58 protein-coding genes and 1 pseudogene (1 of these 59 cut by a window edge) are annotated in these 55,720 nt (G+C 64.3%); 21 read left to right on the top strand and 38 right to left on the bottom strand.

Annotated features, from left to right (window positions below):
• The 9 genes in view from trbG to trbB are tightly spaced (at most 14 nt apart) and all read right to left on the bottom strand, a layout consistent with a single transcriptional unit that may run on beyond the window.
• On the bottom strand, positions 1–748 hold the 5' portion of the coding sequence (gene trbG / locus AA0535_RS07985; protein WP_264815429.1) for a P-type conjugative transfer protein TrbG. It extends 305 nt beyond the left edge of the window; the window shows 748 of its 1,053 coding nt (coding positions 1–748); it begins with the start codon at positions 746–748; the stop codon falls past the left edge of the window.
• Positions 745–1,428 carry a conjugal transfer protein TrbF gene (gene trbF / locus AA0535_RS07980; protein WP_264815428.1) on the bottom strand — a complete coding sequence of 228 codons (684 nt, stop codon included), beginning with the start codon at positions 1,426–1,428 and terminating at the stop codon, positions 745–747. Before trbF ends, trbG begins: the two co-directional genes overlap by 4 nt.
• A gap of 3 nt (positions 1,429–1,431) precedes the next feature.
• A complete protein-coding gene (trbL, locus tag AA0535_RS07975) occupies positions 1,432–2,766 on the bottom strand; it encodes a P-type conjugative transfer protein TrbL (RefSeq protein ID WP_264815427.1) in 1,335 nt (444 codons plus the stop codon).
• Positions 2,767–2,768: 2 nt separating this feature from the next.
• Positions 2,769–3,194, bottom strand: a complete 426-nt coding sequence (gene trbK-alt, locus AA0535_RS07970; RefSeq protein WP_264815426.1) for a putative entry exclusion protein TrbK-alt — start codon at positions 3,192–3,194, stop codon at positions 2,769–2,771.
• 14 nt (positions 3,195–3,208) lie between these two features.
• Positions 3,209–3,970 (bottom strand): P-type conjugative transfer protein TrbJ, encoded by a 762-nt coding sequence (gene trbJ, locus AA0535_RS07965; protein WP_264815424.1) that lies wholly within the window; start codon positions 3,968–3,970, stop codon positions 3,209–3,211.
• Positions 3,967–6,405 (bottom strand): conjugal transfer protein TrbE, encoded by a 2,439-nt coding sequence (gene trbE / locus AA0535_RS07960; RefSeq protein WP_264815422.1) that lies wholly within the window; start codon positions 6,403–6,405, stop codon positions 3,967–3,969. Before trbE ends, trbJ begins: the two co-directional genes overlap by 4 nt.
• A gap of 14 nt (positions 6,406–6,419) precedes the next feature.
• Complete coding sequence (locus AA0535_RS07955) at positions 6,420–6,701, bottom strand: VirB3 family type IV secretion system protein (RefSeq protein ID WP_264815421.1); 282 nt, start codon at positions 6,699–6,701, stop codon at positions 6,420–6,422.
• The gene (locus AA0535_RS07950; protein WP_456304536.1) at positions 6,701–7,042 is read right to left on the bottom strand and encodes a TrbC/VirB2 family protein; all 342 of its coding nucleotides are present in this window, start codon (positions 7,040–7,042) and stop codon (positions 6,701–6,703) included. The genes AA0535_RS07955 and AA0535_RS07950 overlap by 1 nt, the downstream gene beginning before the upstream one ends.
• Complete coding sequence (gene trbB / locus AA0535_RS07945) at positions 7,039–8,031, bottom strand: P-type conjugative transfer ATPase TrbB (RefSeq protein ID WP_264815420.1); 993 nt, start codon at positions 8,029–8,031, stop codon at positions 7,039–7,041. The genes AA0535_RS07950 and trbB overlap by 4 nt, the downstream gene beginning before the upstream one ends.
• A gap of 314 nt (positions 8,032–8,345) precedes the next feature.
• On the opposite strand from trbB, the gene AA0535_RS07940 reads away from it, so the two are divergent.
• The 3 genes from AA0535_RS07940 to AA0535_RS07930 are packed head-to-tail and all read left to right on the top strand — an operon-like array spanning position 8,346 to position 9,864.
• Positions 8,346–8,945: a TetR/AcrR family transcriptional regulator gene (locus tag AA0535_RS07940; RefSeq protein WP_264815419.1), complete on the top strand. Its 600-nt coding sequence runs from the start codon at positions 8,346–8,348 to the stop codon at positions 8,943–8,945.
• A gap of 10 nt (positions 8,946–8,955) precedes the next feature.
• A complete protein-coding gene (locus tag AA0535_RS07935; RefSeq protein WP_264815417.1) occupies positions 8,956–9,240 on the top strand; it encodes a YciI family protein in 285 nt (94 codons plus the stop codon).
• Positions 9,241–9,243: 3 nt separating this feature from the next.
• Entirely contained in the window at positions 9,244–9,864 is a 621-nt protein-coding gene (locus AA0535_RS07930; RefSeq protein ID WP_264815416.1) for a DNA-3-methyladenine glycosylase I, read from the top strand.
• A gap of 3 nt (positions 9,865–9,867) precedes the next feature.
• Here AA0535_RS07930 and AA0535_RS07925 read toward each other — a convergent pair whose 3' ends face one another.
• The 15 genes and pseudogenes from AA0535_RS07925 to AA0535_RS07860 all read right to left on the bottom strand — a co-directional run bounded on the left by AA0535_RS07925 (position 9,868) and on the right by AA0535_RS07860 (position 20,524).
• Complete coding sequence (locus AA0535_RS07925; protein ID WP_264815415.1) at positions 9,868–10,314, bottom strand: CopG family transcriptional regulator; 447 nt, start codon at positions 10,312–10,314, stop codon at positions 9,868–9,870.
• Positions 10,315–10,319: 5 nt separating this feature from the next.
• On the bottom strand, positions 10,320–12,311 hold the full coding sequence (locus AA0535_RS07920) for a conjugal transfer protein TraG (RefSeq protein ID WP_264815414.1): 1,992 nt from the start codon (positions 12,309–12,311) through the stop codon (positions 10,320–10,322).
• A 27-nt stretch (positions 12,312–12,338) separates the two neighbouring features.
• Complete coding sequence (locus AA0535_RS07915) at positions 12,339–14,075, bottom strand: relaxase/mobilization nuclease domain-containing protein (protein ID WP_264815413.1); 1,737 nt, start codon at positions 14,073–14,075, stop codon at positions 12,339–12,341.
• A 243-nt stretch (positions 14,076–14,318) separates the two neighbouring features.
• Positions 14,319–14,984, bottom strand: coding sequence for a lytic transglycosylase domain-containing protein (locus tag AA0535_RS07910; protein ID WP_264815583.1), 666 nt, complete (start codon positions 14,982–14,984; stop codon positions 14,319–14,321).
• Between the two features lie 58 nt (positions 14,985–15,042).
• A complete protein-coding gene (locus AA0535_RS07905; protein WP_264815411.1) occupies positions 15,043–15,396 on the bottom strand; it encodes a DUF736 domain-containing protein in 354 nt (117 codons plus the stop codon).
• A 69-nt stretch (positions 15,397–15,465) separates the two neighbouring features.
• A complete protein-coding gene (locus AA0535_RS07900) occupies positions 15,466–16,011 on the bottom strand; it encodes a S26 family signal peptidase (RefSeq protein ID WP_264815582.1) in 546 nt (181 codons plus the stop codon).
• Entirely contained in the window at positions 16,008–16,529 is a 522-nt protein-coding gene (locus tag AA0535_RS07895) for a DUF2840 domain-containing protein (RefSeq protein ID WP_264815410.1), read from the bottom strand. The genes AA0535_RS07900 and AA0535_RS07895 overlap by 4 nt, the downstream gene beginning before the upstream one ends.
• A complete protein-coding gene (locus tag AA0535_RS07890) occupies positions 16,526–16,777 on the bottom strand; it encodes a ribbon-helix-helix protein (protein WP_264815409.1) in 252 nt (83 codons plus the stop codon). Before AA0535_RS07890 ends, AA0535_RS07895 begins: the two co-directional genes overlap by 4 nt.
• Positions 16,774–17,427 carry a ParA family partition ATPase gene (gene parA, locus AA0535_RS07885; RefSeq protein WP_264815408.1) on the bottom strand — a complete coding sequence of 218 codons (654 nt, stop codon included), beginning with the start codon at positions 17,425–17,427 and terminating at the stop codon, positions 16,774–16,776. Before parA ends, AA0535_RS07890 begins: the two co-directional genes overlap by 4 nt.
• Positions 17,424–18,554, bottom strand: coding sequence for a replication initiator protein A (locus AA0535_RS07880; protein ID WP_264815406.1), 1,131 nt, complete (start codon positions 18,552–18,554; stop codon positions 17,424–17,426). Before AA0535_RS07880 ends, parA begins: the two co-directional genes overlap by 4 nt.
• Before the next feature lie 18 nt (positions 18,555–18,572).
• Entirely contained in the window at positions 18,573–18,854 is a 282-nt protein-coding gene (locus AA0535_RS07875) for a helix-turn-helix transcriptional regulator (RefSeq protein WP_264815405.1), read from the bottom strand.
• A 141-nt stretch (positions 18,855–18,995) separates the two neighbouring features.
• Complete coding sequence (locus tag AA0535_RS07870) at positions 18,996–19,592, bottom strand: DUF2285 domain-containing protein (protein WP_264815404.1); 597 nt, start codon at positions 19,590–19,592, stop codon at positions 18,996–18,998.
• Between the two features lie 28 nt (positions 19,593–19,620).
• Positions 19,621–19,758 (bottom strand): annotated as a pseudogene (locus tag AA0535_RS15760) (transcriptional regulator domain-containing protein); the annotation flags it as partial.
• Positions 19,759–19,888: 130 nt separating this feature from the next.
• The gene (locus tag AA0535_RS07865; protein WP_264815403.1) at positions 19,889–20,149 is read right to left on the bottom strand and encodes a DUF2285 domain-containing protein; all 261 of its coding nucleotides are present in this window, start codon (positions 20,147–20,149) and stop codon (positions 19,889–19,891) included.
• A 126-nt stretch (positions 20,150–20,275) separates the two neighbouring features.
• The gene (locus tag AA0535_RS07860) at positions 20,276–20,524 is read right to left on the bottom strand and encodes a helix-turn-helix domain-containing protein (protein ID WP_264815402.1); all 249 of its coding nucleotides are present in this window, start codon (positions 20,522–20,524) and stop codon (positions 20,276–20,278) included.
• A 246-nt stretch (positions 20,525–20,770) separates the two neighbouring features.
• Here AA0535_RS07860 and AA0535_RS07855 point away from each other — a divergent pair, with 246 nt between their 5' ends.
• Positions 20,771–20,950: a hypothetical protein gene (locus tag AA0535_RS07855; protein ID WP_264815401.1), complete on the top strand. Its 180-nt coding sequence runs from the start codon at positions 20,771–20,773 to the stop codon at positions 20,948–20,950.
• Between the two features lie 3 nt (positions 20,951–20,953).
• On the opposite strand, the gene AA0535_RS07850 is transcribed toward AA0535_RS07855, so the two are convergent.
• Positions 20,954–21,823 carry a LysR family transcriptional regulator gene (locus AA0535_RS07850; protein ID WP_264815400.1) on the bottom strand — a complete coding sequence of 290 codons (870 nt, stop codon included), beginning with the start codon at positions 21,821–21,823 and terminating at the stop codon, positions 20,954–20,956.
• Positions 21,824–21,944: 121 nt separating this feature from the next.
• Between AA0535_RS07850 and AA0535_RS07845 the strand changes: the two genes are divergently transcribed.
• On the top strand, positions 21,945–22,706 hold the full coding sequence (locus AA0535_RS07845; RefSeq protein WP_264815399.1) for an SDR family NAD(P)-dependent oxidoreductase: 762 nt from the start codon (positions 21,945–21,947) through the stop codon (positions 22,704–22,706).
• A gap of 12 nt (positions 22,707–22,718) precedes the next feature.
• On the opposite strand, the gene AA0535_RS07840 is transcribed toward AA0535_RS07845, so the two are convergent.
• The gene (locus AA0535_RS07840; protein ID WP_264815398.1) at positions 22,719–23,612 is read right to left on the bottom strand and encodes a LysR substrate-binding domain-containing protein; all 894 of its coding nucleotides are present in this window, start codon (positions 23,610–23,612) and stop codon (positions 22,719–22,721) included.
• Between the two features lie 166 nt (positions 23,613–23,778).
• On the opposite strand from AA0535_RS07840, the gene AA0535_RS07835 reads away from it, so the two are divergent.
• The 5 genes from AA0535_RS07835 to AA0535_RS07815 are packed head-to-tail and all read left to right on the top strand — an operon-like array spanning position 23,779 to position 27,641.
• Positions 23,779–24,339 (top strand): sugar ABC transporter, encoded by a 561-nt coding sequence (locus AA0535_RS07835; RefSeq protein ID WP_264815397.1) that lies wholly within the window; start codon positions 23,779–23,781, stop codon positions 24,337–24,339.
• Positions 24,332–24,658, top strand: a complete 327-nt coding sequence (locus AA0535_RS07830) for a hypothetical protein (protein ID WP_264815396.1) — start codon at positions 24,332–24,334, stop codon at positions 24,656–24,658. The genes AA0535_RS07835 and AA0535_RS07830 overlap by 8 nt, the downstream gene beginning before the upstream one ends.
• Before the next feature lie 21 nt (positions 24,659–24,679).
• Positions 24,680–25,519 (top strand): MBL fold metallo-hydrolase, encoded by an 840-nt coding sequence (locus tag AA0535_RS07825; RefSeq protein WP_264815395.1) that lies wholly within the window; start codon positions 24,680–24,682, stop codon positions 25,517–25,519.
• Positions 25,509–26,723, top strand: a complete 1,215-nt coding sequence (locus AA0535_RS07820; protein WP_264815394.1) for an MFS transporter — start codon at positions 25,509–25,511, stop codon at positions 26,721–26,723. The genes AA0535_RS07825 and AA0535_RS07820 overlap by 11 nt, the downstream gene beginning before the upstream one ends.
• A gap of 45 nt (positions 26,724–26,768) precedes the next feature.
• Positions 26,769–27,641 (top strand): LysR family transcriptional regulator, encoded by an 873-nt coding sequence (locus tag AA0535_RS07815; protein ID WP_264815392.1) that lies wholly within the window; start codon positions 26,769–26,771, stop codon positions 27,639–27,641.
• A gap of 60 nt (positions 27,642–27,701) precedes the next feature.
• Here AA0535_RS07815 and AA0535_RS07810 read toward each other — a convergent pair whose 3' ends face one another.
• From AA0535_RS07810 to AA0535_RS07800, 3 genes are all read right to left on the bottom strand, one after another.
• Positions 27,702–28,028, bottom strand: a complete 327-nt coding sequence (locus AA0535_RS07810; protein ID WP_264815391.1) for a DUF736 domain-containing protein — start codon at positions 28,026–28,028, stop codon at positions 27,702–27,704.
• 566 nt (positions 28,029–28,594) lie between these two features.
• Positions 28,595–29,035 (bottom strand): hypothetical protein, encoded by a 441-nt coding sequence (locus tag AA0535_RS07805; protein WP_264815390.1) that lies wholly within the window; start codon positions 29,033–29,035, stop codon positions 28,595–28,597.
• 140 nt (positions 29,036–29,175) lie between these two features.
• On the bottom strand, positions 29,176–29,343 hold the full coding sequence (locus AA0535_RS07800; protein WP_264815389.1) for a hypothetical protein: 168 nt from the start codon (positions 29,341–29,343) through the stop codon (positions 29,176–29,178).
• 187 nt (positions 29,344–29,530) lie between these two features.
• On the opposite strand from AA0535_RS07800, the gene AA0535_RS07795 reads away from it, so the two are divergent.
• Entirely contained in the window at positions 29,531–29,782 is a 252-nt protein-coding gene (locus tag AA0535_RS07795; protein WP_264815388.1) for a hypothetical protein, read from the top strand.
• 146 nt (positions 29,783–29,928) lie between these two features.
• Positions 29,929–30,633 (top strand): hypothetical protein, encoded by a 705-nt coding sequence (locus AA0535_RS07790; protein WP_264815387.1) that lies wholly within the window; start codon positions 29,929–29,931, stop codon positions 30,631–30,633.
• A gap of 32 nt (positions 30,634–30,665) precedes the next feature.
• On the opposite strand, the gene AA0535_RS07785 is transcribed toward AA0535_RS07790, so the two are convergent.
• From AA0535_RS07785 to AA0535_RS07745, 9 genes are all read right to left on the bottom strand, one after another.
• Positions 30,666–31,592: a DUF2493 domain-containing protein gene (locus AA0535_RS07785; RefSeq protein WP_264815386.1), complete on the bottom strand. Its 927-nt coding sequence runs from the start codon at positions 31,590–31,592 to the stop codon at positions 30,666–30,668.
• Between the two features lie 307 nt (positions 31,593–31,899).
• Complete coding sequence (locus tag AA0535_RS07780) at positions 31,900–32,937, bottom strand: DUF7146 domain-containing protein (protein ID WP_264815385.1); 1,038 nt, start codon at positions 32,935–32,937, stop codon at positions 31,900–31,902.
• Entirely contained in the window at positions 32,937–37,268 is a 4,332-nt protein-coding gene (locus tag AA0535_RS07775) for a strawberry notch family protein (RefSeq protein ID WP_264815384.1), read from the bottom strand. The genes AA0535_RS07780 and AA0535_RS07775 overlap by 1 nt, the downstream gene beginning before the upstream one ends.
• 146 nt (positions 37,269–37,414) lie before the next feature.
• Entirely contained in the window at positions 37,415–37,675 is a 261-nt protein-coding gene (locus tag AA0535_RS07770) for a DUF6117 family protein (RefSeq protein ID WP_264815383.1), read from the bottom strand.
• Positions 37,672–38,088: a hypothetical protein gene (locus AA0535_RS07765; protein WP_264815382.1), complete on the bottom strand. Its 417-nt coding sequence runs from the start codon at positions 38,086–38,088 to the stop codon at positions 37,672–37,674. The genes AA0535_RS07770 and AA0535_RS07765 overlap by 4 nt, the downstream gene beginning before the upstream one ends.
• Before the next feature lie 107 nt (positions 38,089–38,195).
• The gene (locus AA0535_RS07760; protein ID WP_264815381.1) at positions 38,196–40,334 is read right to left on the bottom strand and encodes a ParB/RepB/Spo0J family partition protein; all 2,139 of its coding nucleotides are present in this window, start codon (positions 40,332–40,334) and stop codon (positions 38,196–38,198) included.
• 82 nt (positions 40,335–40,416) lie between these two features.
• Positions 40,417–41,301 (bottom strand): addiction module antidote protein, encoded by an 885-nt coding sequence (locus AA0535_RS07755; RefSeq protein ID WP_264815380.1) that lies wholly within the window; start codon positions 41,299–41,301, stop codon positions 40,417–40,419.
• A complete protein-coding gene (locus tag AA0535_RS07750; RefSeq protein WP_264815379.1) occupies positions 41,298–41,891 on the bottom strand; it encodes a ComF family protein in 594 nt (197 codons plus the stop codon). The genes AA0535_RS07755 and AA0535_RS07750 overlap by 4 nt, the downstream gene beginning before the upstream one ends.
• Before the next feature lie 145 nt (positions 41,892–42,036).
• Entirely contained in the window at positions 42,037–43,230 is a 1,194-nt protein-coding gene (locus AA0535_RS07745; protein WP_264815378.1) for a DUF932 domain-containing protein, read from the bottom strand.
• Between the two features lie 252 nt (positions 43,231–43,482).
• On the opposite strand from AA0535_RS07745, the gene AA0535_RS07740 reads away from it, so the two are divergent.
• From AA0535_RS07740 to AA0535_RS07700, 9 genes are all read left to right on the top strand, one after another.
• Positions 43,483–44,061 carry a restriction endonuclease subunit S gene (locus tag AA0535_RS07740; protein WP_264815377.1) on the top strand — a complete coding sequence of 193 codons (579 nt, stop codon included), beginning with the start codon at positions 43,483–43,485 and terminating at the stop codon, positions 44,059–44,061.
• Between the two features lie 8 nt (positions 44,062–44,069).
• Positions 44,070–45,638, top strand: a complete 1,569-nt coding sequence (locus AA0535_RS07735; RefSeq protein WP_264815376.1) for a type I restriction-modification system subunit M — start codon at positions 44,070–44,072, stop codon at positions 45,636–45,638.
• Complete coding sequence (locus tag AA0535_RS07730; protein WP_264815375.1) at positions 45,631–46,593, top strand: GIY-YIG nuclease family protein; 963 nt, start codon at positions 45,631–45,633, stop codon at positions 46,591–46,593. Before AA0535_RS07735 ends, AA0535_RS07730 begins: the two co-directional genes overlap by 8 nt.
• Entirely contained in the window at positions 46,590–47,819 is a 1,230-nt protein-coding gene (locus tag AA0535_RS07725) for a restriction endonuclease subunit S (RefSeq protein WP_264815374.1), read from the top strand. The genes AA0535_RS07730 and AA0535_RS07725 overlap by 4 nt, the downstream gene beginning before the upstream one ends.
• Complete coding sequence (locus AA0535_RS07720; RefSeq protein WP_264815373.1) at positions 47,816–49,474, top strand: DUF6119 family protein; 1,659 nt, start codon at positions 47,816–47,818, stop codon at positions 49,472–49,474. The genes AA0535_RS07725 and AA0535_RS07720 overlap by 4 nt, the downstream gene beginning before the upstream one ends.
• On the top strand, positions 49,471–52,674 hold the full coding sequence (locus AA0535_RS07715) for a type I restriction endonuclease subunit R (RefSeq protein ID WP_264815372.1): 3,204 nt from the start codon (positions 49,471–49,473) through the stop codon (positions 52,672–52,674). The genes AA0535_RS07720 and AA0535_RS07715 overlap by 4 nt, the downstream gene beginning before the upstream one ends.
• 8 nt (positions 52,675–52,682) lie before the next feature.
• The gene (locus AA0535_RS07710) at positions 52,683–53,405 is read left to right on the top strand and encodes a M48 family metallopeptidase (RefSeq protein WP_264815371.1); all 723 of its coding nucleotides are present in this window, start codon (positions 52,683–52,685) and stop codon (positions 53,403–53,405) included.
• A gap of 251 nt (positions 53,406–53,656) precedes the next feature.
• On the top strand, positions 53,657–53,884 hold the full coding sequence (locus tag AA0535_RS07705) for a hypothetical protein (RefSeq protein ID WP_264815370.1): 228 nt from the start codon (positions 53,657–53,659) through the stop codon (positions 53,882–53,884).
• Between the two features lie 19 nt (positions 53,885–53,903).
• Positions 53,904–55,703 (top strand): recombinase family protein, encoded by a 1,800-nt coding sequence (locus tag AA0535_RS07700; protein WP_264815369.1) that lies wholly within the window; start codon positions 53,904–53,906, stop codon positions 55,701–55,703.
• Positions 55,704–55,720: the final 17 nt, after the last annotated feature.

The raw sequence follows: 55,720 nt of genomic DNA, 5'->3' as shown, positions 1-55,720 counted from the left end.
CGACGCCGGAGGCGACGGGCCGCGCGGCCTCGGCCTGCGCATTCTGGCGACGCAGCGCGATGAGCTGGTCCTGCGGATATTGCCAGGACACCGAAGCCATATAGGTTTTCTCGGTGGAGCGCAGTTCCATATGGTAGGTGCGCAAATTGGTGTTGATGACGAGATTGGTCATCAGCTCGGCCCGCGTCGGTTTGACGAGGATATGGACCTGCCGAGCGGCGCCCGTGCCGCTCTCGGTGTCGCCGATGATCCAGCGCACCGTGTCGCCGGCGGCAACCGGACCGGACCCTACCAGCGTTTCGCCCGGCTGAAGCGCGATGTCGGTGATCTGCCCAACAGCGGTATAGACCTGATAAAGCGCCCCTTGCGTGAAGGGATAGACCTGCATCGAATTGATGAAGCCGTCGCGGACGGGCTGCACGCGGGCCTGCGCGTTCGCCTGATTGACCCTGGCCGTCGGGTCGACCGGCTCCGGCGTGCGGCGCGTGGCCTCGACAGGTTTCATCTGGCCGGGCAACGGCAACGGGCGCGGCAGTTCGACCACGGTGACGGGCGCTGGCGGATCGACCGTCTGCATGGCGGGCGCGGCGTCGTCATAGGCGATGTCGGGCGGCGGGGTCGTCGTGGCGCAGCCGGCGAGCGCCGTGGCCGACAGCAGGAGACCCGCCAACGCGGATTTACGGAAAGGCAGAAAGACGGGATTGCGTGCCGCCGGGTGTCCGGCGGTCGGATAAGACGGCCGGATCATTGTCCAAGCTCCTTCGACCAGTTGATGGCGTTGACGTAGATGCCGAGCGGATTGGCCCGGAGTTTTTCCGCATCGCGCGGGGTCTGGAGCGCGATCGTCAGGATGGCGGACCAGCGTTCGGTGCTGGCGAGCGAGCCGTCCTGATAGCGGCGCTCGATCCAGGCGACGCGAAAGCTGTCGGGCGAGGCCCGGATCACGCTGGAGACCTCGACCGCGATCTGCTGCTTGCCGACCTTGGTGAAGGGGTCGTTGGCGCGGGCATAGTCGTTCAGCGCCAGCGCGCCGGCCTGCGTGGTGAAGTCGTAAGCGCGCAGCCAGTTTTGGCGGACGATGATCGCGTCGGCCGGGATCGAGCGAACCTGCTCGATGAAGCGGGCGAGATGGAACGCGATCTGCGGATCGGTCGGCCGGTAATCGGCGACGGCCGCCGCCACGGCCTGCGCCTGTCCGAGCTTGTCGACCTGCACCACCCAAGGCACGATCGAGCCGCTGGTCGATTGCCAGACCAGCGCGGCGGAGAGCCCCGCCGACAAGGCGAGCGAACCGAAGGCCATCAGCCGCCAGTTCTTTGCCTGCACGCGGGCGGAACCGATTCGGTCGTCCCAAACCTGTGTGGCGCGCTGATAGGGCGTCTCGGGTTGCGGTGATTTGCCGTAATGAGCGGCGGGTCGCTTGAACATGGATCAGTCGCTTTCGGAAAGGTTGACGGAAGAGCCGCCGCCGTGGGCATCGCCGGATTTAACGGCGTGGGCGGCGGCCTGGATGCCGTGGGAGAGTTTCTGGGAGCGCTGCATCCGCTTCGCCCAGGCCGGCGGCCCATCGGCGGAAGCGGCGGCGGCGGAAAGAGCGGCGGACGAGGCCTCGGCGGCGCCGGCTTCGCCGGAGACGGCGCGGCTTCCAGCATCGAAGCTCTCGCGCATCGAGGCGGCGGCTCGGCGGAACGGGCTGGCGATCGCTGAGCCGGCTTTCGACGCGCCGGTCGAGGCGACATTGCCGAGACCGGAAGCGATGCCCGATGCCCCGGACTGACCGGCCGCGCCGAGACTGTAGGCGGTGGACGCCCCGCCCGCGAGCGCGGCTCCGCCACGGGCGGCAGCGGCGGTGCCTCCGGCAAGGGCCGCACCACCAGAAGCCACAGCGCCGATAGCAGCGCCGCCCGCTGCGACCATGCCGCCTGCGGCGAGACCTGTGCCGACCGCTGCGCCGGCGCCAAGCTGCGGGCCACCGGAGATGAGGCCATTGGCGATGCCGGGGCCGAAGATGCCAAGGCCGAGAAGGGAAAGAGCCGCCAGAACGATCGCCATGGCGTCGTCGATGGTCGGGGTCGCCCCGTTGAACCCTTGTATGAACTCGGAGAACAGGGTCGAGCCGATGCCGATGATGACGGCGAGCACCAGCACCTTGATGCCGGACGAGATGACGTTGCCGAGCACCCGTTCGGCCATGAAGGCGGATTTGCCGAACAGCCCGAACGGGATCAGCACGAAGCCGGCGAGCGTCGTCAGCTTGAACTCGATCAGGGTGACGAAGAGCTGGACGGCGAGAATGAAGAAGGCGAGCAGGATCAGTGCCCAGGCGAACAGCAGGCAGGCGATCTGGATGAAGTTCTCGAAGAACGAGACCCAGCCCATCAGGTCGGAGATGGAATCGAGCAGCGGGCGGCCGGCATCGAGGCCGGTCTGTGCCACCTTGCCGGGACGCATCAGGTCGGAGACCGAGAAGCCGGTGCCGCTGGCCTTCAGGCCAAGACCGGCGAAGCTCTCGAAGACGATGCGGGCGAGGTTGTTCCAGTTGCCGATGATGTAGGCGAACACGCCGACGAACAGCGTCTTCTTGACGAGGCGCGCGATGATGTCCTCGTCGGCGCCCCACGACCAGAACAGCGCCGCCAGCACCACGTCGATGACGATCAGCGTGGTGGCGATGAACGCCACTTCGGGTTTGAGCAGCCCGAAGCCGCCGTCGATGTAGCGGGTGAAGACTTCGAGGAAATGGTCGATGACGCCGGTGCCCTGCATGGTCAGCGCACTCCCTTGTCGGGAGAAATGGGCGGCTGCGACGGCTCGGGCTGGGCGGCCGGCGTCTCGGCCGGCGCGGATTCCTTGACGACCGGGCTTTCGCCCAGTGACGGTGCCGACGGGAACAGCGTCGCCGGCGCGGACGGCGCGTCGGTCGCCGGGATACTGGTCTCGCTGCCCTGCTTCAGGAAGCGGTCGCGGTTCTCGGCCCATGCCTTCAGGCAGGCCGGATCGCGGGTGGCGGCCTCACCCATGTCGCGGCAGCGGCGCAGCATCGGCCGGGACGGCGCGGTTTGCGCGTCGAGGTCGGGCCGGAGGATACGAACCTCCGGTTCCTCCGGTTTGCGCGTCATCTCGATCGCAGTGGCGGTGATGGCGACGCCGACGAAGACGACGGCGCCGATCCGGGCGAGCATCTTGCCATCCATCGGCGTCGCTCCCCTCAATTGCCGCTGTTCTGGAACATGCGGGCATTGCCCGGCTGATAGCCCACGCCCGGCGTGAGGAAGCGGCGGCGCTGCTCGCGCCCCTGTTCGGCCGCTGCCGCGCGCTCTGCGTCGGTCAGTGCCTGCGCCCGGCCATTGGCGGCGACGACGGCGGTGAGATCGGCGAGTTGCTGGGCCTGAAGCGCCAAAAGCTGGTTGCCGGCCTGCGTCGCCTGAAGCGCGCCGGTCGCGCCTTGGCTCGCCCCGACCAGCCGCGACATCTCGGTGCGGTTGGTATCGATATTGCCGACGACGGTGGCCTGCACCTTCATGGCGTCCTGAAGGCCGCCGACCGTGTTCTGCCAGCGTGAGCGGGCGTCAGCCACGAGCTGTTGGTCAGAGGCCGACAGGGAGACGTTGGCGTATTTCTGGGAGAAGACCTGATCGATCTGCTTCACGTCGTAGGCGATGTTCTGCGCCTGTTGCAGAAGCTGTTGCGTCTTCTGGACCGATTGCTGGATCTGCTGGAGCGAGGAGATCGGCAGGCTCGCCAGATTCTTCGCCTGGTTGATGAGCATCTGCGCCTCGTTCTGAAGCGAGGTGATCTGGTTCGTGATCTGCTGGAGCGCGCGGGCGGCGGTGAGCACGTTCTGCGCGTAGTTCGACGGGTCGAACACGATGATGGCGTGCGCTGGCGTCGCCAGCATGGGCGCGAGCGCGACGGGAGCGATCAACAGCGCGGCAGCGAGCCGCGCCGCACGGGTGCGGCGAAGGGTCATGGCAGTTTCTCCTTGTTGGTGAGGTTGGGAATGAGGTCGGCGGCCCAGCCGACACCGCGATGGCGCAGCCAGGCGTCGAGGAATCCGTCCGCGCCATGCTCGGCGACGATCTTCGCAATGGCGGTCTGATCAGTCTTCGACGAGGCGGCGCAGAGCGCCAGCGCCACGTCGGACAGGCCCAGCTCGAACAGCCGGTTGCCGCGCCGCGACTGGCAGTAATAGTCGCGCTTGGGCATCGCCCGCGCGACGATCTCGATCTGCCGGTCGTTGAGACCAAAGCGGCGATATATGGCGGTGATCTGCGGTTCGATCGCCCGTTCGTTGGGGAGCAGCAGCCGGGTCTGGCAGCTTTCGATGATCGCGGGCGCGATCGCCGAGCCGTCGATGTCCGACAGCGACTGCGTGGCGAAGATGACGCTGGCGTTCTTCTTGCGCAGCGTCTTCAGCCATTCGCGGAGCTGGCCCGCAAAGCCCTCGTCGTCGAGGGCGAGCCAGCCTTCATCGACGATGATGAGCGTCGGCGATCCGTCGAGACGGTCTTCTATCCTGTGGAACAGATAGGCCAGGACGGCGGGCGCGGCCTCGGTGCCGATCAGCCCTTCGGTCTCGAAGGCTTGCACTGTCGCGGTGCCGAGATGTTCGGCCTCCGCGTCGAGCAACCGGCCCCAGGCACCGCCGATGCAGTATGGGCGCAGCGCCTGTTTCAGGTCGTTCGACTGGAGCAGCACGCAAAGGCCGGTGATGGTGCGCTCTTCGACCGGCGCGGACGCCAGCGAGGTCAGGGCCGTCCAGAGATGCTCTTTCACCTCCGGCGTGATGGTGACGCTTTCGCGGACGAGGATCGCGCCGATCCAGTCGGCGGCCCATGCGCGTTCGGCGGCGTCATCGACGCGCGCAAGCGGTTGCAGCGATACGCTGTCGGCGCTGCCCTCGGTCAAGCCGCCGCCGAGATCGTGCCAATCGCCGCGCATGGCGAGGGCCGCGGCGCGAATCGAACCGCCGAAATCGAAGGCGAACACCTGCGCCCCGGCATAGCGCCGGAACTGCAAGGCCATCAGCGCCAGCAGCACGGACTTGCCTGCGCCCGTCGGGCCGACGATCAGCGTGTGGCCGACATCGCCAACATGAAGGGAAAGCCGGAACGGGGTCGAACCTTCGGTCTTGCCGAACAGCAGTGGGGGTGCTGCAAAATGCTCGTCCCGTTCCGGTCCCGCCCACACCGCAGAAAGCGGGATCATGTGGGCGAGATTGAGCGTGGAAATTGGTGGCTGGCGGACGTTCGCGTAAACGTGCCCGGGCAGCGATCCGAGCCAGGCGTCCACCGCGTTGATGGTCTCGGCCATCGCCGTGAAGTCGCGGCCCTGGATAACCTTCTCGACCAACCGCAGTTTCTCGTCGGCGACGCGCGGATCGGCATCCCACACCGTCACGGTCGCCGTGACATAGGCGATGCCGGCATAGTCGGCGCCCAGCTCCTGAAGCGCGAGATCGGCGTCCGCCGCCTTGTTCGACGCATCGGTGTCCACCAGCACGGATTGCTCGTTAGTCATCACCTCCTTCAGGATCGCCGCGATCGACTTGCGCTTGGCGAACCATTGGCGTCTGATCTTGGTGAGCAGCTTCGTCGCATCGGTCTTGTCGAGCAGGATGGCGCGGGTGGACCAGCGATAGGGGAAAGCGAGCCGGTTCAGTTCATCGAGCAGGCCGGGCGTCGTCGCGGTCGGAAATCCGGTGATGGTGAGAACGCGCAGATGCGACGACCCCAAACGCGGCTCCAGCCCGCCGGTCAGCGGCTGATCGGCGAGCAGCGCATCGAGATAGATCGGCGTTTCGGGCACGCGAACGCGATGCCGGTGCGTGGAAACGCAGCCGTGGAGATAGGTCAGCGTCTCGCCGTCATCGAGCCAGCGGCATTCGGGCATAAAGGCTTCGATCAGGCGCAGCAGCCGATCGGTGCGGTCGGCGAAGCCGGTCATCACCTCGGTCGGGTCGATGCCGGTCTTCTCGCGCCCCTCGTAAAGCCAGGTCTCGGCGCGGGCCGCGTCCTCGGCGGGTGGCAGATAACAAAACGTCAGGAAGTAGCTGGACTCGAAATGCGATCCGGCCTCTTCAAAGTCCGCTTTGCGCTCGGCATCGACCAGCGCCGAGGCCGGGTCAGGGAAGCGGCTGTCGGGGTAATTGTTCGACGGATGGCGCTGAGCCTCTACGAAAAGCGCCCAGCCCGAACCGAGACGACGGAAGGCGTTGTTCAACCGTCCTGCCACCGCGACCAGCTCGGCCGATACAGCGGAATCCAGATCCGGCCCGCGAAACCGTGCCGTGCGCTGGAAGCTGCCATCCTTGTTCAGGACGATGCCCTGACCGGTCAGCGCCACCCAAGGCAGGTAATCGGCGAGCCGGGCGTTCTTGTTGCGATATTCTGCGAGGTGCATCATGGCCGCGCTTCCCCTCAGACCGAAAGGTGCGCGGGGATGCGCAGATGGCGGCGCACCACCTCGACGAAGAGCGGATCGCGCTTCGCCGCCCACACCGCCGCGAAATGCCCGATCGCCCAGATGGCGAGGCCGACCAGCCAGAGGCGCAGGCCGAGACCGATCGCGCCGGCCAGCGTGCCGTTCATGATGGCGATGGCGCGCGGCGCGCCGCCGAGCAGGATCGGTTCGCTGAGCGCCCGGTGCAGCGGGACGGTGTAGCCCGGCACCTCCGCACCCTGATCGACGACGCCCGCCATCAGACCAGCGCCCCGCCGCCGAACGAGAAGAAAGACAGGAAGAACGAGCTGGCCGCGAACGCGATCGACAGGCCGAACACGATCTGGATCAGGCGGCGGAAACCGCCCGACGTATCGCCGAACGCTAGCGTCAGGCCGGTCGTGATAATGATGATGACGGCGATGATCTTGGCGACCGGGCCTTCGATCGACTGCAAAATCTGTTGCAGCGGTTGTTCCCACGGCATCGACGAGCCGGAGGCATGGGCGGGTGCCGCCATCACCACGGACAGCGTGGCGACCGAGACGGTCATGGCGAGGCGCTGGCGCGACATGCGCAGGCGTTGGACAACAGGCATCATTGGGAGGCTCCTTCTTCGGGCTGGGGGTGATGGGTGGCTGGCGCGAGGCGGTAATCACCGTCCGGGCCAAGGCCTTCGACGCGCGCGAGTTCGGAGAGCCGGCGCTGCGATCCGCGACCAGACAGCACGGCCACCAGGTTGATCGTCTCGGCGATCAGCGCGCGGGGGACGGTGACGACGGCTTCCTGAATGAGCTGTTCCATCCGGCGCAGCGCGCCGATGGCGGACCCGGCGTGGATCGTCCCGACGCCGCCGGGATGGCCGGTGCCCCATGCCTTCAGGAGATCGAGCGCTTCCGCCCCGCGCACCTCGCCGACCGGGATGCGGTCGGGGCGCAGGCGGAGTGAGGAACGGACGAGATCGGAGAGCGAGGCGACGCCATCCTTGGTGCGCATAGCGACGAGATTGGGCGCGGCGCATTGCAGCTCGCGCGTGTCCTCGATGATGACGACGCGATCGGCGGTCTTCGCCACCTCGGCGAGCAGCGCGTTGGTCAGGGTGGTCTTGCCGGTGGACGTGCCGCCGGCGACGAGGATGTTGGCGCGCGATGCTACGCCTTCGCGCAGCGCCTCGGCCTGGGCGGCGGTCATGATCCCGGCCGCGACATAATCGTCGAGCGTGAACACCGCGACGGCGGGCTTGCGGATCGCAAAGGCGGGCGCCGCAACGACCGGCGGCAACAGCCCCTCGAACCGCTCTCCCGTCTCGGGCAGTTCGGCCGACACGCGCGGCGCGCCCGCGTGGACCTCAGCGCCGACATGATGCGCGACCAGGCGCACGATGCGCTCGCCATCAGCCGGCGACAGCCGGTCGCCCGTGTCCGACAGCCCTTCGGAGAGGCGGTCGATCCAGATGCGACCGTCCGGGTTCAGCATCACCTCGACGACGGAGGCGTCTTCCAGAAACCGGGTGATGGCCGGTCCCAGCGCTGTGCGCAGCATCCGCGCGCCGCGTGCCAGACCTTCCAGATTGTGATGTGAAGCCTTCATGTCGCCCCGAGTTCAGCGGGGATCGACAGACCTTCCCCTTTCGGGGTTGATTAAAAGAGCCGGATTTTGGGCCGATTCAACAAGGATTCATCGTCGTAGTAGTGTGGCGTGCAAATACAGGAGAACGGCGGGTTCGCTGTTCTTGCGTCTGCGGCGCACCTCGCTCCCACATCCACGCCAGCTTCACCGAAAGCCCATTCTGGAGAAGTAAAAGTGCGCGCTTGACGACGTAGGACAATTGACCTAAAAATTGGTCAATCGTCCTACAGCGTGATCCAGGTATGCCCCTTAGCGCTAGATCCTGGAGGCTGGATATGGGTGCGAGCGAAACGCGCCAGCAGATCGTCGATGTCGCCGATAGACTCTTCTATGAGCACGGGTTCGAAGCGACGTCCTTCGCCGACATCGCCAGGGATGTCGGCCTGTCACGCGGCAACTTCTATTATCACTTCAAGACCAAGGATGAGATTCTGAACGCCGTGATCGTGCAGCGCGTCGCAACCACGGGCGCCATGCTGAAAACGTGGGAGCAGGATGCGGTATCGCCTGCGGATCGCATCCTGAGCTTCGTGCATATCCTGATCGCCAACCGCACCAAGATCATGACGTATGGCTGCCCGGTCGGAACGCTCTGCAACGAACTGGCAAAGCTCGATCATGTGGCAAAGGATGAGGCCGCCGGCCTGTTCACCCTGTTCCGCGACTGGCTCGCCCGGCAATTCACGGGCCTTGGGCATGACGCTGACGCGGATGCGCTGGCCCTTCACCTCCTGATGCGCAGCCAGGGCGTCGCTGCGCTCGCCACCGCCTTCCGCGACGAACAGTTCATCCGCCGCGAGGTCGCGGACATGGAGGCGTGGCTGCGCGCGCAGTGCCCGGAAGCCTCGTCACTGCATTCCCGCCAACCCGCCTGAGGAGGTCGCCATGTTCGTCATCACCCTTCGTTTCGCCGACAAGACCAAGGCACCGCAGTTCATGGATGGGCATAATGCCTGGATCAGACAGGGCTTCGAGGATGGTGTCTTTCTGCTGGTCGGCAGCCTCCAGCCGAATGCGGGCGGCGCGATCATTGCGCATGGGGCCTCTCAGCAGGAGATAGAGGCGCGGGTGCAGGCCGATCCCTTCGTCGCCGAAGGCGTGGTCAGCGCCGAAATCCTCGCCATCGCACCGGGGCGCACCGATGACCGGCTCGCCTTCCTGAAGGCATAAGCCATGAGTGCAACCATTCCCGGCCCCGATGGACGCCCGCGCTGCCGATGGTGTGCGGCGGCACCCGAGTTCCTCGCCTATCACGACACCGAATGGGGCTTCCCGGTCGATGACGACCGCCGCCTCTTCGAGAAGCTGTGCCTGGAAGGTTTCCAGTCGGGTTTGAGCTGGCGCACCATCCTCGCCAAGCGCGAAAACTTCCGCGCGGCGTTCCACGGCTTCGATTTCGATCGGATCGCTCGGTTCACCGATGAGGACGTGGCGCGCCTGCTCGGCGACGCCGGCATCGTCCGGCATCGCGGCAAGATCGAGGCTGTCATCAACAATGCGAAGCGGGCGCAGGAACTGGTGAAGCAGGAAGGATCGCTCGCTGCCTATGTCTGGCGTTTCGAACCGAACGCGGACGATCTGGCTTCGCCCCAAACCACATCGACCTCAGCGGCTTCGATCGCACTGTCGAAAGACCTGAAGAAGCGTGGCTGGTCCTTTGTCGGCCCGACGACGGTTTACGCCTTCATGCAGGCTATGGGCCTCATCAACGACCACGCGCGTAACTGTGTGGTTCGCTCCGACGCCGAGCAAGCGAGGGTGGCGTTCCAGCGACCAATCCGTTGTTCCATCTGAGGACTATTCGGACGTGCCCACCGGCACATCCTCGCTGATCTCCTGCCGAAGCTTCGGCCCTTTGGCCAGCCGCCGGCCGAGCGCGGTGACGAACTGGTCGTAACGCTCGCCCGCCTTGGCGCGGGCGGCCTGCGCGGCGGGCTCGGGCAGCGCCGGGGTGGTCGTGATCCAGTATTTGACGAAGACGGCGAGGCTTTCGACGGCGATGCCGACGTCGCGTTCGAGCCGGGTCATGCGCCGGTCGATCTGGTCGAGGCGTTTGACGATGACCGCTTCCCGACGCTCGGAAGCGTCGGGCGACAGGAAGGAGGCGATGGCGGCCTCGGCGATCATCGACTGCGGCTGGTCGCGGCGGGCGGCATAGTCGGCAAGCTGCCCCATGACCTCGGGATCGAGATACACCGAGATCTGCGCCTTCTTCTTGCGGGGCGCGGACATGCGATCGGTCATGGCGGTCACAACTCCATGCCGTCGTTCGGATCGAGCGAAACCTGACGCGCCACGCCCTGCATGAGGCGGTTCATCCGGCTGTTGCGAACGGCATCGTCCTCACTGTCATCATCCCGATCACGGTCGATCTCGAACGGGTTGTCGATCGGCGCCACCTTCTCGACCGGCTTCACCCGGTTGAGTTCCGGCTGCTGGCGGCGTTCGGATTCGGTCGGATCATCGTCCCCGGTTTCCGTCGCGGCTTTCGCCTCGGCGAGCTGAGGGCGTGGCGGCACGGGCAGCGTTGTCCAGTCGTCGGGGCGGGCCTGTTTCGGCGCGGTGAGCGCGGGCGGCGGCAGGATGCGCTCCTTGAAACGGGCATCCTCGTAATAGCGCGCCTTCTTCGCCCGGATCGGCGGGGTTCCGGCGACCATGACGATTTCGTCGGCCGGTGGAAGCTGCATCACCTCGCCGGGCGTGAGCAATGGCCGGGCGGTTTCTGAACGCGAGACCATCAAATGCCCGAGCCAGGGGCTAAGCCTGTGCCCGGCATAGTTCTTCATCGCCTTCATCTCGGTGGCGGTGCCGAGAGCATCCGACACCCGCTTGGCGGTGCGCTCGTCATTGGTGGCGAAGCTGACGCGGACATGGCAGTTGTCGAGGATCGAGTTGTTAGCGCCATACGCCTTCTCGATCTGGTTCAGCGATTGGGCGATCAGGAAGCTCTTCAGGCCATAGCCGGCCATGAAGGCGAGCGCGCTCTCGAAGAAGTCGAGACGCCCCAGCGCCGGAAACTCGTCGAGCATCAACAGGAGGCGATGGCGCCCGGCCTTGGCCTGCAAATCCTCGGTCAGGCGACGGCCGACCTGATTGAGGATCAGGCGGATCAGCGGCTTGGTGCGGTTGATGTCGGAGGGCGGCACGACGAGGTAGAGGGTGGTAGGGCGTTTGGCCGTCACGATGTCGCCGATCCGCCAGTCACAGCGCCGCGTCACCTCCGCCACCACGGGATCGCGGTAGAGGCCGAGGAACGACATAGCGGTGGACAGCACGCCCGACCGCTCATTGTCGGATTTGTTCAGCAGCTCGCGCGCGGCGCTGGCGATGACGGGATGCGTTCCGGCTTCGCCCAGATGCGCCGTCGTCATCATCGCGGCGAGCGTCGACTCGATCGGCCGCTTCGGGTCGGAGAGGAAGGCGGCGACGCCGGCCAGCGTCTTGTCCGCCTCGGCATAGAGGACGTGCAGGATCGCGCCGACGAGAAGCGCGTGGCTGGTCTTCTCCCAATGGTTCCGCTTCTCAAGGCTCCCTTCGGGATCGACCAGGATGTCGGCGATGTTCTGGACGTCGCGCACCTCCCATTCGCCGCGGCGGACTTCCAGCAGCGGATTGTAGGCCGACGATTGCGCGTTGGTCGGGTCGAACAGCAGCACCCGGCCGTGGCGCGCGCGGAAGCCCGCGGTGAGCTGCCAGTTCTCGCCCTTGATGTCGTGGACGATGGCGGAGCCGGGCCAGGTCAGCAGCGAGGGCACGACGAGACCGACGCCCTTGCCGGATCGGGTCGGCGCGAAACACAGCACATGCTCCGGGCCGTCGTGCCGGAGATAGTCGTGATCGTAGCGGCCGAGCACGACGCCATCGGGACCGAGCAGGCCGGCGGATTTCACCTCCTCCGTCCCGGCCCAGCGGGCGGAGCCGTAGGTTTCGACCTTCTTCGCCTCGCGCGCCCGCCAGACCGACATACCGATCGCGACGGCGACCGCGATGAAACCGCCGGAAGCCGCGATATAGGCACCCTCAACGAAGATCTGAGGCGCATAGGCGTCGTAGGAATACCACCACCAGAAGAAGGATGGCGGCAGGTAGAACGGCAAGCCCAGCAGGCTGAACCAGGGCGGCCCGAGCTGCGCCTGAAACCCCAGCTTCCACGCGACATATTCGGTGGCGCCCCAGGTGGTGGCGAGAACGATGAGGAAGACGGTGACGATCTGACCCCAGAGGATCTTGGTGCCGGTCATAATGGCGGTCCTTTCGCGGGAGGGAAGTTAAAGGCCGAGGCCGCGCTTGCGGCCGAAACTCCAGTCGACGCCGCCATCGTCGCGGGCGACGCCGGAGACGTGACGGCCGAGTTGCTTTTCGAGGGAGGGCGTCCAGGGCACGAGCTGGAAGCTCATGCCGTCGTCGATCATGGCGAAGCGGCCGGAGGCCAGCGTGAGACGCTGGCGGTAGGTGCCGGCGACATATTCGCCGCCGCCTGGGCGATTGAAGGACTGGCCGGTCTCGGCCGAGAGCTTCTCGCCCAGCGCGTCCAGCTCGTGGGCGCGCAGCGTGTCGATCAGGTTGCGACTAAAGGTGACGCGCTGGCCGCTGCGTTCGGCGAAACCCTGTTCAACCAGATGTTCGGCGCGGGCGCCGAGCGCGTGACGCACCTCGGCGCCGAAACCGCCATCAGACAGGGCGACCGGCTCGCGGGCGATGTTCTGCCGGTCGAGCCAGGTGGCGCCCGACGCCGTGATCTGGCGGTCGATGTCGAGATCGGAGCGAACGGCAATGGCGACGCGGCGTTCACCCCGCGCATCATCGAACCGGCGCAGCTCGACGATAGAGCCGGGAGTGCTGTCGCCGGCGGCATCGAGGTCGGGCAGCTTGATGTGGTGGGTTCGCCCGTCGACGCCATCGACCACGGCGTAGGCGGTGCCCCTCAGCTCATCGTCCAACCCGCGATCGACCAGCCGGCCGATGACGGGAACGTCGAGGCTTTCGCCCGCCAGCACATAGCTGGCCGAGCCGCGCTCGATGCCACGCTCGGTCAGCGCCCGGTGCATCCGCTTGATGATGTCGCCACGCTCGCCGAGTTCGCGCAAGGTCGCCTCGGCCTTGTCGTCGATCACCCACTGGCCGGGACCGACCTCGGCGGCGAGGCCGAGACGCTCCAGCTTGCGAAGGCGACCGATCTTCTGGGCGTGATAGTCGTCAGGCTGGCGATCATGCGCCGGAGCCATGTCGACGACGCCATCGCGGCCGTCGCGGACAAGCTGGCGGTCGAGCCGGGTCCAGCGCTCGGCCTCGACCTGCCGCTCCAGATCGCGGCCGATGTCGAGATCGGTGCGCGGCCCCAATTCCTGAGTGACGAGATCGGCGGCGCGGGCGCGCATCCCTTCCTTGATGTAATCGCGGGCGATGACGAGATCCTGCCCGTCATCGGCGCGGCCGCGCAGGATGATATGGACGTGAGGATTATCGGTGTTCCAGTGATCGACGCCGACCCAATCGAGTTTCGTGCCGAGGTCCTTCTCCATCTGGCCCATCAGCTCACGGGCATAGGTCTTGAGGTCGGCGAGATCAGCCGCATCCTCCGGCGAGACGATGAAGCGGAAGTGATGGCGGTCATCGACGCAGCGCTCGGCGAACGCCCCGGCGTCCGCCGCCTCGACCTCCGGCCCGAATAGCCGCGCCTTCTCCCCGTCTCGGGTCACGCCCTCGCGGCGCAGATAGGTGAGATGGGCGGAGAGCGGCGCTGCGCGCTGGCCGTGGCGGACCACGCGGGTCTTGATGACGACGATGCGCGAGCGGCCGGTGAGGAGCCGGTTCGCCTGGATGCTCGCGGTGCGACCCCGCCCGAAGCGCGAACGGTTGCCGGGGCTGATCCGGCCCGAGCGCGAGACGGTGCCGCCGGCCTTGCGCGCCGCCGCCAGCGCCTGCGCGACGAAGGGCCGGACGCGCTGCGCGCCCGATGAGCGAACGCGGCCGGGCCGGATGCGAAACTCGCGCTCATCGGACATGGCGCGGCCCCGCAATGTGCGAAATATCGCGCAGATACAGGGGGTTGGGTCTGCGCCGCACATTGCCCATGAGCGGCGCAAGGTGCGCGAGACGCCGGAAAACCCAGCAAAAACAACCGACCGACCGAAGCGCAAGGTGCGCTCTTTTATCTCGCCATCCTTCGGTCGTGTTGCCTGCGTCCCACCTCCGCGCGCTCCAGTCCACGCCAGCGCCCGCCATCGTGCGATCGGGAACCCGCGCGCTCATCGCATCGTCCCCGTATCCGCGCGAGCGACGAACAGACCGCCGGACTGCGGCGCGATGGCGGACACATCGCGCACCGGCGGCGGCGGCGAAGCGTCGTTTGACCGGCGCTCGGCCTGCACGGGATCGGCGGGGGAAGCGCGATCCGGCTGCGCGACGAAGAGCGGCGCATGAGTCCATGCCAGCGGGTCGGCTGCCGCGACCATGATGGGCGCGATAGGCCCGCCACCGTCGATGACCGGGGCGATGGCAGCGATATAGGCGCGTGTTTCAGCGGGCAGCGGTCGACCGGACAGCGACGCCTCATAGCGGCCGGGACCGGCATTGTAGGCGGCGAGCATGGCGGTGACGCTGCCGTAGCGATCGTGCAGTTCGCGCAGGTAAGCCGTGCCCGCGAGGATATTGTCGCGCGGGTCGTAGGGATCGCCGCCGAGCCGATGCCGGGCGCGCAGATCCGCCCAGGTATCGGGCATGATCTGCATCAGCCCGATCGCACCGGCGGACGACACCGCGCGCGGATCGCCCGCGCTCTCCGTGCGCAGCACCGCCCTGATCCACGCCGCCGGAACGCCGAACCGCTGCGAGGCTTCGGCGATGTGCGCGGCATAGGGATCGCTCGCGGCCTGCCGCTGCGCCGGCGCCGGTTGTGCGAGAGCGGCCGGCATCGGCGTGATGGCGAAGGACAGGCCGGTAAGGAGAAGGAGGACGGTGCTGCGCATGATGTTAGTCCTTCCCGTCGCGTTTGGCGGGGCGGTTCCAGTGCAGCGACCAATGGGTTCCGGCGTCGTCGTCGCGGAACAGGTTGGCGCGGATCGGCTGGGCGAAGCTCGGATCGTCGAGCAGGACAGCGACGTATTCGCCGGCCTTCTCGCCGGTGCGTTTCCAGCCGGCGCCGATCTCCGCGCCCGGTTCGCCGGTCTCGCCATCGACGATGTGGACGCGATACTGAGGCGCGTTCTCGGCGTCGGACGGCTCGGCCGCGACGATGAGAATGTCCTGCGCCAGCATGAGCGTCGTCAGGTGTCCGACGAAGACAATGCCATCGTCGTCGTGCGTGAATGTGCCGATTTGCGGCATGACAGTTTCCTTGGCGGTGGCGTTGAGTAACCCCGTCGGCGAGCACCGCTCCCGCCGACGGGAAGCGAGTCAGTGCGTGGCGGCGCGCCAGACGAAACGGCCATCGCCGGCTTCGTCGGTGTAGAGCGGCTTGGCCTTGCCGATGACGGTGCGCGCCGGGATCGGGCCGAAATAGCGGCCGTCGAGACTGTCCGGCACGGTCGGGTTCATGAGGAAAACCTGACCGTCGGCGATGCGCTGGCAGCCCTGCCAGACGGGCAGTTCGCGCCCACGCCGATCGTGGTCGAGCGCGTCGCCCAGCGGCACGGCATCGACGGTCACGGTGTTGCCGTAACGGCAGACCCGTTGACCGGGAAGAGCCGCGACATGCTTCATCAGCGGGACGCCGCGACCGATATAGCCGCGCTCGACCATGAAATCGGCGAGCGGCTTGTCCGGCATGACGGCGACCACATCGCCGACATGGAGACCGCGCGGCGGATCGAGATCGTAGAGACCTACGGCCACGCTGGCGGAAGCGTTCCAGACGAGGCGTAGCGGAACCGGAACGAAGGACGCGATGGCGACGCCCATCGTCGCAAAATACGTCACCATGACATAGCCGAAGCGGGTCATCCCTCGATCTCCCGCCGCTTGAGCCACGCCTGATGCCGCTCTTTCGTGTAGGCGCGCGGCTCGTGGCCGGCGGTCAGCCGGTGATGGACGTGCCGCCAGTGGTCGGGAGACACCGCGTGAAGATCGACACCGGCATCCTCCACCGCGTCGATGTGGCGGAGCACCTGCTGCACCTTCGGCCAGCCGTCGATCTTCAGGAGGATGTCGCCACCGGGGCGCACGAAGGGCAGCGTCTGATAGGCTTCGCCCGGCTCGACGGCGCGCACGATGTCGATGCGCGAGATGATCGTGCCGAAGTCGTTGGACGCCCAGCGGACGAAGGCGAAGATGCTGCCGGGCCGGAATGCCAGCACGCGACTGCGACGGTCGAGGATGGTTTCGCGCGCCTCGCGGCCGAACCTGATCCAGTTTTCGATCTTCTTTTCCACCCAGGTCAGTTCGACATAGGTGAGGTTGTCGGAATGCTGCGCGATCGGCACGGGGCCGCCGCGCACGCGGGGAGCCGCGTTGCCGGTCATGAGGGGTCTCCTTCGGTGGTTGGGAATTCGCGCGCGAGCAACTCGCGCAGCATGTCGGCGACCGTAACGCCGCGCCGGAACGCGGCGATCTTGATCCGGCCGCGCAGCTCGGGCGTCACGTCGATGGTGAGCCGCGCGGTGAAACCGGCTGCATCGCCGTCGCGCGCAGGAACCTCCGCTGCCTTGATCCAATGTTCGGGATCGGCAGGCCGGGCGGCGAAACCGCGACGGGTCGGACGCTCGCTCATCGCGTCGTCCTCCCGATCCGAAGGCGGTCGATCTCGCCGGCCAGCGCCCCGATCTCGCGCGCGGCGGGCGTGTCGTCGTCCAGTTCGGACGCCAGCCGTCCCGACTGCGCGGCGACCGCGAAAGCCACGCGCTGGCCGATGGTGGCGGTCAGCACCGGCGGATCGTGATCGGCCAGCGTCTCGGCGGTTTCGCGGGCGAGCACGGTGCGCGCGCCGCAGCGGTTGAGTACGAAGCGGGCGGCCAGCTCCGGCCGGTAGATGCGCGCCTCGGTGACGAGCGCCAGCATCTCGGCCGAGGCCCAGCCGTCGAGCGGCGACGGCTGCACCGGGATCAACACGAGATCGGATGCGAGCAGCGCCGAGCGCATCAGGGCAGCGACACGCGGCGGCCCGTCGATGACGATCATGTCGGCGTCGCGGGCCAGCTCCGGGGCTTCCCGGTGCAGCGTGTCGCGCGCCAGGCCGACGACACCGAACAGGCGCGGCAAGCCTTCTCGTGCCCGCTGCTGCGACCAGTCCAGCGCCGATCCTTGCGGGTCCGCATCAATCAGGGTGACGCGCTTGCCCTGCCGCGCCCATGCGCCTGCGAGATTCAGCGCCAGCGTCGTCTTGCCGACTCCGCCCTTCTGATTGAGGAGTGCGACGATCATGGCTTGCCTCCCGTTTCCGGGAGGGGAAGCAGCGGGGCGGTCAGCCTGTCGGCAGGCTTCGATCTGGGTGTCTTGCCTGCCCCTCGAAGGCTTTTTGCGGCGTCACGGATGAGGTTTTCCACCTCGCGCGCGCGCTCTTCAGAGTTAGAATCTATGTTAGATTTTAAGTTAAGGGCGCGGATTTCCGTTCTGGTGCCATGGGTTAGACCCTGTTTGGGTTCCCGATGGCACGGCAGGCCGGTTCCCGATGGCACGCCGATCCGGGTTCCGGATGGCACGAGGGCTTCCACAGGTTTTCCACAGGGCGCCGATGGCTCGAAGGCGAGCAGCACCCGTCCGCCGATCTCGACCTCCGTGAACAGCGTGTAGCCCGGCAGCGGCTGGCGGCGGATGATGTCGCGCAGCTCGAAGGCGAAACGCTTGAACGGCGACAGGCTGCCGGATTTCTGGTGCAGATGACGGAAGTCGAAGCGCCAACCCCGGCGTTGCCGCCCGCCATGCTTGCGCACGATCCGGTAGAGCCATCGCTCCAGCCCGCCCGTCAGATCGAAATAGGCCCGGTCGATGGTCAGCACGAGCGCGTCGTCGAGCACGGCCTGATAAAACCAGTCCGGCACGATCATCTCGATGCCGTCGGGCCGACCATTGCGGTCGGTGCGTTCCTTCCACTCGTTGATCCAGGAGAAACGATGCCGGCGACCTTCGAGGGGCTGGCGGATCGTGGTCGAGACCGTGGTGGACTGGAGCCGGTCGAGCGCGGCCTTCAGGCGCTGATAGTCGCGCAAAGACGTGCCGCGACCGATGAAGCGGAGGATTTCGTAAGGGGTGGCGGCCATCAGCCGCGAGGTGCGAAGCCCGGCGTCGCGGGCTTCGACGATCTGGCTTGCCGCCCAGATCAGGATGTCGGCGTCCCAGATGGTCGCCATGCCGTGATCGGGCACGGCCTCGACCCGGATCGACACCTTGCCGGCGACGAAATCGATCGGTGCGACGCGATGGGATTTGGACAGGGAGAAGAACGGATAGGCCATGAGATCCTGCGCGTCTCGTGGCGCGAAGTCGCCGGGGAGCGCCCGGAACAGGTCGAGCTGTCCGCGCTCCGAAAGGGACCGATGCCGCGCCGCCATTACGGAAACCGACCGCGATCAGCGCGCGAAGCGGCCGGGTTGCGGAACGGCGGGCAGCGCCTGCCGCTTGGCCGGCAGCACCTTTCCACGCGGATCGGAGGTTGAGGTCACGGCCCCGCGCGCGGCCCAGGCTTCGAGATCGTCGACGGCATAGACGACGCGCCCGCCGAGCTTGCGATAGGCGGGGCCCGTCCCGTAGGTCCGGTGCTTCTCCAGCGTGCGGGCGGAGAGACTAAGAAACTCGGCGGCTTCCTTGGTGCGCAGGAAGCGCGGCGGCAAAACGGCGAGATCGGGTCGCATGGATCGGGCCTCCGTGAGGGTCAGGGCGGCCGCTGCGGATCAGCGGCGGACGGCGACCACGGTGGCGGAGGGAAGCCTTCTGGGGGGATGGGGAACTTAAGGGGGGCGAAAATCCCCACCCCCGCGTCCAGGTTGGAGCCGTTAGGATCGGCGGCGATGACGAAGCAGATCGAGATAACCGCCGGCGATCAGGTTGAAGCCGCCTTCAACCAGTTCGATCACCGTGTCGCGCAGCGAGGATGTCTTCCACGGCTCGGCGGCGACGCGCGCCTCGCCGAAGATCGCGACGGCGATCTCGCGATAGCTGGCGCCGTTCATACGGCCATCGGCGGCCTGAAGCTTGAGGCACAATCGACGCCGCTGATCGGGCGTTATACGGGTGTCGCGCGGCACGACGCGGCCGTTCCAGGCGCGCCATGCCCGCGCAGCCGCCTCGATCCGGTCGAGCGTATGCTCGTCGAATGGGATGAGCGCGGCGATGGCGAGAGTCGGATCGGAGCCGGGCAGCAGCACGAACTGCATTTGCCCAGCATCGTCGATAGCGTGACGGCCCTCCGGGCTATCGCGTGCGGCGCCGAAATCCGGCCGCGACGGGGACGAAGCCGGCGGCAGAAGCTCGGGCCGCTGCGTGACGATGAGGATCGCCGGATCGGCCGTGGGCGACCAGAACACCGGCTGGTCTGTCGCAGGCAGCGCGGGCCGGGCCGCGAAATCGCAACCCCCATCGTCGTTCGGCATCCTGCGGCAGAGGCTCGGCTTCGACTTGTGCGTCCACAAGCTTATGATAAAGAGCCTGATAAGGTTCGTCGCGACGCAGACATTCCCAGGCAAGTCCTTCGATGGTCAGGGCGTCGAAGAACTGGTAACTGCGACGATCTCGCCAATGCGATGTATCCGGTTTCATCAACTCAACTCCCCGCAGAGCACGCGCAAGTCGAGCTGAATACGATTCCGGGTTGTGGTTGCTTTCGGAAGATTGCCGGCCGGCATCGCGCGTTGCCGCAAAGGCATCACGGCGGTTGTGGCGACTTCCTTCAATCGCGCGGCAGGCGAAGCAGGTGCTTGTAGCCGGTGTGGGTCATCCAGCGGGCGCGGGCGAGATGACTGTCATGGACATGGCGGGCACGCTCCGGTTCGCGGGTAGGATCGATCCCGAACAGAATCTCCACCGCCTCGCGCCAGTCGGCGCCGTCCGTGGCCGCGTCGAGTAACCGCATGTAAAGCTTGATATGCGACCGATCGTAATCGGTGAGATCGTCGCCCGAAGGTGCAGTATCCTCGAAGGCATCGATCATCGCCTGTCTCCGCGTGTCGCACACTGCGGCGCACAAAGCGGGCATCCTAGCGATAGTCCCTCCATCCTGGAGGTGCCGGAACTAGCATCGCTTGATGCCGCGACGGCATCGCGACCGGCGACCAATCTAGCTGTCCCGCTTCCCACGGTCATCGACGAGCAACACTCCATGCCCCCGGTCGGTCGACAGAAGAACGATGCCGGCTGCTTCAAGCGCTCTGCGCACCTGATCGCGCGTGGTCTCATACACCTCAAGGCCGCTTTCGGATTCGAGGCGTTTGAGCGCGGTCAGCGATATGCGGGCCTTGTCAGCGAGCGTCTCCTGTGTCCAACCCAGCAACGCGCGTGCAGCCCGTGATTGTCGGGCGGTAATCATGCCGATTACCAGCCATCACGGCCCGCCTGCACGCCAGAACTACGGCTATTATAGTCGTTCTTACGTAGCTATCCAGCGTCAATTGGCGTGTCAGGCCGCTACAGTAAATGCCCTCCCGAAGGGTGCGGGATTGATTCGGTTGTTGCTGACCTTGAAGCGGGAACAGTAACGCCCGGTCGAACGGCTGTCTGTTGTTACTCCTTATACCCCTCCGGCGTCGCGCATCAGGAAACCCGCATATGGACGATGAGCGGGTGGCGGAGCCCTTCCTGCTCGAAGCCCGTGCGGGAGCTGGGCGGGGCATATGATATCGTTCTGGACTGCCAGCCCTTCGCCGTCGCCAATGGCCGCCTCGTCACCGGAACGAACCCGGCCTTGTCGGTGCTGACACCTAAGCTGGCGATCGACGCGCTCAAGGCGCGCTAACGCTCAGCCGCGATCGGAAAACTCCTTCATCGCGAAGGCGATGAAGCTGGAGAGGCGCGGCGTCATGCGGCGGTCGCGATAATAGAGCAGCGACACCGCGCGTTCTCCCGGAACCCAGTCCGGCAGCACGCGGACGAGGCGACCTGCGGCGATGTCGGAGCCGACAAGCATCAAAGGCTGGAGAATGATCCCGAGCCCGGCCTGTGCCGCGACACGCACTGCCTGGCCGCTATTGGCCTGGATCGCCGGGCGCGGATTAACCTCGACTATTTCATCGCCGCGCGTCAGGCGCCACGGCGAACGCGCCGCGGGCGTGAACAGGATCGCGTCGTGTCTTTCCAGCTCAGCGGGATGGTCAGGCGTGCCGGCCCGCGCGAGATAATCCGGGGAAGCACAAAGCGCCATGCGATAGGCCGCGAGACGGCGCGCGATCAGCCGCCCGTCGGGCGGTGTCGCGACGCGAAAGGCGACGTCGAAACCCTCCTCGATCAGATCGACATTGCGGTCGGTGAGCACGATGTCGAGCGTGACTGCCGGTGCGATGTCCCGATAGCGGCCGAGCGCGGCCATCAGGACCTCGGCACCGAAGGTGACGGGCGCGGTGACGCGCAGGAGGCCGCGCGGTTCCCGTTGCAAGGTCTCAGCCTGCTGGTCCGATAGGGCGACGCGCTCCAGAATGTCGCGGCACTGGTCGAGATAGCTGGCGCCGAACGCGGTCAGGCTCTGACGCCGGGTCGTGCGGTTGATCAGCCGCGTGCCCAGCCGCTCCTCCAGCGCCGCGATATGCTGGCCGACCATGGCGGGCGTCAGGGCGAGCCCCGGCGCCGCCGCACTCATTGAGCCGGCTTCAGCGACGGACACGAAGGTCCGCATGGCACGGAAGAGATCCATTTGATAATTTTGCTTTTCAATAATCCAATTCAGTCATCGATTATCACTGATATGATATTCAATCAAACTCCATGCCGTCACTCCAACCTTCGGAAAGAACGACATGACATCCCCGCGATTTGCAGACAGAACTCTTTTGATCACCGGCGCCGGTACCGGCATGGGCCGCGCGACCGCACTCAGGCTCGCCGAGGAAGGCGCCAATCTTAGCCTGCTCGGTCGCCGCGCAGAACCATTGCGGGAGTTAGCGACCGAGATCGAAGCGAAGGGCGGCGAGGCGCTGGCGCTCGCCTGCGATATCTCTGAAGACGGGGCCGCCAATGCCGCGGTGGCGGAAACCCTCGCACGGTACGGACGCCTCGACGGGCTGTTCGCCAATGCCGGCGTGCTCGGCGACCTCAAATCGCTGCGCGAAACCACGGCGGAGGATTTCGATGCGCTCGCGGCGGTCAACCTGAAAGGGACCTTCCTGTCCGTCAAGGCCTGCCTGCCGCATCTCGACGGTGGAGCCATCGTCATCAACGCCTCCTGGACGGCGGTCGGCGTCATGCCGAATGTCGGCGCTTATGCCAGCACCAAGGGCGCACTGCTGGCGCTGATGCGCACATTGGCCGTCGAGGAGGGCGGGCGCGGCATCCGCGTCAATGCCATCAATCCCGGCATCATCTTCACGCGCATGGCGGAGGAGAATCTGGACGCAGCCTTCGCAACGCGGCTCGCCGCCCACACGCCCCTCGGCCGCAACGGCCGCCCCGAGGATGTCGCCGGCACGGTCGCCTGGCTCCTGTCCGACGATGCGTTGTTCGTTACCGGCCAAGAAATCAACGTCGATGGCGGCTTCACGCTCGGCGGCATCCGGATTTGAGCGGGAATGAGATCAGCGCGGCGGGGCCTTTGCCTCGCCAACGATCCACTCGGCAAATGCCTGGACCGGCCCCTCGCTCAACCGTATCGGTTCGGGCAGCACGAGGCAGAAGGCTTTGGAGATCGAGGTTCCGTCCGGCCACGGTGCGACCAGCCGGCCATCGGCCAGTTCCGCTTCGACATAGAGACGTGGCACCAGCGCGACGCCGAGACCGGCGAACGCGGCTTCGATCAGCATGGCGTGGAGATCGTAGCGCGCGCCGATCGCGGGGTTGGTCAAGGTGATCCCGGTCTCCTCGGAATAAAGCCGCCAGGCGTCCGGGTTCTGGCGGCGATGAAGGCGCGGCAGCGTATCGAGAGCTGTCGCTGGGTCTTGACCCGCGATCAGTGCCGGATGACAGACCGGCACCAGCACTTCGTGCAGAAGACGGTGCGTCCGCATCCCAGTCCAGGCCTGGTGCTCGAAATGGATAGCGGCGTCGAACCCGCTGCCGGCGAGAACGAATGGCTCCATTCGCTCGGCGAGATGCACGGTGATGTTGGGATGCCGTTCCTGAAATCGCTTCAGGCGCGGGATGAGCCAGCGCGTGGCGAAGGTCGGGAGGATGGCGATGTCGAGGCTCGCCCCGTCTTCCGGCTGGCCCATCAGATAATGGCTGTCGCGTTCCAGCCGGTCGAGCGTTTCGCGCACCTGCGCCGCGTAACGCTCACCGTTCGGCCGCAGCCGCACGCGGTTGCCGACCCGCTCGAACAGCGTGACGCCGAGAAAGGCTTCCAGCCGGCCGATCTGGCGGCTGATCGCGCCTTCGGTCAGGGCCAGTTCGTCGGCCGCCCGCGCGAAGCTGCCGTGACGCGCCGCCGCCTCGAGCGCCATAAGCGCGGAATGGCTGGGAATCTTGCGGCGCATGGTCGTCTCCACGGGAATGACTGAAACGCGATATGGCTCAGCGTGACTTTCAGTCACTGAAGCATGATGGAATATCGATATATAGCTGAAGATCGCGCGATTATCATGACCAAACATCAACGAAAGACAAGCGGGGCGTTTCACGCTCCCGGCCGAGGATGGTCCGATGATCTACACAGTGGAATGCAGCTTCGCCGATGCCGGCAGCGAGGCGGAGTGGAACGATTTTTACAGCCTGGACAAGTTGCCGGCGCTCATCTCGGTAAGCGGTTTTCATACCTCCCAACGCCTCAAGGCGCTGCACGGTGGCTGCCCCGTCTATCTCGCCCTGCACACGATCGACGGCCTCGACGTGCTGACCGGCGAAGAATACCGCCGGAAGGGCGGCGGCAATTTCGCGCGCTGGCAACAGCACATCACCGACTGGCACCGCAATCTCTATGACGGCCTCGACCGGGCGCCGGCTGTGGGGTCTGACGAGGTGCTGGCGGTGAGCGCCATCGGCCCGCAATCGTTGATCGGACTGGGCCTTACGCCATCCGCCATGCAGGCGGTCGAGCTGGAAAAGTTTCCGGCTCAGCGCTGGCTCGCCAGGATAGATCGTGCCCGGCTGTCGGCAATCGATCGGCTGCCGGACGACATTCATGTTTATGAGGCGATGACGGCGCAGTTAACGAAGAGCGATGTCAGCGCCCCTGCGCCAGCACGGCAGGATCGAGATGCCTAACGTCACGATCTTCCTGCCCGCAGAGGCAATGCCGCCGGATGCGATGCTCTCGGAGCTGACCGACCGCTGCACCGAACTTTGCACCGGCACCCTTCAGGCGGCGCTCGACAACGTGCATGTCATCTACGTTCCCGTCCGGCATGGTCGCGGCCACCCGATCTTCGCGGACATCCGCTATCGGCTCGCCGAGTTCCGCACGCCGCAGATCATGGAACGGTTCATGGCGGAACTCGACGACGCCATCCGGCAGGCGACTGGCCTCACCACCCGTATCCGCTGCTTCGGGTACACGGCTTCAAGCCTTCACGCCCGTAATTGATCGACCTTTCGGAGACTCACGATGTCGCCTCTCATCTTTCCCAACAAGCAAATCGGCGATGTCACGATTACCGCGATCAGTGACGGTTCCCTGACCGCCAGCCTCGACTCTCTCTCGAACATCGATCCGATCGATGCGCTTCAGATGCAACGTGACGCAGGAGCGACGGAGCCAACCGCCATCCACATCAACTGCTACCTGGTCCACAGCCACGGCCGCACCGTGCTCATCGATGCCGGCGCCGGCGGGATCAAGCAATGGGGCGGCAAGCTGGCGAGCAATCTGTTGCGCGCGGGCGCCGATCCTTCCGCGATCGATGCTGTCCTCCTGACCCACGCCCATCCCGATCATATCGGAGGGTTGATGAACGCATCGGGACATGCCGCTTTCCCCAATGCCGAGCTTGTCGTCCACGAACGCGAGGTCGCGTTCTGGCGAGACGATGGCAACCTGGCCCGCGCCAGCGAGCGGGCGCGCGGCAATTTTCTCATCGCCCGTCAGGCGTTCGACGGCTACCGCGACAGGCTGCGCACCTTCGAGGGCCGCGAGGTGCTGACCGGCATCACCGCAATGCCGCTGCCGGGGCATACGGCGGGACATACCGGCTATCGTCTCGATTCCGGTGACGAAAGCCTGCTGATCTGGGGCGACATCGTTCATTTCCCGGAGATCCAGATTCCGCGCCCGGAAGTCTCGATCGCGTTCGATCAGGACGCGACGCTCGCGTCCACGACACGATCAAGGCTGCTGGACTGCGTGGCCACTGACAATCTGCTGATCGCCGGTATGCATCTGGGTGAAGCTGGCTTCGCGAGGATCGAGCGAAAATCGTTGACCTACGGTATCGTGTATGAGGGATAAGCAGGCTCCGCTGTTCGCGTGGTCCGCCTTCGAATACCCACCTTGGCGGATGTGGGCGGCGGCGTGGATCGTCACCGCCGTGTTCATTCTCTCGAACTCGGCCACCCCGCTCTATGTGCGCTGGCAGGCCGCGATCGGCTTCTCTTCGGCCACGCTGACTGTCATCTTTGCCGCCTACATTCTCGGCCTTCTCCTGACCTTGCTGGTCGCAGGGCAACTTTCCGACCGATACGGGCGCAAACCCGTATTGTTGCCGGGCCTTGCGGCCGCACTCGTCGCTTGCCTGCTCTTCGCCAGCGCGCATTCGGTGGTCATGCTGATCGCCGCACGGTTCCTTTCGGGCGTTGCCGTCGGCGTCGTGGTGTCGGCGGGCATGGCGGCCGTGGTCGATCTCGGCGGGCCGAACCGGAAACGGCAAGCCTCCCTGATCGCGTCGGTCTCCATGGTTCTCGGAGCGGGTCTCGGGCCGCTGCTCGGCGGTAGCATCGCCTTGTCGCTGGCCGAGCCGGTGCTCCCGATCTTTGCCGTCGAGCTTGCTATACTGCTGACCGCGCTCGTCGTGGTGCTGATCCTGCCGCTGAAGCACCGCGGCACGAAAGCCGATCACGGCTGGCGGCTGCATCTGCCGCGCGTGCCGCGCGCCAATCACCGCCACCTTCTGTTCGGGATCGCGGTTTTCGGGCCGGGTATAACCGCGACATCGTTCGTGCTGGCGCTTGGTCCCTCGCTATTGTCGCACCTGCTCGGCGTCACCAGCCCGCTGATCGCCGGAGGCATGGCCTGCGCCATGTTCCTGACCGCAACCGGCGTCCAGTTCGCAGCCCGTCAGTTCGCTGTGCGCACCATATTCCTGTACGGCGCGACGGCTACGATCCTGTCCATGGCGAGCATTGCACTGGCTGTGATCTCGTCCGACGCCGCGGCCCTGATCGTCGCGGCGCTTCTCGCCGGAAGCGGACAGGGCCTCGGGCAGCTCGGCGGCCTTACGCTGATCGGGCTGCATGTGCCCGGCAATCATCGTGCAGAGGCGAACGCCGTCCTCAACATTGGCGGCTATATCCCAGCCGGTGTGATGCCGGTCGCAACCGGGATTGTCATCGACAGGGCCGGGCTTTCGCTTGGGGCAACTCTATTCGCGGCGGTGCTGGCGGCGATTGCCATTGTCGATGGTGTGATGATCTTCCGCAAACTGGCGAAAGACTGAATAGTGGAACAAAGGTGGCCACATCGAGGGATCGAACTCCGCCATGTGCGCTACTTCCTCGCTGCCGCAGAACAAGGCAGTTTTCGCAAAGCGGCTGCTGCGCTCTGCGTGCAGGAATCGTCGATCAGCCGCCGCATCCGCGATCTGGAAGATCAGCTCGGCGCGTCACTGTTCCAACGCCATAACGGCGGCGTGCGGCTAACTTTCGCCGGACAGCGCTTTCGACGGCGGGCGGAAGGAATGCTCCAGCACATGCGCGAAAGTGCTCAGGATGTCGGCGCCATCGGTCGAGCGGAGATCGGCCGGATCGGCGTTGGCGTCCCGCCGTCGCTCGCAGCCGGGTTTCTCGCCGAACTGTTCCGCACCTACGACCTGCACCACGGCGGCGTCGACATCGATTTCCGCGAGGGCGAGACCGCCACCCATGCCGCCGCTGTCAACAGGCTGGATCTCGACCTGGCCTTCGTCGGCGGTGCGCGCTCATGGCCGGGATGCGAGGTCACGCCGCTCTGGATCGAGCAGGTGTTCGTGGCTCTCCCCGAACGCCACCAGCTCGCAGGTCGAACCGAGCTGGACTGGCCATCGCTGGCAGGCGAAAGCTTCCTCCTGCGACAGACGGCGGTGAACCCGGAAGCGGGCGATGCGATCATCCAGCGCCTCATCGAAGCTGGACACGACATCACTCTTCAGCCGCAGGGCGTCGGCCACGATACCTTGCTGCCGCTCGTCGCGATGGGGCGCGGACTGGCGCTGACGAGTGAGGCGACCGCTTCCATCCCTTTTCCCGGTATCGTTTATCGCCCCATCGTCGGCGAGACGTTGACCTTTAGCGCCCTGTGGTCGGCGAAGAACGACAATCCCGCGCTTCGCCGCCTGCTGAGCATGGCACGGTCATTGGCCCGATCGTCGTTGCGCTAACCTTCCGGGCGAAGACCGCAGGGCGGCCCCGACCGGTTGGCCGGGGCCTTGGCGCCGGGGTCAGTCGCCCCGGCGCCCGTTCGGGCGGGACCAGATCAGCGAGAAGGTGTCGCTGTCCTCGTCGTCGAAGAGGTTGGCGTAGATCGGGGCGTTGAAACTCGGATCGTCGAGCTTGAGGCCCAGATAGTCGCGGCCCTCGTTGGAGCGCTTGGACCATGCGGCGCCGATCTCGGCGCGGCCGACCAGCACGCGGTGGCTGGGAGCGTTTTCGCCGGTGGCGCGCAGGTCGGGGACGATGCGCACGCCCTTGGCCTGGACGCTGAGGGTGACGATTTCGCCGGTGAACTCGTTCGAGCCGGTCTTCTTGAAGGTGCCGATGGTCGCCATTGTTAGTCTCCGTCTTTCCGTTCTCGAGCCCGCACCATGCGGCCTCGATGGCGATCGGTGGGCCGGAGGCGACAGACGCAGCACCCCGAAGGGGCGAGACGGCCAAGGAGGACTTTGTTGCTGCGCGAGGAATGGGCGGCACGCCCAGGGGAAGAAAGTCTGACGCCGCCGTTGCGGCATAGGCGGTCGAGGCGAAGCCGGCCTTCGGCCAGATCAAGCCATTGGAGAGGCCGCCAGGTGCGTTCGATCAACGGAAGAAAGACGGAGGCATTGGCGACATCTCGCAACCGGCAGGAACCCGCTCGGCGTCACCGGCGCCTCACCCTCCCGGTTTCCGGGCCATCGCCTGTACGCCTGTCCTCACCCGGCCACGGGGAAAAAACGCCCCGATCCAACCCTGCTATGATCGGTTCGCGTCGGTATTCGCCGTCCTGCCCATGCGCTTCATGGGCGGCGACCTTGGGCCTCTATGGCGATCCGTGCAACGCCGGCCTGCGCCCACCTTCGACGCCGGACCAAAGCGAAGTCTCTCCGGTCTGACGTCGTGGAATGGGTCCGTGCGTGTCTCAGGCCCGCGCCGTGGTCCCGACCGACAGGTCGGTAGCCGCCAATCCCGCCACGCGCAGGAATGCGGTGACGCCTACGGCGACGGCGCCAATGATGGAGAATACGACCTGCCAGGTTTCCGAGAGCATTGTGTGTTTCACGATACCGTAGACCGCGTGATAGCCGGCAATGACGGCGGGCGCGACGAAGATCGCCGCGATCGCGAGTTTGGCCCAGATGGGGCGGACGACCGCGAGCAGGAACTGGCCGATGCCGAACGTCAGCCCGCCGGCAAATGCGCCGACGAGGATTGCGCCCAGCCAGCCCGCGCCGGTGTCATAGGCCCATAGGCCGACGCTTACACCTGCGAAGAACGGCAAGGCGAAGACGGCGAGCGTGAACAGCAGCCAGCAGAAGAAGCCGACGGCCGCGATGGACAGAAGAATGCCGAGAAAGATCATGGTGGTGTCTCCGGGACGAAGGTCTGACGGTCGCGCCACCACCACCACCACGGCGCGATGAGAACTATAGCAGAACGTGAGCCACGGCGGGAGCGGAAACCCGCGGGGTTTCCGCATCGCTTGCAATGATCTTCGCCCCGTCATAGGGCGAAAGGGTCGATTTCATCGACGATGGCGGCGCTGTCGCCATCATATTCAGCGGCCGGTGTCACCGACAGCGTGCCGTCGCCGGCGCGGAAGATGACGATGACGGCCATGAGGGTGGTGGCGAGGCTGAAGGCGAAGACGTGTGCGTCGGGGAAGGACATCGATCCGGCTCCTGTTTCGAGCGGAGGACCATCCCCCGCTGACAGGCGCCCGAAGTGTCCGGCCGTGGGCCGCAATCACCGCGAAGGTGAAACCGCAGCGGCGGCACGCTTTGCGTAGTCCGACCCTTTAAGGGTTGATGGCGTCAGGCCCTCGGCCGGACCAAGGAATTGCGCTGATGAAGCGGGAGTGGTGCTTCGCGCCATCGGGAGCTGGTTGTCATGGACCATGCCGCATCTGCCGATCCCGGATCGCACCACGTTCGGCTATCGGGGGATGACAGGGCCAGCGAGGGATGTTGGATATCGCCGAGTTCAGGGGCCGCGATCTGCTCCTCGGGGAAAGGGTGTGACCATCACGGTGCTGGCGCGCATCGCAGTTGCTGCGAGCCGGATCGACGATCGTGGCGCCAATACGCCCGCCTTGCGCGTTAGCGATTGAAGCCGAATGGCGGAAACACGACGCAGGCGTGGTTCCGGCGCAGCCGAAAGCGCGGCCCGAAGGGCAACGTCCGAAACCTGTCTTCGGTCCAAAGCAGATGGTAAGATTACACGACGATTCAGAAATCTACCGCGAGGCAATGCACTATGGGCGAGATCACTATCTCTCGCGATGAACAGGATGCCCTCAAAGCTATCGACAGCAGAGAGCTTCACGATCTTGTCGATCAGGCGATCCGGGAAGAGCGGACAGGTGAACTGCATCGTCTCCCTCTCAGTCGTTGCGGCTCCTATGTTTCGACACAGCTCCACTATTTCGATCAGGCGTTGGCAAGGCACCGGATCGCCAAGTCAGCACGCAAACGCGAAGAGACAGGAAATGCCCTTCGACGGGCTGGCCGCGATCTGACATTCGCCGTCGATGCCATGAAGCGGCGGATGGAAACCGAACAGGCCGATGCGCAGCTATTCCAGATCAATGACCAGATCATGCCGCCTTATCGCTTCAGCAGGCAGATGAGCGTCAGAGTGAGCTATCGCTGGCGAAGGACGATCGCGGAAGAATGGCAATGGGGCAGCATCACCTTCGTCCACCATCACGACCCGCGCCCGGACTACACGATGCAAACGCCCAAGCGAAAGCCGAGTGCCGCCAAGCAGGAACAGGAGCTTCAAAACAGGCTCTACCAGACATGGGAGCATCTGATGCGCGGGGCGCTCTATTCGGTACGTGATTATTTCAGGGATGGCGGTGATGGCGCCCAGATTCCAGAGACGTTTCAGGTGACGGTCGATTCCTATAGTCGCGGGCTTAATAACTACAGCACGCAGTTCTGGCGTCAGCAGTCCTGACTGCATGTCCGGGTCGTGGAGGCAGGCGGCGCTTACGCGCCGCCTGAGCCGAACCGATAGACCGGGATGCCGAGCTTGCGGGCCTTGTCGGCGAGATTGTCCTGGATGCCCGTGCCGGGGAAGACGATGACGCCGATCGGCATGACGGCCAGCATGGCGTCGTTGCGTTTGAAGGGCGCGGCCTTGGCATGTTTTGTCCAGTCGGGCTTGAAGGCGACCTGCGGCACATGCCGAGTCTCAGCCCAGCGGGCGGCGATCTTCTCGGCGCCTTTGGGGGAACCGCCGTGCAGCAGCACCATGTCGGGGTGCTTGGCGTGAACCTGATCAAGCTTGGCCCAGATCAGCTTGTGGTCGGCGGTGTCGCCGCCGGTGAAGGCGATCTTCGACCCTGCGGGCACCAGCACCTCGGTTTCGGCGCGTCGCTTGGCGGCAAGAAAATCGCGGCTGTCGATTACTGCGGAGGTGAGCTGGCGGTGGTTGACGCGCGATCCGGTGCGCTGTGACCAGGGTGAGCCGGTGATGCGGAGGTAGCGGTCGGCGGCGCTGTCGCGGAACACTTCCAGGCTGTCGCGGCGCTCGATCAGCGATTGCCCGACTTCGATCAGGCTTTCGAGCTGGACGGATTTGACCTCGGAGCCATCCTGTTCACGCTGAAGGCGCTTCTGTCCCTGCTCGTTGTCGTCCAGCTTGCGCTCGACCCGATCGACGGCGCGGTGGAACATATTGACGGTCGACCAGAGGAGATCGTCGAGATCGTGGTCAAGGCTGGTGTCGACCATCGTGGCGACGAGGGCGTCGAAGATGTCGGCGACGGCGCCTTCGATGATGCGGTCCTCCGGCGCCGGGCGGGGATCGGGTTCGTCCTCGGAAGGACGGTAGCCATAGAGCTGAAGCTCCTGTGCGATGTGGTCGGTGGGTGAGGATTCGTGGTGGGGTTCGTAGTCGTCGTAAGCGCTCATGGGATGCTCCGTCGGTGGACCGCGACCGTCGCGGCCTTCATGGCGACGAAGCCCGTGGGCGGGACGGGCCTGCACCCGGCGCGCAGCGCCGGGCCGGAGCAAAGCGGAGGATGGCGGAGACCGGCTATTTTGCCTCGCGATGGAAAGGCGGCTTTGCCGCCGCCGGAAAATGGCCGGGCGCAGCCATTGCCGACCCGGCCCGGCTATGGGCCGATCGCCCTCTCGAAGGCCGAGGCGCGGTCCTCTTCCGATGTCGGGAGCTTCCGGGCGGGCATGGCGACCACCCTGCCACCTTCCTTCCTTCCGGCTATGCCGCCAGAGATAGGAAGCGGGCGACATCCTGCGGGGCGAGTTGCACCCTGAGCATGGCGCGGAGCGCATCCGTGCCGAAGTGCCGGAGATCCTCGTTGAAGTCCCCAAGCCGCGGCGAGAGCACGACCGCCTCGATCCCAGCCGCGTTCGCCCGTTCGATGAGGTTGTCCCGCGCGCCGTCACCTGCGGGATCGTTGTCACGGACGATGTAGAGCCGACGCAGCGTGTCCGGGAACAGAATGGCTGTGAGGTGTGCTGCCGACAATGCCGCAGCCATCGCCATGCCGGGGATCGCCTGCCGTGCCGACAGGATGGTTTCGATGCCTTCGCCTGCCGCCATCACGTCGCCGGCGATGCCGAAGCGCACCGCATTGCCGAGGAGATCGCCCATCGCCTTGCGCTGGATGTCGATCGGCGCCTTATCGGAGCCGTCGGGGGCAAGCCATGTCCGATGCGCGCCGGTGGTTTTGCCGGAGAGATCGGTGACGGCGGCGATCATCGCCGGCCATTGCTCGGTCGGCCCATGATCGGGCCGGTAATAGCAGCGCGGATGGAAATGCAGGTTTCCGGTTCCGTGCAAAGCCGTAATGCCGCGATTGCGGAGATACGCTTCCACGAGCGTTCCGCCGATCGGCTGCGATAAGACGACGAGCCGTCGTGCTGCCTCGGCCGATCCCGACGGGGCCGGCATATTGGCGTGTCTTTTGGGCGGTGGCTCCGGTTCGGGATGTGGCAGGCTGAGGAATCGACGCGCTTCCTCGGCGACATCGCTGAAGTCGATGAGGCCAAGGCTCTCGCGGATCACATCGAGCAGGTCGCCATGTTCGGACGTGGCGGCATCGGTCCATTTACCGGCCGGGCCTTTCGCCGTGTCCTTCAGCCGCACGAACATCGAGCGGCCCGGCGTGTTGCGGACATCGCCGACCTGCCAGTAATGGCCCTGGCGTCGGCCGGCGTCGAGATATTCGCGGCATACCGCCTCGGCCTGTCGGCTGAGACGGTGCGCCAGTTCGGAAGCGTCGACACGCGCCATCACGCAACCTCCCGCTCGGAAATGCGCACGATGGCATAGGTGGCGAGGAGCTTTTCGAGCACCATGATGCCGCTGGCATCGACGGGGACGAAGAAGCGCAGTTTCCACGAGATGATCTCGGTGAAGAGGCCATGGGCGCGCAGACGTTCGCGCATCGCCTCGGTGAACCCGGTCAGCTCGATCCGGTTCGCGCTCATGACGCGGACACGCCGAAGCTGAAGTCCCTCGGCCAGATCCAGGATGGTGCGCCCGTCGAGCAGCGCCCGATGCGCATCCTCGGCCGAGAGGCTCGCCGTGCCGGTCGAGGCCGCATTCGCCGCCCAGGCCGGAGACACCCGGCGGCCGATGATGCGCTCGCCGTCGTCGGTCTGGAGCCGATAGACCCGCGTCGACTCGTTGGGCAGCCGCTTCCACACCGGCAGGAGCAGTCCGGCGACAATATGGAGCGTCGAATCCTCGAACTCCGGCACCTCGGCGCATTCGCGGTTCCAGGCAGCAGTGAAGGTGGCCCGGTCGGTCTCCTCCCAATGGCTGTCGGCCATCATCTTCAACGAGGCATGATGATGCTCCATCGGCCGGATCAGCCGGACGCGGCGTTCGATCTCGCCATCGTCGAGCATCAGCGAAGGGGCGGACACCTGCACGGCGGCGCGGCCGGATTTGGCGTTGACCAGCAGCTTGCCATGATCGGCATCGACATAGGCCAGCGCGTCGGCCAGCGTCATCGGCCGGTTGCGTCGTTTCTCGGTGATGGTGAGAAGCCGCGTTTCCGCGCCGGTCGCCGGGTGCGTGTAGATCACCTTGCGATCGGTGACGACGAAGCTCTCCGCCGTCAGCGTTTCCAGCCCGACATCATAGACGCCGCTGGCGATGGCGCCCTGCACCTTGGCGTCGAGCAGTTGCTCGAAGGCGGTGAACAGGATGCCCTGAAGCTCGATGGTCAGCGCCAGCAGGCGGTTGAGGAATGTGGTGATCGGCGGCAAATCATCCTTGATGCCGTTGTCGTCCATCAGCTTGAGGCCAGTCGCCGACTGAAAGCGAGCCAGCGAGCACCCGTCGATCTTGCCGCGCACGATCAGCAGGTAGAGCTGGCGCAGCGCGTCGCGGGCGTAAGGCGATTCCAGGTTGTCCTCGGGACGGAACAGCCCTTGGCCGCCAGTCTGGCGCTGCCCGCGCGTGATGGCGCCCAGCGTATCGAGCCGCCGGGCGATGGTGGAGAGGAAGCGCTTCTCGGCCTTCACGTCGGTCGCGATCGGGCGAAAAAGTGGCGGCTGCGCCTGATTGGTGCGGTTGGTGCGGCCGAGACCCTGAATGGCGGCATCGGCCTTCCAGCCCGGTTCGAGCAGATAATGGACGCGCAGCCGCTGGTTCTTCGCCGACAGTTCCGCATGGTAGCTGCGGCCCGTGCCGCCGGCATCGGAGAACACCAGCACCCGCTTCACATCGTCCATGAAGGCGGCGGTTTCGGCGAGATTGGCGGAGGGCGCGCGGTTCTCGACGGCAAAGCGGTCGCCCATGACGCCGGCACCCGGCTTGCGGACGATGCGCCGTGACCGCCCCGTCACCTCGGCCACCATGTCGGTGCCGAAGCGCTGGACGATCTGGTCGAGCGCGCCGGGCACGGGCGGCAGGCTAGCCAGATGTTCGATCAGCTCGTCACGGCGGGCGACGGCTTCGCGGCTTTCGACCGGCTGGCCGTCGCGTGTGACGGGGCGCGACGACAGATTGCCCTCACTGTCGGTGAACGGCTCGTAGAGCTGCACCGGGAAACTATGGGCGAGGTAATCCAGAACGTACTCCCTCGGCGTGATGTCGACCCGGATGTCGTTCCATTCCTCGGTGGGGATCTCGGCCAGCCGCCGTTCCATCAGCGCCTCGCCGGTGGAGACGATCTGCACGACAGCGGCGTGGCCAGCGTCGAGATCGGCTTCGATCGCCCGGATCAGCGTCGGCGTCTTCATGCTGGTGAGGAGATGGCCGAAGAAGCGCTGCTTGGCGCTGTCGAACGCCGAACGTGCCGCCGACTTGGCCTGCCGGTTCAGCGTGCCGTCCGAACCCGTGATGTTCGCGGCCTGCATCGCGGCATCCAGATGATTATGGATGATGGCGAACGCGCCGGCATAGGCGTCGTAAATGCGGCGCTGTTCGTCGGTGAGCTGATGCTCGACCAGCTCATATTCCACGCCGTCATAGGAGAGCGAACGGGCGGTGTAGAGGCCGAGTGAACGCAGGTCGCGGGCCAGCACCTCCATTGCCGCGACGCCGCCATCCTCGATCGCCTCGACGAACTCGGCCCTCGTCGAGAACGGGAAATCGTCGCCACCCCAGAGGCCGAGCCGATGGGCATAGGCGAGATTATGGACGGTGGTGGCGCCGGTCGCGGAGACATAGACGACGCGGGCATCGGGCAGCGCATGTTGCAGGCGAAGCCCCGCGCGCCCCTGCTGCGAGGGGGCAACGTCACCGCGTTCGCTCTTGCCTCCACCGGCGTTCTGCATGGCATGGCTCTCGTCGAAGATGAGGACTCCATCGAAATCGGTCCCCAACCAATCAACGATCTGGCGAACGCGCGAAACCTTTTCACCGCGCTCGTCGGAGCGTAGCGTGGCATAGGTTGCAAACAGGACGCCTTCACTGAGCGCAATCGGCTTGCCTTGCGGAAAGCGCGACAGCGGCGTGACCAGCAGGCGCTCCATGCCGAGCGCCGACCAGTCGCGTTGCGCGTCCTCGATCAGCTTGTCGGATTTGCTGATCCACACCGCCTTGCGGCGCCCCTGCATCCAGTTGTCGAGGATGATGCCGGCCGACTGGCGGCCTTTGCCGGCGCCGGTGCCGTCGCCGAGCATGAAGCCGCGGCGGAAGCGCACGGCGTTCGCAGCATCGGCGGGCGCCGCCTGGACGACATCGAAGGTGGCATCGACCGTCCACGATCCGGCGAGGTAATCGCCATGCGCCTCGCCGGCATAGACGACGGTCTCAAGCTGCGCGTCCGACAGCAGTGTGCAAATGTTGACGGGCAGCATCGGGCGATAGCTCGGCCGGGGCGGCGCGACGCTCGCCATTGCCGCAGATTGCACCAGCTTGGTCGGGTGAGCCTGAGAGCCGGGAATGCGGATCGACTGCAATCCGTAGGTCTCGTAGATCGCCTCGGTGAGATGCCCGCCCTCGGGCGGCGTCCAGTCCACGGTCGCGTAGGCGAGTTCGACGCCCTCGGGATCGGCCGAGACAGCGACAGCCGGACGTGAAGCCGCTGTGCGAGCCAGATAGCCGCGCACGGATTTTGGCGCGATGGCGACCGGCAGGCCATTCGCAGGCAGCGCCACGGGCAGACGCGGTGGCACCTGCGCCTTGATCCAGCCGAGCAGCGTGACGGCATCCGGCGCCACGCCCGGCGATACCGGCAACACGGTCGGATCGTCGGCCGGCAGCTTGTCGATGACAGTCAGCCGCGTCGGGAACGTCGTGCCATGCTTCTGATAGACCGATCCGGCGATGGCGGCGGAGAACACGACACGTCCCCGCGCCTGTAAGGCGACGAAGGCGTCGCGCCAGTCCGGCAGTTCCGGCCCGACATTGGCGCCGGTGATCGCGACTAGGCGGCCACCGGGCGCGAGACGGTTCAGCGCCGAGGCGATATGGCGGAAGCCGGCATCCTGCATGCGGCCCGCGACATGTGCCATCGCCGAGAACGGCGGATTCATCAGCACGACGGAAGGGACTGCCGAGGGATCGAGATGATCGTCGATCTGCGCGGCGTCGAACCGGGTGACGGGAATGGCCGGAAAGAGGGAGGCGAGCAGCTCGGCGCGGGTGTCGGCCAGTTCGTTGAGGATGAGAGAGCCGCCTGCCGTCTGGGCGAGGATCGCCATGAGGCCGGTGCCGGCCGAGGGTTCCAGCACGCGATCATCTGGCGCGATCGCGGCGGCGGTCAGTGCGGCAAGACCGAGCGGCAGCGGCGTCGAGAATTGCTGGAGCGTCTGGCTTTCCTCCGAACGGCGCGTGTGCGTCGGCAGGAGGCCGACGATCTTCGTCAGCACGGAAAGGCGTGCAGCCGGAGACGCGGAATTACGGAACAGCGCCTTGCCGTATTTGCGGAGGAACAGGACGGTGGCGACCTCGCAAGCTTCGTAAGCCGCCTTCCAGTCCCAAGCACCCGACGCATCGGTGGCTCGATAAGCCGATTCCATCGCGGAGCGCAGGATGGCAGCGTCGATCCGCTCGCCGCGTTCAAGCTGCGGCAAGAGGAGATGAGCGGCGGAAAGGATGCCGGCCGACGGGGTGAGCGGCAGCAGCGTGGCCGACGCGGCGGCCACGGGAGACAGGATGTTCATGGGGTGAGCTTTCAGGAGAGCAGGAAGGGACAAGCCCGCGCGACGCTCTCTCTGGACCGCCCGGACTCAATCCCGTCCCGGCGGCCCTCTCACTCTCGATGTCCCGACATGAAAAAAGCGCCCGACCGCGAGGTGGGCGCTTTTCGTCATTTTCCGTCTTCATCGTTCCTGATGAAGCCGCTCGGATCGTTGGGGTCGGGCGGGAGATAGGCGTCGTAGGGATTGCCGTCGGCAAGATGGCCGAAGGGCGTGAAGACGTAATCGCCATCGTCTCGCCCGACAGCGCAGATGACGTAGCGCGGGCTTCCCGTCTCCGCGTCGAGGCATTCCATCAGCGCCAAATTGCCGTCACCCGCCGCGCGCAACAGGGTCTGGAAATTGGTCCGGGCGAAGGAAGGAATGCTCATAGCGGGCCTCCTTCGTCGGAGAGCGTCTGGTCGAGCCAGCCGTCCGTGTAGATCCAATCCACGGTTTCGCCGGTGGCGAGATCGAGCACATGGCCGCCGCCACCGAACCCGTCCAGACGCGGCTTCGAGCAGGTGTTGGCATATTGGAATCCCCAGCGTCCGGTTAGATGAAACGCGGCGGCGCAGCGGATCACGAAGTCGATCACACGCTGGGGATCGCCGGAGACGTCATCACGCATCCAGAGGTTCGTGCCGCCATGCTCGGGCTGGATGGAAAGCAGGAAACCTTCGGAGGGCGGCTCCTCCGACGCACCTTCTTGGGACAGGGCATTGTAGAGATCGAGCGCGCGAATAGCGTTCTCGGACGTGCCGACATCGAGCAGGCACGAGAAATGGGTGAAATAGTCCGCCATGACAGGCTCCTGAAATGAAAATGCCCGACGCGAAGGCCGGGCGGAGGTTGAGGGATTGGGAAGGTGCCGGCGGGAAGCGGATCGTGCCGCTCCCCGCCGGTTGTCGGTCACTCGCCGGCGCTCAGGGCTTCGTCGTCTTCCTCGACCATCTCATCGTCATCGCTGTCATCGGACAGGAAGGCGGGGAGCGCCTCGTCGTCACCGCCCTGATCGGAAGCGACGGCAGCTTCCGTTCCAGCATCGGCCGGGCGTAGCGGCTCAGGCAGCCAGCCGCTGTCGGCGAGCAGGCGTTCCGCTTCCTTGGCCATGTCGCCCTTCTTCATGTGGTCGATGAGCTGCGCCGCCCGTTCGCCCGCGCCTTCGCGTACCGCCTCGACGATGCGCGCCTTGGTGACGCGGCCGAAGTAATTGCCGACGGTCGGGCGCCAGCCTGCCGCCACCATGTCGAGACCCGTCGCCTGGGCCAGCCGTTCGGCCTGCGTCATGCGGACCTTCAGCCCATGTTCGCTGACACCCGAACCGCTATAGGGATTGGGCCGCTCAAAGAGCGCGTTGATGCCGTAGCTGACGCAATGGGCGAGCAGGTCCAGGCGGCTGCCGTCATCGAGCGCGATCAACCAGTCCCAGAGTGCCTGGTCATCGGCGGGGACATGATCGCCCCAGCGTTCATGCCGGTCGGTGACGGAGTTGGCCGAGGCGCTGTCTTTCAGATCGTCGGCCTGAGCGGCGAAGTGAATCTGCCGGACATTGGCCTCCAGCGCGCCCGTCGCCGGGCGATGCAGGAAGGTGTCGGAGACCAGCTTGTGCAGCAACGCCGTCATGGCGACGTGCGGATGGTTCGCCACGGCATCCCGCAGCGCCAGCGTGCGGTGCGCGGTCAGTTCGATGACGAGCCGTTCGGGCAGCGGCTTGATGCCGTCCTCTTCCTCCTCCTCGACAGGTGCCTGCTGACCGCCGATGGTGATGATAGCGCGCTGGACGGGCGGCGTGCGGATCTCGCCGGTTTCAGGATCGACGTTCTCCTCCTGCACGTCATCGCCACCGTCGACCTCGACTGGCAGTTCGTCTTCAGGACGGACATAGCCGCGATCGACCATGAGCGAGCCATCCGCGTCGATGCTGACGAAGACGCCGGCAATGGCGATGTCGGCCGGATCGTAGCTGACCGGGCGGCTGTCGAGATGGTCGATCGCCGCCTCGATCTCGCCAAGGCGCTCGTCCACCGCGTCCGGCAGCTCATCGGCATCCTCATATTCGGCGACCAGGCCGTCGAGTTCCGCCTGCAAGGCTTCGCGCGTGGCCTGTTCTTCCTCGGTCATCTCGAGAGCGGTGCCCGACACGCGACGCAGACCGTGGGTGACGCCGTAGGGGATGCTGACGGCGGCTTCGACCCACTTCCAACCCCCTCCGGCGATCTCATCGGCGACGGTTTTCAGCTTCTCGGCCACCAGGCGGTCGAGCAGACCGATATCCTGCAACCAGCCGCCATCGTCGGACTCGAACAGGTCGCGCAGCACGATGCCGCCCGCCGCCTCGTAAGCCTCGATGCCAACGAACAGGGCGCGCTTGTCGGACGCCCGCACCGTGGTTTCGGTCAGCATCCGCTTGATCTGCCAGGGCTCCTTCTGCCAGCTATTGCGGATGGTCTCCCAGACCTGTTCCTGGCGGGCGTGGTCCTGCGACACGGTGAAGGCCATGAGCTGCTTCAGCTCCATGCCGTCCTCGGCGAACACCTCCAGCAGCACGGGCGAGACGGACGCGAGGCGCAGGCGCTGCTTCACGACGTTGACGTCGATCAGGAAGGCGGCGGCGATGGCTTCCTCGCTCATGCCCTTGTCGCGCATGGCCTGGAAGGCGCGATACTGGTCGAGCGGATGCGGCGGAATGCGCTCGTCATTTTCCGCGAAGGAGATCTCCTCCATGAGAATGCCGCTCGCCGCATCGCTGACGACGCAGGGCACCGGCGTCGTCTTGTTCAGCCGCTTCTGCTTCGCCAGCAGCTCCAGGGCGCGATAGCGGCGACCGCCAGCCGGCACCTCGAACATGCCGGTTTCCACGCCTTCGGCATTGAGCACCGGCCGGACATGCAGGGACTGGATGAGGCCGCGCCGGGCGATGGACTCGGCCAGATCCTCGATCAAGACGCCGGCCTTGATGCGCCGGACGTTGGACTGGCTCAGCACCAGCTTGTTGAAGGGGATGTCGCGCGACGACGACAGGGTGATCTTCTGAACGGCAGTAGCCATCGGGTTTTACTCCGCGACGGGCGGCCGGGAGCCTCTCTCTCGACCTCCAACCCGTCACGAAGCGAAGCGCCGCCCTCTTCCTCTACAGGACCGCGGCATTTGGAACCGGGGATAGATCGTGCGGCTTCGCCTCCAATCGCACTCCCAGCGAAGACAGAACCTTCATGACGGTGACGAACTCGGGATTCCCGCCAGCATCGAGCGATCGGTAGAGGCTTTCTCGTGCAAGGCCGGTCTCGCGGGCGATCTGGCTCATCCCTCGGTCGCGGGCGATTGCGCCGAGAACATTCATGATCCGCGTCGCGTCGCCGGATGCCAGCGCGGCGTTGAGGGTCCGAACGGCCTCCTCGGCTGGTTGCGCGGGGAGCGCGCCCGACGCCCCCGGAACGTCCATCAGGCTTGGGTGTGTATGATCGAGCAGGCTGGGTTGCGGATCGGCTTCGATCAACGCCCATTCCTGCGGTGTCGCCCGATCCCGAAGGTCGGTGCAGAAAGACGGATCGCACTGGCGGATGAAATCGCGATAGTGCTCGACCGTCTTGACGTTGACCGCCGCCTTGTCCGGCACATTGAAGAGGACCGAGATCTTGCCGGCCTGAACCAGGCGCAGAACGTTCAGCACGGTGCCGGGGCTTTTGCCGTCCCAGATCATCAGGCCGAAATCGGCCTCGCGCGCCATCTCCCGGTCCTTGGCGGCATAGAATTGAAAGCCCTTTGTCCCTTTGGGAACATCGACGCGATGCGTGGTCCATGACCCGAGATTGTTGCGCGGCGCATCGCCCGAACAGAAAACGGTGACGTTGGCATAGTTGGCGTCGAAGAAATGCTTCTGAACGGCTTTGTCAGCGCCATTCGCGTCTCCGATGATGACCTGATGGTGGCTGGCGATGACGTTATCGAGGCGCTTCTTGACCTCGGCCGGTAAACGGGAAACGTGCCGCGAGCCACCGATGAAGATGGTGTTCATTGGTTGCTCCGTGTTTTGGTGATGGTGAGCGCCCGCACCACCTGCGCCTGGCCGGCATCCAGAAGGACATCGGTAATCGCGTTCATGGTGGTGCCGGAGCGGAAGAGGTCGTCGAACAGCAGGATTTTGCGGCCGCGCGTCTGTGCGGCATCGACGGTGTAAAGTCCGTTGACGTGCTCCTTGCGCTCATCGGGATCGGTGATGTTCTTGAGTTGACCCGTCGGGCGCGTCGTGGTGATGCAGGAAAGGACTGGGATATTCAGAGCCTGCCCGATGCCTTCCGCCATGATGATGACCGGCTGGACGGCGCGCGGGTGCGAAGGGGGGACCGGCACGATTGCGTCGAACTTGTCCCGATGATGCCCGAGAAAATCGGCAACCGTCTCGATGATGGGAGCCGCGGCAGAACGGTCAGCCCGGTTCTTCAGGCGGAACAACAACTCGGCGATCTCAGGCCGGACCGTCTCGAACTGCATGTACCCGAAATCATTATAGCCGACCGGCGTGCTGCTGATCGTGTGAAGATCCATCGCAACGCCGGAATGCCAATGCCCGGATATCGCGATCGGATTGGTTTTGACGATGGCCATAGGTGCCCTCCTGAATACTCACTGTAACCTATGGGCTACAAATGGGCAAGGAAGGCGTGGGGAATAGTGACGAACATCGGTCCGCAAATGTGCGGAAGCGCAAAGCCGGAGGCACGGGAAACCGCATCTCCGGCTTTGCGGAACATCAGGCGGCGCGGTCGAGCAGCTTCTTCGCCTTCGCTTCCATGTCGAGACGGGCATCCTGGTGCGGCTTGTCGCGCGCGACCGCCGAGATGCCCTGGACGAAATCGAAGATGGATTCCGGCGGGCGACCTTCCTCGGCCAGCACCGTCTCGATGATCTTGCCGGTCTCGGCTTTGGAGAAGCCGCGGCGGCGCAGGAAGTCGGTGCGATCCTCGTCGGTCCGCGCCACGATCCGCTCCCGCGCCGCCTTGATGCCGTTGATAAAGGGCATGGGGGACGAGTTGGCGAAATTCAGCAGCGCCGGGGCCGCCTCATGGGCGAAGCGCGAGGCGGCATATTTGCTATGGCGGATGGTGATTTCCTCGAAATCCTCGACGCCCCACAAATTCCTGTTTTGGCAAACTGCGCGCAGGTAGAAGCTCGCCATGCCGAGCGTTTTCGCGCCGACCTCGCTGTTCCAGGCATAGAAGCCGCGGAAGAACAGGTCGGGTGAGCCATCGGGAAGCCGGCCGGCTTCGATCGGATTCAGGTCATCCACCAAAAACAGGAACACATCACGATCGCTGGCATAGAGCGTCGTGGTGTCCTGAGTGATGTCGACGCGGGGATTGTAGATCCCGCTCGACCAGTCGAGCACGCCCGGCACTTTCCAGCGCGTATCGCCCGTGCCGTTGCCTGCGATCCGCTGGACGGCTTCGACCAGTTCATAGTCATAGATGCGGCCATAGTCCGGGCCGGTGACAGCGCGCAGTTCGACATGGCCTTCTTCGGTTTCCAACGTTTTGATCTGTTCGGCCCGGTTCGAGGTCAGGCCATATTGCAGATTGATGCCGGCCAGCGCCGCAGGAAGATTGCGCAGATAGGCGGCTGGCGCACCGACCTGGGCGGCGAGCTGGCCGAAGCTCCAGTGAGTGGGGGCGACGGGCGCCTCGGCACCCGGCAAGATCAGCGACAGCCGCTCGGGATCGGTGCGGTTTGCCTCGACATGGATCAGCGCGGTTTCCACCACACGGGTCCGGCTGCGTTCGGCCCGGCCGCGCACCGCACCGGCCAGTTCGCCGAGGGACAGAAACCGCTCGTCGTGCGGGCGGGAAAACCATTCGGACGAAACACGGCCGACACGTTCGCCGCGTGAGACATCCACCTTATAGCCGCCGCCGACGTCACGACGGGCTTCCAGCACCTGCATGTTCATGGGAAATCTCCATGACGGGCGCCGGAGACCTCTTCTCCAGTCCTCGACCCGTCACGCCCCCCCTCAGCCCTCTTACTCTATCGCGGCCTGGATGAGACGTGTTCAGCGGGCTGGCCCGCGCTCCCTAAGCTCCGCCATCGGATAGGTCGCTGGCCGTGAGCCTAGCCCAGCCAATGCCATCGACCTCAAAAATAAGTTTGAGAGCGCGTCTAACTCGATTGACAGGCGGCGATCTATTTCGTAGTTTGAGGAATGCTCGAACTGAGAAAAATATCCGGCATCTACTCCGGCGTGGCGGTTCAGGAAGGCGGCAGCGGAATTGCGCACTTTGTGCGGCTATCCGACTTGTCCGACTTGAGGTCTGGCCGCGCCCCCAATCTCGCGACCGGCGAACCGCCGGCCGTCGCCAGGGCCTTGCCAATAGAGGAAGGCGACCTGATCGTCGCAGCGCGCGGTTCCACGACTGATGTTTGTCAGGCCGCTCACGCGTGGCTCGGTGCCTTCATTTCCCTGGATCTCTATCTGGTCCGGCCCGACCCGTCGAAGGTCGATCCTGGTTATCTGGCAGCCTTTCTCGATCTTCCCGCGACGCAGGCAGCGTTCTCCGGCAATAAGCAGGGCACTGGACTCGCCCGGCTTCCCAAGGAAGCTCTCGATAGGCTTGTCGTTCCTCTCCCACCGATGCCCACGCAGAGGTTGATTGCGGAACTGGCGCGGTCCTTTCACGACGAAGCCGCTCTTCTGCAACGCCTCGCCAATCTCAATTCCCTTCTTGGTCGTGAGGCCCTCGCGCGTGCCTTCCGCGCGGCCACCACGATCCAAAATTCATAGGAGACGTCATGCCCACCCTTCAGCAAGAAGACATTCTTTCGGCCGTTTGGCGCGCCTGCGACACCTTCCGCGGCGCTGTCGATGCCACGCAGTACAAGGACTATGTGCTCACCGCGCTCTTCTTGAAATACATCAGCGATGTGCGCCGCAAGCACGTTGAAGAGTTCCGCCGCGAATTCGGTGGCGATGAACTCCGCATCCAGCGCCGCCTGGATCGTGAACGCTTCAAGCTGCCGACCGTAGAGCTTAAGAACAGCAAGACCAACGAGGTCGAGGAGAGCTTTCTCGGCGATTTCTACAGCCTCCATGAGCGTCGTGGGCGCGACAACATTGGCGAGCTGATCAACATCGTCCTAGATGCGATCGAAAAGGCCAACGAAGGCAAACTCGGTGGTCTCTTCCGCGCGATTGACTTCAACTCCGAAACGAATCTGGGACAAACCAAGGACCGCAATCGGCGGCTGAAGATGTTGCTGGAGGATTTCGCCAAACCCGGTCTCGACCTGTCCGAGACGTCCGAAGATATCCTCGGCGATGCCTACATCTTCCTGATCGAGCGTTTCGCGTCGGATGCGGGCAAGAAGGCTGGCGAGTTCTTTACGCCGCGCAAGGTGTCGGAGGTTGTCGCCAAGCTCGCCAATCCGAAGTCCGGCGACCGGATTTGCGATCCGGCCTGCGGCTCGGCATCGTTGTTGCTGCGTGCCGGCGAGGAAGTGCCCGACGCCAATTTTCAGCTTTTCGGCCAGGAATCGAACGGCAGCACGCGCTCGCTCGCCCGGCTCAACATGCTGCTGCATGCCCAGGACAGCGCGCGTATCGACTGGTGCGACACCCTCAACTCGCCGACGCTGATCGAAAGCGATCACCTGATGCGGTTCGACGTGGTGGTTGCCAATCCGCCGTTCAGCCTCGACAAGTGGTGGGGCAACACGGATTCGGAAGGGAACGCCCTTCCCGACCCCTATAAGCGCTTCACCCCGCACATGCCACCCAAGAGCCGCGGTGATTACGCCTTCATTCTGCACATGCTGGCGATCGCAAGGCCGTCCGTCGGGCGTGTCGTCGTGGTTGCGCCGCACGGCGTTCTCTTCCGCTCCGGGGCCGAGGGCAAGATCCGCGAGAAGCTGATCCGGGACAATCTCCTTGATGCCGTGATCGGACTGCCGGCGCAGCTCTTCCCGACCACTGGCATTCCCGTTTGCATCATGGTGCTCGACAAATCCCGCGAGACGGATGGGCTGCGCTCGCACGAGCGTGACATTCTCTTCATCGACGCCAGTCGCGATTTCGAGCCGGGCAAGAAACAGAACCGGCTGACCGACAACAACGTGAAGACGATCGTCGAGACCTATCGCAGCCGCGCGGAGATCGAGCGCTATTCGCACAAGGCGACGTTCCAGGAAATCGAGGTCAACGGCTTCAATCTCAACATTCCGCGTTACGTCGATACGTTCGAACCGGAGCCCGAAGTCGATCTCCAGGCGGTGCAGGACGAAATCCGCGACCTCGAAGGCCAGCTCGCCGAGACGCGCAAGAAGATGAATGCCTATCTGAAGGAGCTTGGCATCAATGTCTGAGGCTCCTTCGCGCGCCGCCTCCCGGCGCGGCCGCACCTTGAAACTCTATTTGGTCGATGGCTCGCCGTCCGGCGTCATCACGGCCGAACTCGGCATCTCGTCGGTGCGCGCCGCCGTCGCCTCTCGCACCGCCCTGCCCGATCTGATCCGGCGCGAAGAGGCGGGCCGCACCGGTATCTATCTCCTCGTCGGACCCGACCCGGATTTGCCGGGCCGGCAGCTCGTCTATGTCGGCGAAGGCGACCAGGTGAAGACCCGTCTGGCCGCGCATGACGGCGACGAATCGAAGGAGTTCTTCACGCGGGCGGTGTTGGTCGTCTCCAAGGACGAAAACCTGACCAAGGCCCATGGTCGCTATCTGGAAAGCCGGGTCATCGCCGCCATCCGCAATGCGGGCCGCGCCAAGCTGGTCAATGGCACCGAGCCGCCCTTCAAGGGGCTGCCCGAGCCGGAAATCGCCGACATGGAGCGGGTGCTCGACGAGATCGAGATTCTGCTGCCGGTGCTCGGGTTCGATGTTCTTCGTCCGGCGGGACAGGAAGCCGGCACGACAAGCCGAGGAGACGAAGTTGCTGGTACGGTCGCGCCTGTCACCTCCGCCACCGATGCGCTGTTCACCTTCACCGAGGCGGGAACGGATGCCAAGGCGCGCGAGGCCAGCGACGAGTTCGTCGTACTGGCGGGATCACGCGCGAAGCGCCAGGAGGTCCCGAGCTGTGGCGAGGGACTGAAGCGCCGTCGCGCGCAACTCATCGCCGACGGTGTGCTGGTGCCGGACGGCGACGGGAAATTCCTGCGCTTTACCGCCGACACTGCCTTCGATTCTCCCTCTGGTGCAGCTGGCACCGTCTATGGCGGCAATGTCAGCGGCAACCGTTACTGGAAACACGCCACCACCGGCCAGAGCTATGGCGACTGGCGTAAACGCCGGATCGGTGAAGGGGGTGGAGCGTGACACGTAGCTTGCCGTCCGATTGGACTTCGTGCGCGTTTGGCGAAATCGCAACCATTGCAAATGGGCAGGTCGATCCCAAAGCCGATAACTACCGCAATATGATCCTTGTTGGCCCAGATCACATAAGGGAGGGTGGTGGCGAGCTTGTGACACCGCTATCGACAGCCCTTGAACAAGATGCAATTTCGAGGAAATACATCTTCAAGAAAGGTCAGGTCATATATTCAAAAATCCGCCCAAACTTGAATAAAGTTTACTTTGCCGAGATCGACGGTCTTTGCAGCGCCGATATCTACCCCATAGAATTCTCCCGCAAACTGGTCATTCCAAAATTTTCCTACTACGTCCTCCTGGGAGAGAGCTTTTTTAAAGCCGCTGTATCTGCCTCAATGAGGTCGGGGATTCCCAAGGTGAACAGGGATGACCTTTCCATCATTGAAATCGCCCTCCCTCCTCTTGCCGAACAACAGCGTATTGTTGCGGTGTTAGACGCATGGGATCAGGCTATTGGCCAGAGTGAACGTCTGATCGCTGCCAAACAGCGGCGATTCGATGCCGCGCGTGTCCGCCTGATCGAAGCATACCAAGCTTCGGGGAAAGGCAGCAACTCGTGGGCGCCCGCTGAATTTAGTGAGATTGCCGAAGAGCTGAAGCAGCGAAATACCGCCGGTCATGGGCCCGATCGCGTGATGGGGGTGATAAAGGGCGAAGGTCTTATTCCCATGCGTGCGCATGTGATGGCCGCCGACCTTCGACGCTATCTGGTCGTGCCGCCGCAGGCCATTGCCTACAACCCTATGCGCCTGAACATCGGTTCGATCGCGGCATCGCGATACGACGAGGATGTTCTCGTTAGCCCCGACTACGTCGTGTTCCGAGCGCGCAAAAGCAGAGCCGATCCTAACTTCTTGCGCTTCCTGATCGGAACGAAGCGATGGCGTGACCATCTGATCACCGTCGGAAGCGGCAGCGTGCGCACCAGGATCTACTTCGACGGCCTAGCCGAAATGGTGCTGCGCGTTCCCGATGTCCGTGAGCAGAAGCGGATCGGCCAGATACTCACCGCCATGGAGGAAGACCTCAAGACGACGATAGAGGCTGCATCGGCGCTCCGCATCCAGCAACGCGGCCTGATGCAAAAACTGCTCACGGGTGAATGGCGGCTAGACGAGCGCTTCGATCCGTCGCCTGCACCTCGTCAAGCACATCTGGGGGGCGTGTCATGACGAAGAAGTCTCAAACCGTTTCGATCCGACTGCTGCGAGCAGGTAAGCAGCCCGCCGACAGCGTTCGGGATGGCGTGGAACTGTCTGCTTGGGCCAAGCTGGACGGCGCTCAAATCTCGCTCGACACCATCGGCGGTGGCGCGCCTAAATGGGCAAAATTCCTTGATTTAACCACGGAGGAGAAGGCCAAGCTCACGAACTCCACCGCTTATGGGCTTGTCTTCGTCCAAGCGTCTGGGCGTTGGTTCGCGGTGTCGTTCGGCCTTGGTCATGTGAAGCTCGATCCGGATGCCTTTGAGCAGGATTTCGGCCTGCGGGTGGTCTTGAACACTGTCGATCCCGATAAGCTCCGTAGTGCCGATATCCGTACGCCGGACGAAAACACCACTTCGCGTAGAACGCAGACGGCCCGCCGGTCCGATCAAACGGCTTTCAGCATCGACATCGAGCGGGATATCGTCCGAGGTCTTGCTGGGGAACCGAAGAACACGACCTTTGCTTCAAGGGTCGCAGGCAGCGACGGCCTGACTCTGACGAAGGAGGTGGACGTCAGCGATCTGCCCCAAGTCTGTGCCGACGCGTTCTCGGCCTTTGGCAAGGCAGATTACAAGACCAACTTCGCTTGGATCGACCAGATCAAGCACGTCCGCGATAAGGCAACAATCGATTTCCTAGACGCGGCGCTGGTTGTCGCGCTCAATAGCTGCTTGACCGCCGTAATTCCGGACACGCTACATCTTGCCTATCCCGTGATCTACGACCCCGAGAAGGCGCGGCACATTCGCTATAAGGGGTTCAATAGCTCCAATATCCATACCGACCTGGAAATCGGCGGTTACGTCGATGACCTGAAGGAGAAGGCGTTCGGGCCCTATCTCGTCGAGCATCTCGCTGGCCACAAAGTCCACGAATGCAATGATGAAGGCAAGGACAATGGACAGAGCTGGCGCATAAGGGAATGTTTGGTCTTCGAGACCGATCTGAATGGCGAGAAATATGTTCTGTCCGCCGATCGCTGGTATCGGATCGACACAAACCTTGCGACGGAAGTTGCTGCGTTTTTCGCCAAAGTGACGTCGTATGTCATGCCGGCTGCGTTGGCTGATGAGAACGAAGAGAAATATAACAACCGAATTGCAGCCGGCGGGCACACCATGCTCTGCCTTGATCGCAAATTAGTGAAGCCGACCGGCGCATCCTATGCAATCGAAGCATGCGATTTTCTCGCCAACGATGGGGCGATGATCCACGTGAAGGATCAGACCTCATCATCTCGTCTCAGCCATCTTTTCAACCAGGGCACGGTATCGGCCCGAGTCATGAAAATGGACGGCGCATTTCGCGATCGGTTGCGGGCGGAAATCCTTATCCAAGAGGCAGCACGTGGCCTAACTGGCTATCAGCCGCTTGTGGCAGATTCCGCGTCTCCGTTCAGTGAGGCGAGCCACCTCATTGTTTATGCGGTGCTCTGCTCTGGTGCTGGCGCTGGTGCAAGCCGATTACCATTTTTCAGTTTGGTCACTTTTCGGCAGGCCGCCAACGAGTTGCGGGCTCTTGGCTACAAGTGCGCGTTTGCGTGGATCACGAAGCCGGCTCCAACAACGAAGAAGGCGAAGCGCGGACCAAAAGCTAGTGGCGGGGGCACAACGCCTTGAACCATTCCCCCGAATTCCCTGTGTCCGAAGCCGGTGGAGCCCAGCTTCAGGCGCTAAATACGCTGATCAATTGCGGCTGGCGCTACGTGACCCGGGCGGAGACCGATCAATGGCGCGACGGGCGGCGGACGCTACCGTTCCTCGAAACCCAGCTCCGGGATGATCTGGCGCGGATCAATCGGATTCATGTCGATGGACGGGCTTATCCGTTCTCCGAAGCGAATATCGATGCTGCGGTTCGTCGGCTCGCCGAGCGCATTCCCGAGGGCGTCGTGCGCGCCAACGAACGGATGACCGACGACCTGCTGCTCGGCATTGCGTTGCCGCAATCCATCGGCGTCACGTCGCGTGAGTGGCCATTCAAGTTCATCGACTGGAACGACTGGCGCGCCAACACATTTCAGGTGGCAAGCGAGTATACCGTCAGCGAAGCCGGCGGGCCGACCATCCGTGTCGATCTCGTTCTTCTCGTGAATGGCATTCCTTTAGGCGTGATCGAGGTCAAGGCATCACACGTTTCCGCCGATCAGGGCGTCAGCCAGCAAATTCGCAATCAGAAAACGGGCGAAGGCGTGCCGGCGCTTTTCTATTCCGCTCAGTTGCTGCTGTCCGCCAACAGCCACGATCCTCGCTACGGCACCGTCGGAACGCCGCGCAAGCTTTGGAGCGTGTGGAAGGAACGCGAAGACCCGTCGGGCTTCGCGGTAGACGTGGTCAATCGGCCGCTCGATACCGTCCAGGGTAAACGCGTGGCCCTCGATTTCGCCCCACATATGAAGCGTCATGACGGCCTGATGGAAGAGCACCGGTTCGTCACGCCTTTGGATGAGACGATCGTCGGTCTCTGCCGACCGGAGCGCTTCATGCGGCTGATACGCCGCTATATGCTGTTCGACGGCCCTCACAAGAAGGTTGCGCGCTATCAACAGGTGGCGACCATCGAGACGTTGATGAAGCGCATCGAGGAGCGTGACGCCGTCGGCCGCCGCCAGGGAGGCGTGGTCTGGCACACGCAAGGGTCAGGCAAGAGCCTGACGATGGTGATGCTGGCGAAGTCCATCGCGATGGCGCACGCATCGGCGCGCATCGTCATCGTCACGGATCGCACCGATCTTGACGACCAAATCACCAAGACGTTCCGTGCCACCGGCCAGGAGCCGAAGCGGGCCGCCACGGGCGAAAACCTGCTGTCTCTGATCGAAGACAAGACCCCGGTCGTCACCACGCTCATTCACAAATTTCGCGCGGGGCTCAACAAGCGGCGGATCGTCGACACGTCATCCGACATTTTTGTACTGGTCGATGAGAGCCATCGTAGCCAGTACGGCAATCTCGACAGCTTGCACGCCCGCATGCGCGAGGTGCTGCCCAATGCCTGCTTCATCGCCTTCACAGGCACGCCGATCGCCAAGAAGGAGAAGAGCACGTTCGCAAAATTTGGCGAGCTGGTTCAGCCTGCCTATTCGATGCGAGATGCCGTCGATGACAAGGCCGTCGTTCCGCTTCTTTATGAAGGGCGGGAAGTCGTCACCGATGTCGATGACGCGCAGATCGACCGTTGGTTCGAGGTCCACACGCGCGGTCTTTCCGACGATCAACGCGCCGATCTGAAGCGCAAGATGAGCCGCGCCCGTGAGATCGAAGGCGTGGATTCCAGGCTTCAGTCGATCGCCTTCGATATCGGCCAGCATTTTTCCACCAACTTCAAGGGGACAGGGCTAAAGGGGCAGCTTGCGGCCCCCTCGAAGCGAGCCGCCATCCAGCTCAAGAAGCTCCTCGACGAGTTTGGCGTTGTCACCACGGAAGTCGTGATCTCTGCGCCGGAGATGCGCGAGAGCGAAGACCAGGTCGATGAAGCTGATGACGATCTCGTGCGCACCTTCTGGCGCAAGATGATGGAGCGGCATGGGGGCGAGGAAGCCTATAACAGAACCATCGTCGAGCAATTCAAAGGCCCCGGCGACCCAGATATCATCATTGTTGTCGATAAGCTCCTGACGGGCTTCGACGCGCCACGCAACACGGTGCTCTATGTGGCCCGCCGGCTGCGGGAGCATGGACTTTTGCAGGCAATCGCCCGCGTCAATCGGGTATTCGACGAAGACGGCGCGCCGGATAAGCCCTTTGGCTTCATCATCGACTACACCGGCGTCCTGAAAGACCTCGGAGATGCGCTTGCAAGCTACGATGCCTTACAAGGCTTCAGCCCAGAGGACATAGCCAGGAGTGTCGTGGCTATTCGGGAAGAGGCGAGCAAGGTGCCAGGTGCGCACGCCGCTTTGCTCGACCTGTTCAAATCCGTTTCGAACACTTTTGATGCGGAAGCCTATGCGCGTCTTCTGGCGGATGAGGAGATCAGAGCCACGTTCTATGAGCGGTTATCGGCGTTTTCGCGGGCTTTCACGGTGGCGCTTGCCTCTCCGGCCTTTATTGAGGCGACGATGCCGGAACTGCTGAAGCGCTGGAAGGATGATCTCGGACGGTTCGTCTCCCTGCGTGCCGCAGTCACGCTTCGTTACGCCGAGCGTGTTGACTGGCGTGATTATGAAAGGCGCATTCGTCAGTTGCTGGATCGCCACGTCATTGCACGCGACGTCGTAACGTTGGTCGAGCCGTTGAATATATTCGACGACATCGCGATTGAAGAGCGACTGGAGGAAAAAACCGAAAGCGATGCATCTGTGGCGGATACGATCGCCCACCAATTGACCCGTTCGATTGAAGAAAAGTGGGATGAAGATCCAATCTTCTTGGAGAAGTTCTCAAAACTTGTGCGCGACACAATCGCAGACTTCCACAACGGGCGGATCAGCGACCTGACCTATCTCTCCAAGATCAAGGCGTTGCGGGACAAGGTGCTTACGCGGCAGGACGAAGCCGATCCGACGCCAGCCTGCCTTCGGGATGACAGCCATGCCCAGACGTTCTGGGGATTGACCAAGCGCAACCTGGATAAAGTCGGCATGAATGATCCAGACTTGGCTGCCGACATTGCTCTACAGATCAGTCAGATCATCCAGCGTCGGCGCAAGGTCGGCTGGCAATATGACCGCGATGTGGAGAACGCCATTCGAAATGATATCGACGATTTCTTTTTCGAGGAGCTGCGGGAAGAAAGGGGCGTTCTGATCGACCCGAGTGTTCTTGATGGTATCGTCGATGATGTTCTGGCATCGGCGCGTGTGCGGCTGGCTCAGTGAGGATAGTCATGGTCTCGCAGTCGGCCGAGCAAATCGAGATATGTTGGGGAGAGCGCAGAATCACAGCGGAATTGACCCGTACGGTGAGGCGCGCACTGCGCATTGATGTTCGCCCGACGGGTGAGGTGACTGTCTTTGCCCCGGTTGGCGAGGGCATTGAACAAATCCGAACCAGGGCGCACCGGAAAGGTGCCTGGATATTCGCTCAGATCGATACGATTGCCCAGAGACCGAAGGTTACGCCGGAGCGTCGGTACATTTCGGGTGAGACCCATGTTCTGCTTGGTCGGCAGTACCGGCTCTCTGTCGAAAAATCTGATGACCCTCATGTGCGGATCGACGGTGGCCGCATGGTGATTGCGGCCAGGACTCCAGACGATCAACCTCATTGCAGACGTCTCCTTCAGACATTTTATCGAATGAGAGCGCGTGAGGTCCTCCGCCAACGGTTCGAAATCGTGTTGGAGCCGTTTATTCGTAAAGGGTTGAGGCGGCCTTCACTGGTCATTCGTCCCATGGCGAAGAGATGGGGCAGCTATACGCCAAGTGGGCGTGTTTTGCTTAACATAGACTTGGTAAGAGCGCGTCTGCAGTTGATTGACTATGTCATTTGCCACGAACTGGCACATGCATTCTACCCTGATCATGGCGACGGATGGCGCGCATTGCTTGAAACAGTGATGCCCGATTGGAAGGAGCGAAAGGAGGAATTGGAAGCCGCACTCCGATAACGGAGCAGAGTGACCCGCCTGATGACAGGCTTGCCCCTTTAGCGAAGCTGACAAATTGAGATTGGTGTACTGCTTGCCTATGCAGAACGGACCTCAGCGACTGGCATATGAGCCCGCAATAGGGCGGTCATTCCCGTCTGCCAGGGCGCGATACTGCGCGCCCGACTACGCGCGACGGATCCGGACAGCGCCGGTTTCCACCAAATATTCGACCGTGATTTCCATTGCTTATACTTCCGATCAAGGAAATCGTGAAGACGATCACCTTGCAATCGGCTTCGAACGGCGCAACGATGGACCACGGCAACCGCCCAAAGCAGAAGAGTGCGCTCCGGCTCGTCGAGCCGGAACTGACGCTTGCGCGGCGCGGCGATGGCCCCGACCCGCGCATGGTCGAGTTGGTTCGCCTGCTCGCTCGCCGTGCGGCGCGGGAGGTCTACGAGGAACAGATAAAGGAACGCCGCCCGCCGCGCTCCTGACATTCGTGAGGAGAGCATCGTGAAGGTCGCGATCTACGCCCGCTATTCATCGGACAATCAGCGCGACGCCTCGATCGCCGACCAGCTCCGCATCTGCCGCCTCCATGTCGAGAAGCAGGGCTGGCAGATCGTCGAGGAATATACCGACCACGCGATCTCCGGCGCCTCGCTTCTCCGCCCCGGCATCCAGGCCCTGATCTCCGACGCGACCCGCGGACGCTTCGGATTGGTGCTAGCCGAGGCGATGGATCGCCTGTCGCGCGATCAGGAAGACATTGCCGGCCTGTTCAAGCGCATGGCCTATTCCGACGTGAAGATCTTCACCCTCTCAGAGGGCGAGGTCACGCATCTGCATGTCGGCCTTAAAGGCACGATGAACGCGCTGTTCCTGAAGGATCTGGCCGACAAGACCCGACGCGGACAACGCGGCCGCGTCGAGGCCGGCAAGTCGGGCGGCGGCAACGCCTATGGCTATGATGTGGTCAAGAAGTTCGACGGCAACGGCGAGCCGGTCCGCGGCGACCGGACGATTAATGAGGTGCAAGCGGAGGTAATCCGTCGCATCTTCCGCGATTACGCCACCGGCAAGTCGGCCAAGCGGATCGCCTTCGAGCTGAACAAGGACGGCATCGCGGCGCCGGGCGGTGGCGACTGGGGCTTCAGCACGATCAATGGCAATCCGAAGCGCGGAAACGGCATTCTCAACAATGAGATGTATGTCGGCAAGCTGGTCTGGAACCGCCAGCGTTTCCTCAAGGACCCGGACACCGGCAAGCGCCAGGCACGCCCGAACCCGGAATCGGAATGGATCACGCAGGACGTGCCGGAGCTTCGTATCCTCGACGACAATCTCTGGAAGTCCGTGAAGGAGCGCCAGCAGGCGGTCAAACGGAGCCACGGCGACGATGGCGAGGTCGAGAACCACTTCCGGGAGCGCCGGCGCCCCAAATATCTCTTCTCGGGCCTGACCAAATGCGCCTGCTGTGGTGGCGGCTATTCGATGATCTCGGCCGCTCTGGTCGGCTGCTCGACGGCGCGGAACAAGGGCACCTGCGACAATCGCAAGAACATCCGCCGCGCCCAGCTTGAGGCGCGCGTTCTCAACGCGCTGCGCCATCACCTGATGGACCCGGAGCTATTCAAGGAGTTCTGCGACGAGTTCACCCGCGAGATGAACCGGCTGCGCATGGAGGGCCGTGCATCGATCGACGCGGCGCAAGCGGAAGTGAAGCGGATCGAGCGCGAGCTCGAGAAGATCATGGATCTTTATCTCAAGGACGCCATGCCGATCGACATGGTGAAAGAGCGCAGCACCAAGCTCGAAACGCGGAAGAACGAGCTGTCTCGCTTCCTTGAAAGCGCCGAAGAGCCACCGCCCCTGCTGCACCCGAACATGGCGCATCACTACCGCATTCAGGTCGACGAGTTGTATGCGGCGCTCCAGGAGGATTCCGAGGCCAAGCGCATGGTGGCGGCCGATGTGATCCGCTCCCTGGTGCGGGAGATCATCCTGACGCCGGAGAATGGCACGCTTCAGATCGACGTGCGCGGCGATCTGGCCGGTATCCTTGCGGTATCGCTCAAAAGCAAACGGCCCACCGGAGGGGCGGGCCAATCGCAAGTTGAGATGGTTGCGGGGACCGGCTCCGATCAGAACTTGGGTCCCTCGCAAGTTGAGGTGGTTGCGGGAGGGCGCAACCATCAGAACTTGCGGACACAAAAAGGCCGCCCGGTTGGGGCGGCTGATATGCGCGATTTGGCATCGCAATTTGAGATGGTTGCGGGGGCAGGATTTGAACCTGCGGCCTTCAGGTTATGAGCCTGACGAGCTACCGG

Source organism: Asaia krungthepensis NRIC 0535, from assembly GCF_025995175.1.
Classification (GTDB): domain Bacteria; phylum Pseudomonadota; class Alphaproteobacteria; order Acetobacterales; family Acetobacteraceae; genus Asaia; species Asaia krungthepensis.
This window is presented reverse-complemented; position numbering and strand designations above follow the sequence as displayed.

Coding starts and splice junctions, on each gene's coding strand:
- AA0535_RS07880 (WP_264815406.1), bottom strand. CDS start 18,554: ATGGCGGCGCGGCATCGGTCCCTTTCGGAGCGCGGACAGCTCGACCTG.
- AA0535_RS07895 (WP_264815410.1), bottom strand. CDS start 16,529: ATGACCGGCAACGCGGCTCCCCGCGTGCGCGGCGGCCCCGTGCCGATC.
- trbE (WP_264815422.1), bottom strand. CDS start 6,405: ATGATGCACCTCGCAGAATATCGCAACAAGAACGCCCGGCTCGCCGAT.
- AA0535_RS07860 (WP_264815402.1), bottom strand. CDS start 20,524: ATGATTACCGCCCGACAATCACGGGCTGCACGCGCGTTGCTGGGTTGG.
- trbK-alt (WP_264815426.1), bottom strand. CDS start 3,194: ATGGATGGCAAGATGCTCGCCCGGATCGGCGCCGTCGTCTTCGTCGGC.
- AA0535_RS07760 (WP_264815381.1), bottom strand. CDS start 40,334: ATGGCTACTGCCGTTCAGAAGATCACCCTGTCGTCGTCGCGCGACATC.
- AA0535_RS07915 (WP_264815413.1), bottom strand. CDS start 14,075: ATGTCCGATGAGCGCGAGTTTCGCATCCGGCCCGGCCGCGTTCGCTCA.
- AA0535_RS07745 (WP_264815378.1), bottom strand. CDS start 43,230: ATGAACATGCAGGTGCTGGAAGCCCGTCGTGACGTCGGCGGCGGCTAT.
- AA0535_RS07835 (WP_264815397.1), top strand. CDS start 23,779: ATGATCTACACAGTGGAATGCAGCTTCGCCGATGCCGGCAGCGAGGCG.
- AA0535_RS07850 (WP_264815400.1), bottom strand. CDS start 21,823: ATGCGGACCTTCGTGTCCGTCGCTGAAGCCGGCTCAATGAGTGCGGCG.
- AA0535_RS07830 (WP_264815396.1), top strand. CDS start 24,332: ATGCCTAACGTCACGATCTTCCTGCCCGCAGAGGCAATGCCGCCGGAT.
- AA0535_RS07930 (WP_264815416.1), top strand. CDS start 9,244: ATGAGTGCAACCATTCCCGGCCCCGATGGACGCCCGCGCTGCCGATGG.
- AA0535_RS07890 (WP_264815409.1), bottom strand. CDS start 16,777: ATGAGCGAGCGTCCGACCCGTCGCGGTTTCGCCGCCCGGCCTGCCGAT.
- AA0535_RS07845 (WP_264815399.1), top strand. CDS start 21,945: ATGACATCCCCGCGATTTGCAGACAGAACTCTTTTGATCACCGGCGCC.
- parA (WP_264815408.1), bottom strand. CDS start 17,427: ATGATCGTCGCACTCCTCAATCAGAAGGGCGGAGTCGGCAAGACGACG.
- AA0535_RS07935 (WP_264815417.1), top strand. CDS start 8,956: ATGTTCGTCATCACCCTTCGTTTCGCCGACAAGACCAAGGCACCGCAG.
- AA0535_RS07905 (WP_264815411.1), bottom strand. CDS start 15,396: ATGCCGCAAATCGGCACATTCACGCACGACGACGATGGCATTGTCTTC.
- AA0535_RS07780 (WP_264815385.1), bottom strand. CDS start 32,937: ATGGCGCGTGTCGACGCTTCCGAACTGGCGCACCGTCTCAGCCGACAG.
- AA0535_RS07730 (WP_264815375.1), top strand. CDS start 45,631: ATGTCTGAGGCTCCTTCGCGCGCCGCCTCCCGGCGCGGCCGCACCTTG.
- AA0535_RS07770 (WP_264815383.1), bottom strand. CDS start 37,675: ATGAGCATTCCTTCCTTCGCCCGGACCAATTTCCAGACCCTGTTGCGC.
- AA0535_RS07840 (WP_264815398.1), bottom strand. CDS start 23,612: ATGCGCCGCAAGATTCCCAGCCATTCCGCGCTTATGGCGCTCGAGGCG.
- AA0535_RS07805 (WP_264815390.1), bottom strand. CDS start 29,035: ATGATCTTTCTCGGCATTCTTCTGTCCATCGCGGCCGTCGGCTTCTTC.
- AA0535_RS07750 (WP_264815379.1), bottom strand. CDS start 41,891: ATGGCCATCGTCAAAACCAATCCGATCGCGATATCCGGGCATTGGCAT.
- AA0535_RS07820 (WP_264815394.1), top strand. CDS start 25,509: ATGAGGGATAAGCAGGCTCCGCTGTTCGCGTGGTCCGCCTTCGAATAC.
- AA0535_RS07720 (WP_264815373.1), top strand. CDS start 47,816: ATGACGAAGAAGTCTCAAACCGTTTCGATCCGACTGCTGCGAGCAGGT.
- AA0535_RS07710 (WP_264815371.1), top strand. CDS start 52,683: ATGGTCTCGCAGTCGGCCGAGCAAATCGAGATATGTTGGGGAGAGCGC.
- trbJ (WP_264815424.1), bottom strand. CDS start 3,970: ATGACCCTTCGCCGCACCCGTGCGGCGCGGCTCGCTGCCGCGCTGTTG.
- AA0535_RS07785 (WP_264815386.1), bottom strand. CDS start 31,592: ATGAGCGCTTACGACGACTACGAACCCCACCACGAATCCTCACCCACC.
- AA0535_RS07925 (WP_264815415.1), bottom strand. CDS start 10,314: ATGACCGATCGCATGTCCGCGCCCCGCAAGAAGAAGGCGCAGATCTCG.
- AA0535_RS07955 (WP_264815421.1), bottom strand. CDS start 6,701: ATGGCGGGCGTCGTCGATCAGGGTGCGGAGGTGCCGGGCTACACCGTC.
- AA0535_RS07920 (WP_264815414.1), bottom strand. CDS start 12,311: ATGACCGGCACCAAGATCCTCTGGGGTCAGATCGTCACCGTCTTCCTC.
- AA0535_RS07940 (WP_264815419.1), top strand. CDS start 8,346: ATGGGTGCGAGCGAAACGCGCCAGCAGATCGTCGATGTCGCCGATAGA.
- AA0535_RS07875 (WP_264815405.1), bottom strand. CDS start 18,854: ATGCGACCCGATCTCGCCGTTTTGCCGCCGCGCTTCCTGCGCACCAAG.
- AA0535_RS07855 (WP_264815401.1), top strand. CDS start 20,771: ATGAGCGGGTGGCGGAGCCCTTCCTGCTCGAAGCCCGTGCGGGAGCTG.
- AA0535_RS07950 (WP_456304536.1), bottom strand. CDS start 7,042: ATGATGCCTGTTGTCCAACGCCTGCGCATGTCGCGCCAGCGCCTCGCC.
- AA0535_RS07865 (WP_264815403.1), bottom strand. CDS start 20,149: ATGATCGATGCCTTCGAGGATACTGCACCTTCGGGCGACGATCTCACC.
- AA0535_RS07790 (WP_264815387.1), top strand. CDS start 29,929: ATGGGCGAGATCACTATCTCTCGCGATGAACAGGATGCCCTCAAAGCT.
- AA0535_RS07765 (WP_264815382.1), bottom strand. CDS start 38,088: ATGGCGGACTATTTCACCCATTTCTCGTGCCTGCTCGATGTCGGCACG.
- AA0535_RS07825 (WP_264815395.1), top strand. CDS start 24,680: ATGTCGCCTCTCATCTTTCCCAACAAGCAAATCGGCGATGTCACGATT.
- AA0535_RS07910 (WP_264815583.1), bottom strand. CDS start 14,984: ATGCCGGCCGCTCTCGCACAACCGGCGCCGGCGCAGCGGCAGGCCGCG.
- AA0535_RS07755 (WP_264815380.1), bottom strand. CDS start 41,301: ATGAACACCATCTTCATCGGTGGCTCGCGGCACGTTTCCCGTTTACCG.
- AA0535_RS07810 (WP_264815391.1), bottom strand. CDS start 28,028: ATGGCGACCATCGGCACCTTCAAGAAGACCGGCTCGAACGAGTTCACC.
- AA0535_RS07870 (WP_264815404.1), bottom strand. CDS start 19,592: ATGCCGAACGACGATGGGGGTTGCGATTTCGCGGCCCGGCCCGCGCTG.
- AA0535_RS07800 (WP_264815389.1), bottom strand. CDS start 29,343: ATGTCCTTCCCCGACGCACACGTCTTCGCCTTCAGCCTCGCCACCACC.
- trbL (WP_264815427.1), bottom strand. CDS start 2,766: ATGCAGGGCACCGGCGTCATCGACCATTTCCTCGAAGTCTTCACCCGC.
- AA0535_RS07900 (WP_264815582.1), bottom strand. CDS start 16,011: ATGACCCGCTTCGGCTATGTCATGGTGACGTATTTTGCGACGATGGGC.
- trbF (WP_264815428.1), bottom strand. CDS start 1,428: ATGTTCAAGCGACCCGCCGCTCATTACGGCAAATCACCGCAACCCGAG.
- trbB (WP_264815420.1), bottom strand. CDS start 8,031: ATGAAGGCTTCACATCACAATCTGGAAGGTCTGGCACGCGGCGCGCGG.
- AA0535_RS07775 (WP_264815384.1), bottom strand. CDS start 37,268: ATGAACATCCTGTCTCCCGTGGCCGCCGCGTCGGCCACGCTGCTGCCG.
- AA0535_RS07735 (WP_264815376.1), top strand. CDS start 44,070: ATGCCCACCCTTCAGCAAGAAGACATTCTTTCGGCCGTTTGGCGCGCC.
- AA0535_RS07740 (WP_264815377.1), top strand. CDS start 43,483: ATGCTCGAACTGAGAAAAATATCCGGCATCTACTCCGGCGTGGCGGTT.